Source organism: Pseudomonas lijiangensis, from assembly GCF_018968705.1.
In the GTDB taxonomy this organism is placed as follows: Bacteria; Pseudomonadota; Gammaproteobacteria; order Pseudomonadales; family Pseudomonadaceae; genus Aquipseudomonas; species Aquipseudomonas lijiangensis.
Map to the genome: position 1 here is coordinate 1,833,166 of NZ_CP076668.1, position 54,901 is coordinate 1,888,066.

Genomic DNA, 54,901 nt, shown 5'->3' on the forward strand with positions numbered 1-54,901 from the left:
GTGGTGTGAAGCCATTAAAAATACAGTGTGTGATTTGGTCAAATGACGGGGCGATTGTCCGCGTGGGCAGTGTATTTAATGATGTGGTGTAACAAATAAAATTTCAGGACGGCCTGGAAGCCCTGTGTACGTGTCATGGAAGCAGGTCGTTGCACTAAAGCGTATGAAGCTTTTTGAAATGGTTTCGGGTTGCAATCTGGGAAAAAGTGATTAATTAGGAATGTTTTTAATGCGCGTGGAAGATACGTACATCGCTATCAGAAAAGTCACGCTAAAAAACTTTTTGGCGATAAATTCAAATGAATTCATGTTCGTCGTATCAATACTCTAATGAATGTTGCTTTTCAGGGCTGGCAGCAAGGCTGTTGCGGCTTCAGGCGCTCAGGCTCATGGGGTGCAGGACGCCGGTCGTGTCTGTGAGGACGAAAAAATAGTGGTGCGGCCAGCGAACTATTTACAGAAAATCGTATCATATCAATGTGCCACTTCGGCATCTCGCATGGAATCAGGATCATGGCTGCCCTGTTCAATATCCCCCGCACTTTTTCACGTGTTCGTGTCCTTGCCTTATTGATTTCCGGCCTGGCATTTTCAAATGCCAATGCGGCGCTTGAGATCCATTCTTCCAATGCCGATAGTTACGATAAAATCGTTACCAGCTTTAACGATTACGGCAGGGGAACTGCATTGCGTAATGCAAATATCACAGTGGGTGATATTCAGGAAGTAAAGAAAAACACGGAGAGTAATACCAGGGAGCTGGAGAGTTTGAAAAAGATTATCGAGGGTCAGGCCAAACTCATTGAAGAACTCAAGCGTGATAACAAGTCCTCTGTTTCAAGTAGCAGTTCCAGCGATAGCGAAATCGCCAGCCTCAAACGCAAGGTCGATGAGCAGAGCCGCAGCATCGAAAAGTTTGAAGGGCAGGTGAATGACTTGAAGCGCAGTTCGGGCTCCAGCAGCAGCTCCAGTGCAAGTGAGCTGTCCAGCCTCAAGCGTGAGGTCAGCGATCAGGAGCGTGAGTTGAGTAATGTGAAGCGCTCCCTGGATGACCTCTCCCGCAAGGTCAAATAAAGCTGCGTTGTTTCGAGTCCCGTAAAAAAGCCCCGGTCAATCAGCATTGACCGGGGCTTTTCTGTTGTCGTGCAGGCTTAACGATTGAAGCGCTCAACCAGCGAGTATTGCGAGTTGGCCGTATCGGTCAGCTCGGAGCTGAGCACTGCCGAGCGATGGGCCTCATCGGAGGTCTGGTCGGCCAGTTCGGCAATGGTGGAGATGTTGCGGCTGATCTCTTCGGCGACCGAGCTTTGCTGCTCGGTGGCGGTGGCGATCTGGGTGGCCATCTCGGTGATGTTGGCGACCGCTTCGCTGATGCCTACCAATGCCTCGTCTGCTTCCAGCACCCGCGCAACACCTTCCTCGGCCTGACGGTGGCCGGAGTTCATGGTCTGCACCGCATTGTTGGCCGTCTGTTGCAGCTTGGCGATCAGGCCATGGATCTGCCCGGTGGACTCCGTGGTGCGCTGTGCCAGTTGACGCACTTCATCGGCAACCACGGCAAAGCCACGACCCATTTCCCCGGCGCGTGCAGCCTCGATGGCAGCGTTGAGGGCCAGCAGGTTGGTCTGGTCTGCGATGCCTTTGATCACGTCGACCACGCCACCGATTTCATCGCTGTCCTTGGCCAGTTGGGTGACGGTCAGGCCGGTTTCGCCCACGGAAGTGGACAGACGCTGAATCGCCTCGCGGGTTTCGCCAGCGATATCCCGGCCACGACGGGTCAACTGGTTGGCCTGCTGGCTGGCATCGGCCGCGCGCTGGACGTGGCTGGCGACTTGCTGGGTGGTGGTAGCCATCTGGTTGATGGCGGTTGCCACTTGTTCGGTCTCGACCCGTTGACGCTCAAGCCCCGAAGAGCTGGCATTGGCCAACGAGTTGGATTTGCGTGCCTGGGTGTTCAGGTGTTCGGCGGTGTCCTGCAGGCGAGTCAGGCAGGTCTTCATCCGCGCTTCCTGGCTGAGGATCGACATTTCCAGGCGCGCTTGCGGGCCTCGGCTGTCGGTGTACATCTGCGCGATCAGCGGGTCCGAAGTGGTCTGCTCGGCCAGACGCAACAGGCGTTTGATGCCCCGCTGCTGCCAGGTCAGGCCCAGCAGGCCCAGCGGCACCGACAACGCAGCGGCGAGAATGAAGCCCCAGTGGGAGTTGAGCCAGGCACCAATCATGAAACTCAGCTGGCTGACCAGGATGAATGGCAGCCAGTCCTGCAGCACCGGCAGCCATTTGTCGCGACCCGGAATGGCCGACTTGCCCTTGTTGATACGTGCGTACAGCGCTTCGGCGCGCTTGATCTGTTCGGCGGTCGGTTTGACACGCACCGACTCGAAACCCACCACCTGCCTGTTCTCGAACATCGGCGTCACATAGGCGTTGACCCAGTAATGATCGCCATTCTTGCAGCGGTTCTTGACGATGCCCATCCACGGCTGGCCACTTTTCAGGGTGGTCCACATGTGCTCGAAAACGGCGGAGGGGACATCCGGGTGGCGAACCAGATTATGCGGCGCCTTGATCAGCTCGTCGTGACTGAACCCCGAGACTTCCTGGAAGATCTCGTTGCAGTAGGTGATCACACCTTTGGTATCGGTGGTGGAAATCAACCGCTGTTCAGCAGGGAATGTCCGTTCACGTTGAGTGACTGGCTGGTTGTTACGCATGGCTTTCGGTCCTTCGATCCAATAGGCTTCGGAGAGTTATCGGCAAACGAGTCTGTAAATTGAGCTTTGCAGGTGAATCAGTAGAGAATCATTGTCATCTATCAATGCTTATCGATCCAGCATCGGGTAAGTGAACAGCCCGAAATGAATCAGGTTCAAGCCGAAGTGGCTGATGACGGCGGCTTGCAGGCCACCAAAACGATAGGCAATGCCATAACCCACACCGGCCAGACTCGCGAGCAATACCCATTGCCATCCCGAGCCGAAATGGGCGAGCCCGAACAGTATGGCAGCGATACCGATGGCAAGCGTGCTGCCCAGCCATGTTTTGTTAAAGATTTGTTGCAGTGCGCCTTGCAGATAGGCACGGAAGAACAACTCTTCGGTGATTGTCACCAGCAATAGATTGTTGAGTAACCAGAGGGTGCCGTGCTCCGGCCATTTTACAGACCAGCCGGTGACGCCAAGTGCAGCGGCCACTGTCATGCACAGCACAGTGGTAGTGATCAGGCTCAGGGCTGCCACTTTCAACGAGCGGGCAGTAGCCACTGATGTCAGGATCCATGGGCAGAACAGGAGCACCCAGAAGCCAATCAGCGGTTTATCCAGATTCAGGGACATGGAGAAGGGCACAGCTTCAGGGCTGAAGCGAACCGCGTCGAACACTTTTGCGCTATTGAAGCCGGGCAGCAGATGAGCGGCCAGAGCAAGGCCCGTGACAATGAAGGCTGCATGCCCCAGCCCGCGGGGCATCCCGTGTCTTTGCCTGACCAACAGCCCTGCGATCAGCAGAAGGCCGACTGCCAGGGCAGCCGGCCACTGCAATTGGCCGTAGAGCAACGCAATGACATAACCGAGACCAAGCAGGCTGAAAAACACCCGATGCGTTGGTGTCATGGGGAATCTCCAAGCGTAAAAGTGGAGATTCTAAGATGCTCTTGCCGCCTGACAGGTGTTAATTATGTAGTTACGACGCAATCAACTGCCTCAACACATAATGCAGAATCCCTCCTGATTTGAAGTACTCCACTTCGTTGAGCGTGTCGATCCGGCACAGTACCTCCAGATCTTCCTTGCTGCCGTCTTCACGGGTGATCTTGAGCGTCAGGCTCATGCCAGGCCGCACCTCGGCACCGGTCAGCCCGCTGACTTCCAGTGTTTCCTTGCCGGTCAGGTTCAGGGATTTACGGTTCTGGCCATTCTTGAACTGCAGGGGCAAGACACGCATCCCGACCAGATTGGAGCGATGGATCCGCTCGAAACTTTCGGCGATGACTGCTTTTACGCCCAGCAGGTTGGTGCCCTTGGCGGCCCAGTCGCGGCTTGAGCCGGTACCGTATTCCTGGCCCGCAATGATCACCAGTGGCGTGCCTTCTGCCTGATAGCGCATGGCGGCGTCATAGATAGCCAGTTTTTCGCCGCTGGGCACATGCAGGGTATTGCCGCCTTCCTCGCCGCCCAGCATTTCGTTGCGAATGCGGATATTGGCGAAGGTGCCGCGCATCATCACTTCATGATTGCCACGGCGTGATCCGTAGGAGTTGAAGTCCTTGGGCTCTACACCCTGATCACGCAGGTAGCGTCCTGCCGGGCTGTCAGTCTTGATATTGCCTGCCGGGGAAATATGGTCGGTGGTTACCGAGTCCCCCAGCAGTGCCAGAATCCGCGCGTCCTGAATATCCTCGATCACCGGCAAGGGACCTGCGATGTCGGCAAAGAACGGTGGATGCTGGATATAGGTCGAGTCCTGCTGCCAGACATAAGTGGCTGCCTGCGGGACTTCGATGGCCTGCCATTGCTCGTCACCGGCGAAGACCTCGGCGTATTCCTTGTGGAACATGCCGGTATTGACGCTTTGCACGGCTTCGGCGATTTCCTGCTGGCTGGGCCAGATATCACGCAGGTAGACCGGTTTGCCGTCCGAGCCTTCACCCAGGGATTCGCTACTGATATCGATACGCACTGTACCCGCCAGGGCATAGGCCACGACCAGAGGTGGCGATGCCAGCCAGTTGGTCTTTACCAACGGGTGAACCCGGCCCTCGAAATTACGGTTGCCGGACAATACCGAGGCCACGGTGAGGTCCGCGTTCTGGATGGCGTTTTCGATGGGAGCCAGCAGCGGCCCGGAGTTGCCGATGCACGTGGTGCAGCCATAGCCCACCAGGTCGAAGCCCAGCGCGTCCAGGTATTGGGTCAGGCCCGCAGCCTTGTAGTAGTCGGTGACCACCTTGGAGCCGGGGGCCAGAGAGCTTTTCACCCATGGCTTGCGCTTCAGGCCTTTTTCCACGGCCTTTTTCGCCACCAGCCCGGCAGCCATCATCACGCTGGGGTTGGAGGTGTTGGTGCAGGAGGTAATGGCGGCGATGACCACTGCGCCATTTTTCAGCCGGTGAGTCTGGCCATCGTGCTCATACTCGGCCTCACCACTGACCTGTCCGGCATTGCCCACGGCTACGCCACCACCGCCTTCGCTTTCCAGGCGACCTTCTTCAGTGCGGGCAGGCTTGACCTGCAGGCCGAGAAAGTCATCGAAGGCCTGTGGGACGGTGGGCAGATCGACTCGATCCTGTGGACGTTTCGGTCCGGCCAGACTGGCCTGTACAGTGCCCATGTCCAGTTCCAGGCTGTCGGTGAACACCGGTTCCTTGCCCGGCAGTCGCCAAAGGCCCTGGGCCTTGCAATAGGCTTCCACCAGTTTCACCGTGGTATCCGGACGGCCGGAAAGGCGCAGGTAATCCAGGGTCACATCGTCCACCGGGAAGAAGCCGCAGGTTGCGCCATATTCGGGGGCCATATTGGCAATGGTCGCCCGGTCGGCCAGCGGCAGATCCGCCAGCCCGTCGCCATAGAACTCGACGAACTTGCCGACCACGCCTTTCTTGCGCAGCATCTGGGTGACAGTCAGCACCAGGTCTGTCGCGGTGATGCCTTCCTTCAGCTTGCCAGTCAGCTTGAAGCCGATCACTTCCGGGATCAGCATCGACACCGGCTGGCCGAGCATGGCCGCTTCGGCTTCGATCCCGCCCACGCCCCAGCCCAGTACGCCCAGGCCGTTGATCATGGTGGTGTGGGAATCGGTGCCCACCAGGGTGTCGGGGAAGGCGTAGGTGCGGCCATCTTCTTCTTTGGTCCAGACCGTGCGGCCCAGGTATTCCAGATTCACCTGATGACAGATGCCGGTGCCCGGTGGGACCACGCTGAAGTTGTCGAAGGCGCTCTGGCCCCAGCGCAGGAAGGCATAGCGCTCACCATTGCGTTGCATTTCGATCTCGACGTTGTCGCCAAAGGCATCGGGATCGCCAAATCGGTCCACCATGACCGAGTGATCGATGACCAGGTCCACCGGTGACAACGGATTGATCCGCTGCGGGTCGCCACCGGCCTTGGCCACGGCGGCGCGCATTGCTGCCAGATCCACCACGGCGGGCACGCCGGTAAAGTCCTGCATCAGAACCCTGGCAGGGCGGTATTGAATCTCGCGGTCCGAGCGGCGTTCGCTCAGCCAGGCGGCAAGTGCCTTGAGGTCGTCACCGGTGACGGTCTTGTCGTCTTCCCAGCGCAACAGGTTTTCCAGCAGCACCTTGAGCGACATGGGCAGTCTGTCCAGGTCGCCTAATGATTTCGCGGCTTCCGGCAGGCTGAAGTAATGGTAGGTCTGGTTGTCGATTTCGAGTGTTTTCAGGCTTTTCAGGCTATCCAGGGAGGGCATGAATGACTCCTTTTAGAGTTATGCAAGCAGTATTGGCTCCATGCAACAGGTCGGGAGCTTCGGCATTCTGTGGACTGTCGAGCTGCGCCAGTGGTTCCTGATTGGGCTATCATGCGCGGCTTTCAAGTCTGCGGGGCCGGGAGTCACCATGAATACGCTGTTTATGCATTGCCGACCGGGTTTCGAAAGCGAGGTCTGTTCGGAGATATCCGAGCATGCTGCGCGCCTGAATGTGGCCGGTTATGCCAAGGCCAAGCCCGATACGGCATGTGCCGAGTTCATCTGCACCGAAGAAGACGGTGCCCAGCGTCTGATGAGCGGTCAGCGTTTTGACCGGTTGATCTTCCCGCGGCAATGGGCTCGGGGAGTTTTTCTCGATTTGCCTGAAACCGACCGCATCAGCGTGATTCTGGCTCACATGGCGAGTTTTCCGGTCTGCGGCAGTGTGTGGCTGGAGGTGGTAGACACCAACGATGGCAAGGAACTGTCGAACTTCTGCAAGAAATTCGAGGCTCCGCTGCGCAAGGCCCTGACTCAGGCAGGCAAACTGGTGGACGATCCGCGCAAGCCGCGTCTGCTGCTGACGTTCAAGAGTGGCCGCGAAGTGTTTCTGGGGCTGGCCGAGGCTGATAACTCGGCGATGTGGCCCATGGGTATTCCGCGCCTGAAGTTTCCACGGGAAGCGCCGAGCCGTTCGACCTTGAAACTCGAAGAGGCCTGGCATCACTTCATTCCACGCCAGGAGTGGGATGAGCGCCTGTCCAGCGACATGACGGGCGTCGACCTGGGTGCGGCGCCGGGTGGCTGGACGTATCAACTGGTACGTCGCGGCATGCTGGTCACGGCCATCGATAACGGCCCAATGGCTGAAAGCCTCATGGAAACCGGTCTGGTGCAGCATTTGATGGCTGACGGCTTCACCTACAAGCCCCGGCAGACAGTGGACTGGATGGTTTGCGACATTGTCGAGAAACCGGCCCGCAACGCTGCCTTGCTGGAAACCTGGCTGGGGGAGGGCTTGTGTCGTGAGGCGGTGGTCAACCTCAAGCTGCCCATGAAACAGCGCTACGCTGAGGTGCGCCGCCTGCTGGATCGTATCGAGGAAGGTTTTCAGGCGCGTGGTGTGAGGGTTTCGATTGGCTGCAAGCAGCTCTATCACGACCGCGAGGAAGTGACCTGTCACCTGCGCAGGCTGGACGTTGCCAAGGCAAGCCGACCGCGCAAGGGCTGATTGGCCTGATTGAGTGAATTGAGCGACAATTGCCGCCAGTTTCTGGAGTGCCCCATGTCTGAACCCATCGAAAACCAGCCCGTTGATGCAACCCTGGATGCCAGCGGGCTCAATTGCCCGGAACCTGTGATGATGCTGCATCAGAAGGTTCGCGACCTGCATGCCGGTGGCCTGCTCAAGGTGATTGCCACAGACCCTTCGACCCGGCGCGACATTCCCAAATTCTGTGTGTTTCTCGGCCATGAGCTGGTCGAGCAGCAGGCTGATGGCGGGACTTTTCTCTACTGGATCCGCAAGAAACAGGATTGAGGCAGGCTCTCCTGCCGCCCGCATGACGATGGATCGTTCCCCCTTCGGTTAACAGAGACTCTTTCATGCGCATTGTCGCTGACGAAAATATCCCGCTGCTCGATGCCTTTTTTGCCCATTTCGGCGAGATACGTCGCTTGCCGGGTCGCTCCATTGATCGGGCGGCGGTTGCCGATGCCGATATCCTGCTGGTGCGTTCGGTGACCAACGTCGACCGCGGGATGCTCGAAGGCAGTGCGGTGCGCTTTGTCGGGACCTGCACCATTGGCACGGATCATCTGGATCTGGAGTATTTCCAGCAAGCGGGCATCCAGTGGTCCAGTGCGCCGGGCTGCAATGCCCGAGGCGTCGTGGACTACGTGCTGGGCAGCCTGCTGACCCTGGCTGAAATCGAAGGCGCAGACCTCAGGCAGCGAACCTATGGCGTGGTCGGCGCCGGTCAGGTGGGTGGCCGCCTGATCAAGGTGCTCAAGGCGCTGGGCTGGAATGTGCTGGTCTGCGATCCGCCGAGGGCCGAAGAGGGCGGCGAGTACGTCAGCCTTGACGAGATCGTTGCCCGTTGCGATGTCATCAGCCTGCACACGCCTTTGACCAGAAGCGGCGAGCACCCCACCTGGCATCTGCTCGACGAGTCGCGTCTGCGTCAGCTCAGGCAAGGCGCCTGGCTTATCAATGCCAGCCGTGGTGCGGTGATCGATAACCTCGCGCTGCATGACGTCCTGCTGGAACGCGAAGACCTGCAGGCGGTACTCGATGTCTGGGAAGGCGAGCCTCAGGTCAATGTGCCGCTGGCGGACTTGTGTGTGATCGGCACGCCGCACATCGCAGGCTACAGCCTCGATGGCAGGCAGCGCGGAACCGCGCAGATCTATCAGGCGCTGTGTAACTTTCTCGATCAGCCGGCAACCATTCTGCTGGACGACCTGCTGCCGCGTCCCTGGCTGGCGCAAGTCAGTCTGGACGGGCAAACCGATCCGGTCTGGGCGCTGAATATGCTGTGCAGGGGCGTTTATGATCCGCGCCGCGACGATGCGGATTTTCGTCGCAGCCTGGTGAACGACACGGCCAGTCAGCGTCTGGCCTTTGATGCCCTGCGCAAGCATTACCCGCCACGTCGGGAAATCGAAGGGTTGAAGGTGCGACTGGAAGGGGAGTCAGAGGTGTTGAGGCAGATGGTTCTGGCGCTGGGTGCGTCGCTGGTCTGAGCAATCGGCGAATAACCGGCAGAAAAAACCCGACACGGAGGTCGGGTTCTCAAAAAGGGGTGATGCTCAGTTCTGTTTTTCAGGCGTGACCCAGGACTTTTCGCATTCCTGGCAGGCTGCCTGAACCATTTCTTCGGTAATGACGATTTCACGCCCGTCCTTGTCGAGCACTGCGCCCCCTACTGAAAGGTTGGGGGTGGCTCGTACGACCTGGACTTGATTGCTTCCTTCTTGCGCGTTCATAGTCTTTCTCCTTGATCAGGTGTTATCACTAAACTACCCGCGTTTGATGACCGTGCAGTGACAGTTCCAGTCGCAAGCTGAGCCCCAGTGCAACAGAAATGATATAAAACTGCCAGTTTTTGCTTAGAACGATCCCTTCTAGAAAACCGGTGAGGTGTCATAACGCCGGTTTTATTGCTTCAGACACAGGTTCATGATTATGCCTTCGGTGTTTTCCATCGCTCAAAGACCTGCCATTCGTCTGGCCCTGAGTTTTATCTCTCCCTATCGTTGGCATGCTCTGGGGGCACTGCTGGCTCTGGTCATTACGGCAGGCCTCATGCTGTTCATGGGGCAGGGCATCAAGATGATCGTGGATCATGGGTTCATGACCGGTTCTGCCGAGCAGCTCGAGCGATCGATCGGTTTTTTCCTGTTGGTGACAGTCGGCCTGTCCATCGGCACGTTTACCCGTTTTTACCTGGTGTCGTGGATCGGTGAGCGGGTGGTGGCGGATTTGCGCAATCGCGTATTCGAGCACCTGATCAATCTGCATCCGGCGTTCTACGAAAATAACCGCAGCTCGGAAATCCAGTCGCGGCTTACAGCTGATACCACCTTGCTGCAATCGGTGGTGGGCTCTTCCCTGTCGATATTCCTGCGCAGTGCGCTGATGGTGATTGGCGGGATCATTCTCTTGTTCATCACCAATCCCAAGCTGACCAGTATTGTGGTGCTGACCTTGCCGCTGGTGATCGTGCCGATCCTGGTATTCGGTCGCCGGGTGCGTCGCCTGTCCCGGGAAACCCAGGATCGTGTGGCCGACGTGGGCAGCTATGTCGCCGAGGCGCTCAGGCAGATCAAGACGGTTCAGGCCTATAACCATCAGGAGCATGACAAGGCGCACTTTTCCCAAACGGTCGAAAAGGCCTTTGGCACCGCCCGTAAATATATTCTGCAGCGGTCCTGGCTGATTACCGTGGTGATTTCCCTGGTGCTGGGTGCTGTCGGCGTGATCCTGTGGGTCGGCGGGATGGACGTGATCAAAGGCACCATCACCAGCGGCGAGCTATCGGCTTTTGTGTTCTATGCGCTTCTGGTCGGCACCTCCTTTGGTTCGTTGAGCGAGGTGATCGGCGAATTGCAGCGCGGTGTGGGGGCGGCTGAACGTATCAGCGAACTGCTTCAGGTCCGCAGCGAAATCACACCGCCAGCCAGCGGCCTTCTTGGCCTGCCGCCCAGGGTCAGTGGCCGTCTGGAGCTGGAGAACGTGAGTTTCGCCTACCCGTCCCGACTGGATCACAAGGCAATCGATGACTTGACCCTGAGCATCGCTGCCGGTGAAACCATTGCGCTGGTTGGTCCATCCGGGGCCGGCAAGTCAACGCTGTTCGATCTGCTGCTGCGCTTCTACGATCCACAGCAGGGAAACATTCTGATTGAAGGCGTGCCCATCCTGCAGCTTGACCCTCACGATCTGCGTCGCAACTTTGCCCTTGTCTCACAGACGCCTGCCCTGTTCTTTGGCAGCGTCGAAGACAACATTCGTTATGGCAACTCGCACGCGACTATCGAACAGGTCGAGGCCGCTGCACGTATTGCCCACGCCCATGAATTCATCATGCAGATGGCTGACGGTTACCAGACTCATCTGGGGGATGGCGGCCTCGGGTTGTCCGGCGGGCAGAGACAGCGTCTGGCCATTGCCCGGGCATTGCTGGTCGATGCGCCAATTCTGCTGCTGGACGAAGCCACCAGCGCGCTGGATGCGCAAAGTGAGCACCTGATCCAGCAGGCTCTGCCAAGCCTGATGAAAGGCCGTACCACGCTGGTGATCGCGCACCGACTGGCCACGGTACAGAATGCCGACCGTATTGCGGTGATTGATCAGGGGCGTCTGGTGGCGGTAGGAACTCATCGGCAACTGATAGCCAGCAATTCGCTGTACGCGCGTCTGGCGGCGCTTCAGTTCAATGTGCAGATGGAGGAGCCGGTTTGAGTCTTTGGCAGGCTGCGTGTCTGGCACGCAGCCCAGGCTTCAATCAGCGGTATTCGCACAGGTAAGCAGTGTCCACGCTCACCTTCAGCTGAAACTTGCTGTTGGCCGGTACATTGAACTGGCTGCCGCTGCTGAAGGTTTCCCATTCAGTACTGTCCGGCAGCTTGACGATCAGTTCGCCGGAAATCACGTGCATGATTTCACGTTGCGCTGTACCGAATTCATATTCGCCCGCTGCCATGACGCCAATGGTGGCCTGGCCTTCCGTCTGACTGAACGCGATGGATTTGACAGTGCCGTCGAAGTACTCATTGACCTTGAACATGGGAGATTCCTTGATAAAAGGGCTGAAAAGGGTCGAATAGTATGCCCAAGGTATCCAGCATCGTCACTTGGCAATACTGATATTCAATTGGGAAGAATCAACGGTAACAGTCTGGCAGTATTGCGGGCATCAACCAGTGCCCGATGCTGCTGGCCGCTGAACTGCATGCCCGCCAGTTGCAGCGCACTGTTGAGCCCGGGGGCGCGCTGTAATTGACGGGCCTCGGCGAAGCGCTGTTTGAGGTTTACATAAGGCAGCTCGTTCAGGGCACTTTCCAGTCGATGCTCGCGCCACTGTTCCTCCAGTTGCCTGCGGTCGTAATCTCCCCAACTGGCCCAGCCGACAATGCGTGCCTGATGATGGCTCAACCAGCGCTCGAACTGGGGCCATACATTGCTCAGGGATGCCGCGCTGTCGATATTGCTCTGGCTGATATGGGTCAGTTCCCGACAGAAGTGCGTCAGCAAGGGGCGGCGCGCGGGGCGTACGAAGCGTTCGAAGTGGTCCAGCTCGCGCCCATCCTGATTCACCAGCGTTGCACCGATCTCGATGATTTCCATTTCTGCGACCGGCCATCCGCCTTCTTCGGTGGTAGCCTCCAGGTCGATCACCAGCCAATGCGGCATTATGAAGCTCCCATCCAACAGTTTTAGTGAGTCCAGAGTAGCCATATTCATCTGGCTATGCTCGATAAGGTTTTACTGCGCTGTTGCCGATACTTCAATCGACCGTTGAATACTTCAGGGGTGCCTTGTCTTTTGTCGCATTCGCCCTTGGACTTTTCAGGTTATGTGCGACTTATTCCGATTCATGGATTTGGGAGTTGTTTAAACTGCTGAAAGCGCATAGCGTGTGGCGTTTTTAATCGATACCTTTTCATGAAGACGCGCGCAGTAATAACCGATGTGTTGTTGCGTAAGGGAGCGATGCTGATCGTCTCGCTCCTGGTGAGTTGGCAGGTCCAGGCCGCTCAGGTCGTGCAAGTGGCGGCCGTGCATTTTCCGCCCTATATGATTCGCCCTGAAAGAGGCAACGATACCGGGCTTCTGCCCAAGCTTATCGAGGCCTTGAATGCCAGTCAGCGGGACTATGAGTTCGTGGTGGTGCCGACTTCCGTGCAGCGTCGCTTCCGTGACTTTGCCCAGGGCCGTTTCGATATCGCCATTTTTGAAAACCCTGACTGGGGCTGGAAACATGTCGCCTATGACAAGGTGGACATGGGGCTTGAGGATGCCGAAGTCTTTGTGGCCCGTCGGGTCGAGGGGCGTCAGCAGAGTTACTTCGATGATCTTTCGGACAAGCGTCTGGCCCTGTTCAGCGGTTATCACTATGGATTCGCCAACTTCAATGCAGACCAGAAGTATCTGAGCGAAAACTTCAATGCCACCTCGACCTATTCCCATGACAGCAATCTATTGATGGTGATACGCGGGCGTGTGGATATTGCGCCGGTAACGCGTTCCTATCTGGTGGACTTCATGGCACATAACCCAAGCGAGGCCGAACAGTTTCTGGTCTCCGACCGGATCGATCAGCTTTATCGGCAATATGCACTGTTGCGACCGGGCGGCAGCATCAGCGCTACGAAGTTTGATCAGTTGTTGCAGCAATTGCGGGATAACGGGGAGTTCGCAAAAATCTTCGAGCCCCTGCACATCAAGGTCCTTGCCGTGCCTCCTTACTCAACTGCATCCGCGGACACTACAGTGAGCAAGAAGGTCGGAAGGTAGGGGTCATCGATCCTTGGCTTCCTTGGCATCCATCTCGGCATTGCGTTCATGAATACGCTTGAGCTGCTCTTCAGTCAGAGGCAGCTTTTGCGCCGTGTCGCGCAGTAACATCAAGCCACCTACGATAGAGCCAATTGCAACGATCAGAATCAACCAGGCATACCAGGGCATAGCACTCTCCTTGTAGTCATACCGGTTTGAGCAAGAGGCTGCTCAATGGTTCAAGTGTATGCGCTCTGGCAAGGCCGCGTGAGACCCGTCATGGTTTCACGCGGCCTTTTGTTTACGAGCCGGTCAGCATGGCGTCGGCAGGCGCGTTGGCACGCGACTGGGCGGTCAGGCTGAAGTAGATGAAACCCACGGCCATGAAGCAGAGGAAGATGAAGCCGATCAGCGGATTGAACCAGGCCATTGCCAGCAGGCATACCACGGCCAGGGTCAGGGCGATGCCCGGAACGATCGGGTAGCCCGGCGCCCGGAAGCTACGCTCCAGCAAGGGTTCGGTCTTGCGCAGCTTGAACAGGCTGAGCATGCTCATGATGTACATCACGATTGCGCCAAATACGGCCATGGTGATCATGGCCGCGGTCAGGGTCATGCCGCTCAGATTGATCAGGCCGTCACTGTAGATGGCAGCAATGCCGATCAGCCCACCGGCGATGATTGCCCGGTGCGGGGTCTGGAAGCGCGAGAGCTTGGCCAGCGAAGCAGGCAGGTAACCGGCACGCGCCAGGGCGAAGAACTGGCGCGAGTAGCCCAGAATGATCCCGTGGAAGCTGGCAACCAGACCAAACAGGCCGATCCAGACCAGCATGTGCAGCCAGCCTGAGTTATCGCCGACTACAGCCTTCATGGCCTGTGGCAGCGGGTCGTTGATGTTGGACAGGGTGCGCCAGTCGCCCACGCCGCCTGCAAACAGCATGACGCCGATGGCCAGCACTACCAGCGTCAGAATGCCGCTGACGTAGGCTTTGGGAATGGTCCGTTTCGGGTCCTTGGCTTCTTCGGCGGCCATGGCTGCACCTTCAATGGCCAGGAAGAACCAGATGGCGAATGGAATCGCGGCGAACATACCGGCAATCGCACCCGGGCCAAAGGTGCTGGAACCTGCCCAGCCATGCAATGCGAAGTTGCTGAAGCTGAAAGCCGGCGCCACAACGCCCATGAATACCAGCAGCTCGGCCACGGCCAGTACACAGACAACCAGCTCGAAGGTTGCTGCCAGCTTCACGCCCAGAATATTGAGGGTCATGAACACGATATAGGCTCCGACCGCCGCATGCTTGGGGTCCAGCTCAGGGTATTGCACGTTCAGGTAGGCACCGATTGCCAGGGCAATGGCCGGGGGCGCAAAGACGAATTCGATCAGCGTCGCCATGCCGGCGATCAGGCCGCCTTTCTCGCCGAATGCGCGGCGGCTATAGGCAAATGGACCGCCCGCGTGGGGAATGGCGGTTGTCAGCTCGGTAAAGCTGAAGATGAAACAGGTGTACATCGTTGCGACCATCAAGGCCGTGACCAGAAAACCGAGGGTTCCGGCTACGCCCCAGCCGTAGCTCCAGCCGAAGTATTCGCCTGAAATCACCAGCCCGACCGCGATCCCCCACAGGTGCAGCGTGCCCAGCGTTGGCTTGAGTTGTTGACTCATGTGTTTCTCCCTGATGCTTCGAAAAGCGTTGAAATATCTTTTTGCTTGCTCTTTTTATGTTTTCGTTTGCAGGCTCCGTGCCAGTGCATGAATCGTCGTCGTATTGCTTCAAATGGGGTCGTTTGCAGAACGTCTCCGGTTTCAGGTGGTTTCATGGGCTCAGGTTTGGTGCGCCCGGCCATGAAGGTGAGCGCTGCAAGTGCGTATTGGCTTTTTTAAAGTCCAGGTCCCGTCCGCCAGCAGGTTCGGCTACAATGCGCGCCGATTTCGACTTACCTGAGAACACGCTCATGTCCGCCTGCCAGACTCCTGTCATCGTCGCCCTGGATTTTCCGACCCGTGACGCCGCCTTGCGGCTGGCTGACCAGCTCGATCCAAAACTGTGCCGGGTGAAGGTCGGCAAGGAGCTGTTCACCAGTTGTGCTTCGGATATCGTCGAGACCCTGCGCAACAAGGGCTTCGAAGTGTTCCTGGACCTCAAGTTTCACGACATCCCCAACACCACTGCCATGGCCGTCAAGGCGGCAGCGGAAATGGGCGTCTGGATGGTGAACGTGCATTGCTCCGGCGGTCTGCGCATGATGTCGGCCTGCCGTGAAGTGCTTGAAAAGCGCAGCGGTCCTCAACCGCTGTTGATCGGCGTGACCGTGCTGACCAGCATGGAACGTGAAGATCTGGCGGGCATTGGTCTGGATATCGACCCACAAGTACAAGTGTTGCGTCTGGCAGCCCTGGCTGAAAAAGCCGGCATGGATGGCTTGGTGTGTTCGGCTTTGGAAGCTCAGGCGCTGAAGGCCGCTCACCCGTCCCTGCAACTGGTCACTCCAGGCATTCGTCCGGCAGGCAGCGCACAGGACGATCAACGTCGCATCCTGACGCCGCGCCAGGCACTGGACGCCGGTTCCGATTATCTGGTGATCGGCCGCCCGATCAGCCAGGCTGCCGATCCGGCCCAGGCCCTGGCGGCTGTGGTTGCCGAACTGGCCTGATACACCCGGCAGGAGCGAATTCATTCGCGAATGAATTCGCTCCTGTCATCAGACCTTCAGCACCAGCTTGCCGAAGTTCTCGCCACTGAAGAGCTTGAGCAGGGTTTCCGGGAAGGTTTCCAGTCCATCAACCACATCTTCGCGGCTCTTGAGCTTGCCTTCGGCAATCCAGCCCGCCATTTCCTGACCGGCTTCGGCGAAGCGCGAAGCGTAGTCCAGCACCACAAAGCCTTCCATGCGCGCACGGTTGACCAGCAGCGACAAATAGTTGCTCGGGCCTTTGATCGGTGACGTGTTGTTGTACTGGCTGATGGCACCGCAGATCACTACACGGGCTCGCGGTGCCAGACGGCTGAGCACGGCATCCAGAATGTCGCCGCCGACGTTATCGAAATACACGTCAACGCCTTTGGGGCACTCGCGTTTCAGGCCGGCAAGGACGTCTTCGCTCTTGTAGTCGATAACACCATCGAAACCCAGCTCTTCGGTCAGCGAACGGCACTTTTCCTGGCCGCCAGCGATGCCGATGACTCGGCAACCCTTGAGCTTGGCGATTTGCCCGGCCACGCTGCCTACCGCGCCGGCAGCACCGGAAATCACCACGGTATCGCCGCTTTTCGGCGCGCCGACATCCAGCAGTGCGAAGTAGGCGGTCATGCCGGTCATGCCCAGTGCTGAAAGATAGCGGGGCAGCGGCGCGAGTTGCGGGTCAACCTTGTAGAAACCTCGGGGCTCGCCGACGAAGTAATCCTGCACACCCAGCGAGCCTTGCACGTAATCGCCTGCCGCGAACTGCGGGTTCTTCGATTCGATCACTTCACCCACGCCCAGAGCGCGCATCACATGGCCCAGCTCAACCGGCGGAATGTAGGATTTGCCCTCGTTCATCCAGCCACGCATGGCCGGGTCGAGGGAGAGGTACTGGTTGCGTACCAGAATCTGTCCGTCTGCCACTTCTGCGACCGGTACTTCCTGATACGTGAAGTTCTCTCTGCCGGGTTGGCCAACAGGTCGTTTGGCGAGCAGAAACTGGCGATTGGAAAGGGTGGTCATGACAGGTCCTCGATTTGAGTGAGAAGGCTGATTGAAGCTGTTGATGCGCGTTCAGGCAAGCAACGGTCACGCAGCGAATGCGGTTCCATCCAGCCGGATGATGCCTCTGGCCAGCCGTTACCAAAGGTGTTTGTGACTTGAGTCACCTGCATCAGTGCTCTACATTGCCGGTTCATTGAAAGTCTGGATTGCCGCAATGTCTGCCACGAATCTGCCAACCCTTTATCCCCGACCGCTGCGTTCAGGTGACGCTGTTGCCCTGGTGTCGCCTGCCGGGCCGGTGGTTGCCTCGAAGATCGAGGCCGCGGTGCAGGTGCTGGAGGGCTGGGGATTGAAGCCGCGGGTTTATCCGCATGCATTGGGCAAACATTCCTTTTATGCCGGTACTGACGAAGATCGCCTTGCGGATCTGAACAGCGCACTGGCCGATCCGCAAATCCGTGCAGTGATCTGCAACCGTGGCGGTTACGGCACCCAGCGCATTCTTGGGCAACTCGATTACGAATCCGTTCGACGCGACCCGAAGCTGGTCACGGGCTTTTCCGACATCACGGCCCTGCATGGCGCGCTGTGGACGCATGCGGGTCTGGCAACCATCCACGGCCCGGTGGCGACGCAACTGGAGCGTGGCGGCCTGTTCACCAGCAGCATGCGTCACGTGTTGATGAGCGCCGAGCCGGTGCTGCTCAAGGCCGACCCCGCTGCTGCGACCGGCAGCGTGCGCACGCGGGGCAGTGCCAAGGGCTTATTGCTTGGCGGCAATCTGAGTATGCTCAGCACCTGCATCGGTACGCCTTACATGCCCGACCTGACAGGCGCCATCCTGCTGATCGAGGACGTCGGCGAAGCGGCCTATCGTGTCGATCGTCTGCTGACTCACCTGGGCAATTGCGGCATTCTGCAGCGTCTGGCGGGCATCGCGGCGGGCGACTTCAGTGTGCCTGCCCATGCCGCAGGTTCGATCAGCCCGGCCCATGTGTTGCAGGAGCGACTGGGCAATCTGGGGATTCCGGTCCTGGGCGGTTTACCGGTGGGGCATGGGGACGTCAATCAGGCCGTTCCTCTGGGAACCGAGGCGATTCTCGACGCGGATGCCGGGACCTTGCTGGTATCCGCTGCTGCCCGTTCCTGAAGCACGAATCCCCTTCATTGCACCGCGCTTCCCCCCGCAGGCGGAGGATTTGGCCGCCTGTGGCCGGGGCGACCATTCTGAAAGCGACGTCTGCGTAGCTCTTTGCCATTATTGCTGAGCCACAGGCTTGCGCTTGATTCGACCCGTTGCGAATGTGCATGGATATTGAATGGCCCTCGTGAGTGGATCATTCAAGGCGAATGATTCGGACGGGGATTGAACGCTATGATCTTGGCCATACAAAGACGCTTCGCCAATCTCGGTATGGCGAAGAAGCTGGGCTTTGGTTTTACCTTGGTGCTGCTGTTGACGGCTCTGGTGGCAGCCATTGGTGTCTGGTCGCTGAAGAACATCAGTCTGCATTTCGATGGCCTGAAGCAGATGTCCTCCCTTAACAGCGGCTTGCTCCGTGTACGTCTGCTTGAGCAGGAATATGCGTTGCACAGCGACCCCAAGGTCGTCGAGCAGATTCACGCCAGAATCGATGACTTGAACACCCTCGCGCAATCGCTGCAGGAGCAGTCGCCAGCCAGCGCAGCCATGCTGTCTCAGGTTCAGCAGGCGCTGGGTGCCTATCGCACCTCTTTCGATGAGTTCGTCGACATCAGTCAAAGCAAGGACCTGGCGCTGGAAATGGCCAGTTGGTCGGTGTCCAGCGTCTCCAACAATCTTGAGGTGTTGCAGTCGGGTCTTGCCGATGATGGGACCTGGACGCTGAAGGATACCCAGGGACAGCAAGGTGCGGAGTTCGTCGAGCAGTCCGGCAAGGTCAGTCAGGTGTCGAGGCTGATGCAGCAAGCCATGGACGAGGCCCGTGTCCGTCTGGACAAGAGTCGTCGGACGGGCTCCGGCGATGCCGCTAAAACCGGGACTATTGAACAGGCCGAGCAGGCCAGGGTGCTGGCCGAAGAGCTCAAGTCCCTGATCAAGGATGAGGGCTACCTGACAGTGTTGGCTGAAGTCGGCACGCACATTGTCAGCTTCACCGAAAAGCTCAATGAGTACACCGGGCTATTGGCCAGAGAAGCACAGGTTTCCAGTCTGTTGGCGACCAATGCCCGGCAAGTGGTCGAGCTTGTCAATCAGGCGGCTGCTGCCGAGGATCAGTCCGTGCAGGCTCAACTCACGGCCAATACCCTGCAGATTATCGGCTCGTCGGTGGTGGCCTTGCTGGTAGGGTTTATTGTTTCCTGGCTGATTACCCGCTTGATTGTCGGCCCGCTGCGCAGTGTCATCGGCCTGGCGCAACGCATCGCGGCAGGTGATTTGAGCGGCAGCGTGCAGGTTCGGCGGCACGATGAAATCGGTCAGTTGATGCTTGCCATGCAGCAGATGGGCGAGGGCTTGAGCCGTATTGTCAGTGGTTTGCAGTCGGGCATCGAGCAACTGTCGAACTCGGCGCAGTCCTTGTCGAGCGTTACTGAGCAGACCAATCTGGAAGTCGGTTCTCAAAAGGAAGAAACCGAGCAGGTCGCTACCGCAATGAATCAGATGACCGCCACTGTCCATGATGTGGCGCGTAATGCCGAAGAGGCTGCACTGGCCGCGCAAACCGCTGATGAAAAGGTGGGTGGTGGGCAGACGGTGGTGCGTCAGAGCATGCAGCGCATCGAGCAACTGGCCGGTTCATCGCAGTCTGCCAGCCAGAGCATCCAGAACCTGAGCGCCGAGATTCAGAATATCGGCCAGATCTTGAACGTGATCAAAAGCGTTGCCGAACAAACCAACCTGCTGGCGCTCAATGCTGCCATCGAGGCGGCCCGGGCGGGTGAGCAGGGGCGTGGTTTTGCGGTGGTGGCCGATGAGGTCCGTGCCCTTGCCAAGCGCACGCAGCAATCAACCCAGGAGATCGAAAACCTGGTGTTCAGGCTGCAAAGTGGTGCGCAGGCTTCGGTTGAACAGATTCAGAGCAGTGGCGAGCTGGTGAAGCTGGCAGTCAGTGATGTGCTGCAAACCGAAAGCGCGTTGGGTGCCATTGCCGAAGCGGTGTCGATGATTCAGCAGATGAACCAGCAGATCGCTGCGGCCGCCGAACAGCAAAGCTCGGTGGCCGAAGAGATCAACCGCAGTGTGACCAGCATCCGTGCCAGCGCCGATCACTCGGCTCTGGCCATGCAGGACAACGCAGCGTCCAGTCTCGAGCTGGCTTCATTGGGCGTGGAGCTGAAGGGGATGGTCGGGCATTTCAGGCTCTGATCTCATGCGCCCTTGCGCGTATTGAGGATCACCAGCGTCAGGACCCCGGCGACGATGCCCCAGAGTGCCGAGCCAATGGAAAACAGGGTCAGCCCTGATGCGGTGACCATGAAGGTGATGAGCGCTGCTTCCCGTTCCCTGGGTTCGTTCATGGCCACGGTCAGGCCGTTGATGAGCGAGCCGAACAGCGCCAGTGCGGCAATCGACAGCACCAGTTCCTTGGGAAAGGCCGCGAACAGCGCGGCCAGCGTTGCGCCGAAGATTCCGGCTACACCATAGAAAACCCCGCACCAGACCGCTGCCGTATAGCGCTTGCTCTTGTCTTCATGGGCATTGGGGCTGGTGCAGATGGCGGCGCTGATTGCCGCGAGGTTGAGCCCGTGGCAGCCAAAAGGTGCGGTCAGCAGCGAGGTGATGCCCGTAGCCGTGATCAGCGGGGAAGAGGGCGTGTGATAGCCGTCGGCGCGCAGTACGGCAATACCCGGCATGTTCTGGGAGGTCATCGCCACCACGAATAACGGAATGCTGATGCTGATGGTCGCTGCCAGCGAGAACGACGGTGTCGTCCAGACTGGCGTGGCCACTTCCAGAGTGACGTCATTGAAATTCAGCAGCCCCAGCAGGCTGGCGGCTGCGATGCCCACTACCAGTGCCGCCAGTACCGAATAGCGCGGCGAGATTCGCTTGATCAGCAGGTAAGTGAAAAACATGGCCAGAACCAGGCCGGTTCGATGCTGGACGGCGATGAAGATGTCGCTGCCGATCTTGAACAGAATCCCGGCCAGCAAGGCTGCCGCCAGCGAGGCGGGCAGGCGTTTGACCAGGCGCTCGAAGCTGCCGGTCATGCCGCAGATGATCACCAGGATCGAGCAGGTAATGAATGCACCGATAGCCTCCGGATACCCCACGCCGCCCAGCGTAGTAATCAGCAGCGCGGCGCCGGGGGTTGACCATGCCACGCTGATGGGCGTGCGATAGCGCAACGACAGGCCGATGCTGCACACCGCCATGCCGATGAACATCGACAAGAGCCAGGACGACATCTGGCCAGTGCTGAGGCCTGCGGTCTGCCCGGCCTGGAGCATCAGTACCAGCGAGCTGGTGCAGCCGGTCATCATCGCGATGAAGCCGGCGACCACCGCCGACGGCGATGAGTCTGCCAGTGGGCGCAGTGGTGCCTTGAGGGTCTCGTTCATGCAGGGCTTTCCTTAAGCGGGCAGTTTGTACGGTGTCGTTATTTTTGTATTCAGCGATCGATTGCGCCGGGCCGGAGCGTCTGCCCCAGCGCCTGGTTGACGGTCAGCCAGCCATCCACTGCCGCCTGACCTGCCTCGGCGAATACCCGTTGCAAGAGCTTCACCTGTTCGTGGCGCAGCGCCTGTTCGAACCTGATCCCTTCTTCAGTGAGCACCAGCAGGCGTTTGCGTTTGTCGGTGTCGGGCGTCGTGCTCTGTACCAGTTCCATGGCAATCAACTGGCGCAGCGGCACATTCAGCGCCTGTTTGCTGACGCCCAGTACCGTGAGCAGTTCTTTCACGCTCTGGTCGGGGTAGCGGGCGATGAAAAACACGATGCGCTGATGAACGCGGCTGAGCCCGCGCCGGGCCAGCATTTCATCGGCCTTGGCGGTAAATGCCTGATAGCCGAAAAAGAAGGCTTCCATGGCGATTTGCTGATTCGCAGGATTTTTAAGGTCAAGCATGTTGACGTATCCGGGCTTGGCGTCGTAATTTGAGTCAACAAGTTTGACGTATTTTCCTTTGACTCGGCTACAGGTAGTTGCCATGGCTTTCTCCGAACGCGTTACCCGCCTGAAAAGTTCATTGATTCGCGAAATCCTGGCTGCGGCACAACGGCCTGAAGTGATGTCCTTTGCCGGTGGCTTGCCGGCCGAGTGCATGCTGCCGAAAGTGGAGTGGGCCGATATGCCCCTGACACTGGGGCAATACGGCATGAGCGAAGGCGAACCTGAGCTGCGCGAAGCCCTGGCTGCCGAGGCGCGGGCGCTGGGTGTTCCTTGTGAGGCCAGCCAGGTATTGGTGGTCAGCGGTTCGCAGCAGACTCTGGACCTGGCCGCCAAGCTGTACATCGACAAAGGCACTGAAGTCCTGCTGGAAGCGCCGACTTACCTGGCTGCACTGCAAATATTCCAGCTGTTCGGCGCCGATTGCCTGACGGTGCCGTTGCAGGCCGAAGGGCCGGACCTGATTGCCCTGCGCCAGCGCCTGGAACAGCACAAGCCTGCGTTCGCCTACCTGATCCCGACTTTCCAGAACCCCTCGGCAGTGCGTTACAGCGAAGCCAGTCGCGATGCGGTCGCAGCCTTGCTCGATGAGTTCGGCGTGACGCTGATCGAAGACGAGCCTTATCGCGAACTGACTTTCGATGGCGGCAACGCGAAACCTATCGTTGCCCGTCTCAAGAAGGCCAGCTGGATCTATACCGGCACCGTCTCCAAGACCCTGTTGCCGGGGTTGCGTGTCGGTTACCTGATTGCCAGCCCGGACCTGTTTCCGCATCTGCTGCGCCTCAAGCAATCGGCCGACCTGCACACCAACCGGATCGGTCAATGGCAGGCCTTGCAGTGGATCGGCACTGACCACTATCGTGAGCATCTGGCCGAACTGCGTGATTTCTACCGGCAGCGGCGCAACGCATTCGAGGCGGCCTTGCAGGAGCATTTTGCCGATCTGGCTGACTGGAACAGCCCGCAAGGCGGGTTGTTCTTCTGGCTGACGCTCAAGCAGAAGTTCGATACCCGCACCTTGCTGGATACCGCCTTGTCCCAGGACGTGACGTTCATGCCGGGCGAGCCGTTCTTCGCGGACCCCGACGCCAATCACGGGTATCTGCGGCTGAACTTCAGTCACATTGATCCGGCGCGTCTGGATGAGGGCCTGAAGCGCCTGGCAGCAGTAATCCGCAAGGCCGTCACACGGCAAGCGGCTTGATCGATCCAGTACCGGGAATTTCAGAGGGGGCAGGGCGATGTACAAGGTTTACGGCGATTACAACTCAGGCAACTGCTACAAGATCAAACTGATGCTCAGCCTGCTGGGCTGCGAGTATCAGTGGGTGCCGGTGGATATTCTCAAGGGCGAAACCGGGACCCCGGCATTCCTGGAGAAGAACCCCAACGGCAAGATTCCGGTGCTTGAGCTCAGTGATGGCACCTGCCTGTGGGAGTCCAATGCGATTCTCAACTTCCTGGCCGACGGCAGTGCTTATCTGCCTGCCGAGCCCCGGCTGCGCACGCAAGTGCTGCAATGGCAGTTCTTCGAGCAATACAGCCATGAGCCCGCGATTGCCGTGGCACGTTTCATTCAGTTCTATCTGGGGATGCCTGAAGAGCGTCTGCATGAATACCGCTCGCTGCAGAAGTCCGGCTATCGCGCCCTGGCGGTCATGGAGCAGCAGCTCAAGCGCACGCCGTTTCTGGTAGGCGACCATTTCTCCATCGCCGATATCACGCTGTATGCCTACACTCACGTGGCCCATCAGGGCGGTTTCGATCTGACACCGTACCCCGGCATTCAGCAATGGCTGGAGCGAGTCAAGCAACAGCCCGGTTACGTGGGCATGCTGGATTGACCGGGCAGAAGAAAGGAGAGAGCTTCGTGAAATATTCCATCGCCGCCCTGGCCGCCGTCATGGCGCTGGGGATCGGTTGTTCGGCGCAGGCTCAGGATTGCAATGCCAATCAGGCCAGTATGAATCAATGCGCGAGCAAGGATCTGGCCGCGCTCGATACGGAGTTGAACCGCCAGTACAAGGCGCAGATGAGCTGGCTCAAAGACCCCGCCAGGAAGCAGGCGCTCAAGGAAGCACAAGTCAAATGGATCGCCTTCCGCGACGCCGACTGTCTGTATCGGGTGGGTAAGGCTGAAGATTCCGGTTCGATCTGGCCTTTGCTGCAATCGCAGTGTCTGGCCGAGCATACCCGCGTGCGCGTGAAGGAATTGAAGGCGTATGTGGCGTGTCGCGAAGAAGGCTGCCCGCGCTGATACGGGCAGCCAGCCGCTTCAGACGTTACTGAAACGCTGATCCAGGTAGCCGATGATGGCCTTGGATTCATAGAGCCAGGTGGTCTTGTCGCCTTCCTGAATGCGCAGGCAGGGGACCTTGATCCTGCCGCCTTCGTTGAGCAGCGTCTGGCGATCGTTCTCGTTGTTCTTCGCATCCCGCAGGGCGACCGGAACATTGAGGCGGCGCAGGGTGCGGCGGGTCTTCACGCAGAACGGGCAGGCATGGAACTGATACAGGGTCAGATCCCGAGCGGCCTGATCGACGGCAGCCTGAGCCTGAGGCTCGCGTTTCTTCCGGGCCGGGCGGGTCAGGAAATCAGCGACGATGACGAGCTGGCCAAGGCCAACCCTGAGGGCTTTCATGAACACGGTCAAACCTCTTGCGGGGCAGGCATTCAGGGGGCAAGTCCGCGCCAGCAGGTAGCGCGGACGGCTGCACCTTACTTGATAAGGCTGAGGAATTCGCTGCGGGTGGCTGCGTTTTCACGGAACTCGCCCAGCATCACTGAAGTGATCATCGAGGAATTCTGTTTTTCCACGCCGCGCATCATCATGCACATGTGCTGGGCTTCGATGACCACTGCAACGCCCATGGCACCGGTAACTTCCTGGATGGCCGAGGCGATCTGGCGGCTCAGGTTTTCCTGGATCTGCAGGCGGCGAGCGTACATGTCGACGATACGCGCCACTTTCGACAGGCCCAGGACCTTGCCGTTGGGGATGTAGGCCACATGCGCCTTGCCAATGAACGGCAGCAGATGGTGCTCGCACAGGGAGTACAGTTCGATATCCCTGACCATTACCATTTCGCTGGCATCGGAGCTGAACAGCGCGCCGTTGGTCACTTCTTCGAGAGTCTGTTCATAACCGCGACACAGGTACTGCATGGCTTTGGCTGCACGCTTGGGTGTGTCCAGCAGGCCTTCGCGCGAAACATCTTCGCCCAACTGACTCAATATGGCGGTGTAATTCTGTTCCAGTGTCACAGGAGTGTGTTTCCGTGTGGGTTTCGATAACGCGAGGGCAGGGCCCTCGCCAAAGTCGCACATGATAACTTACACGTGCGGGCAGGTGTATGGCCGCTGCGCAAATCGGCGCGTGAAGTCTGTTTGTAACGTTTTTCTTACGCTTTGGCTACCCGATTGCTACCCACTTCCCTCGTTGTCTGCGGTCAGAAGCAGCAGTAGTCAATCCCTGCGTTCTGAGAGAGTAAATCCGGATGTTGAGTCGAGTAGCAAAAATAGCGACGGTGATCGTCGTTCTGGCTTCGGTTTCGGGCTGCTGGCCGTTCTGGCCCGGCCCTGGTGGTCACGGCGGTGGTGGAGGCGGGCATCATCAGGGTGGTGGCGGCCCAGGCGGGCCGGGTGGTCCAGGCTTTGGTCCCGGTGGCGGCCCCCGCTGACGATCCGGTTCCGGGCAGTATCAGGACTGCCCGGCAACCCTCATTCGTCGCGGCCTTCCATCATGGTGCGTTTGAGCATGACGTAAACCGCGCCAGCGCCACCATGTTTGGCCATGCAAGAGCAGAAGCCCAGCACTTGCGGATGCTGACGCAGCCAGGTGTTGACGTGGCTCTTGATCATCGGGCGTTTGCCGTCCAGACGCACGGCCTTGCCGTGAGTGACGCGCACGCAGCGGATTTCCAGCTTCGTGGCTTCGGCGAGAAATTCCCACAGGGTTTCCCTGGCCACTTCCACGCTCATGCCGTGCAGGTCCAGGCTGCCTTCAAAGCTGATCTGGCCAAGCTTGAGCTTGCGCATCTGGCCTTCCTGCACGCCATCGCGAGACCAGTTCAATACATCTTCCGGACCGACGTCGATCACGAACTGATCGGACAGCCCGTCGACCGTGACCGAGTCGGTGCGCACCGTGGCTGACTGGCGCAGTTTTGCCAGTAGCTTGCGGTCGGTCTTTGGTTTACCGACATCGGCATGTTCGTGCTTGATGGGTTTGACGCCACGCGTCTCGTTTCTGAACAGGGAAAAATCGTCGTCTTGCATGGGGCCTCCGCGAAGGACGCCAGTTTAACCCTGCCGCGCCGCACGTCAGTCGTGTTTTTTCATCAGGTGTGCGGACATGCTCAATCCTTTCGCCCGGCGTCGACGTCGACCGCAGACTCGCCATAACCAGATGCCCAGATACAGCACCACAAGTCCAAGGCCGGCAATGACTGCAGCTCCCGCGGGTGTTGCATCCAGGTCGCCCAGTGCCTGGGGATGGCCGATCAGGCCGGAGGCACCTGCCATTATCAGCAATACGCCCAGAGTGACCAGCAAGGTGGCAATCGCGGTGCCGAAACGCGTGCGCCAATTGCCCGGCCCTCTGGGGCGCAAGCGGCGAGCATCGAAACCGTCGGATATTTTCATGCCGATTTCCTCAGTGGTTATCGGCGCTATGACCCGGATGACGGGGTGTTGTTCCCCGTTGTGGCGAGAGAAGAGAGGTGAAAGGGATGGGCGGTTATGTGAGGTGATTCACACAACCACTCAGGCCACCTGTTGTTCAGATCAGGTCTTTGGTCAGCGCCAGAGTGGCGAAGTTGTCTGCCATGATTGCCATTTCCGTGCGGTGTACGTCATGGGCGCTGACATCGCCATTGGGGCCGGGCAGGTTGCGGGTGGCGCAGGCATCGTCCACCAGGGTGCAGCGATAGCCATAATCCTTGGTCGCACGCACGGTGGTGCTGATACTCGAATGGCTCATGAAACCGCAGATGATCAGGTCCAGATGACCCAGGCTCTGCAGCAGCTCATGCAGGCCAGTGCCGTTGAAGGCATTGGGCAGGCGTTTCTCGACCAGATGCTCGTCGCCCTGGGGAACCAGTTCCGGGACCAGTTGGCCGCGCTCGCCTTGTGGATCGAACAGGCCGCCCACGGTGCCGAGGTGACGTACGTGCACGATAGGGCATTTCACGGCGCGGGCTTTTGCAACCAGTTGGCCGATATTGTCCAGGGCTTCATGGATGCCTGTCAGGGCCAGAGGACCGCTGAGGTACTCTTTCTGGGCGTCGATGATAATCAGCGTGGCATTGCTCAGATTGGCCGGTGCATGAACACGGCCGCTGAGTTGAAACATGGTCTTTAAAGATGACATCCAGAGGGCTCCTTCGAGTGGGGCTTTTGCGTCATTGTCCTCTGGCTGAGCGATTCTGTGAATCTCAACAATCGCAGGCCCCGGTTTTGTTGGGCTGCAGGGCATTTTGTCGCGGCGCGGGATGGCGGTTTGCCTTGATGAAGGTCGGCTAATGGTGGACACTTCCGTGTCTGCCAGATCGTTTTCCCAGGAGCTTGTCCATGATCACCTCTCGTTTGCGCACCGTGCGTGACCATATCCGTTGGGCCGTCAGCCGCTTTCACGAGGAAGACGTGTTTTTCGGGCACGGGACCGACAATGCCTGGGACGAAGCGCGGCAACTGGTGCTCGGCGCCTTGCACCTGCCTTGGGAGATTGCCGACAGCTATCTGGATTGCCGCCTCGAAGTCGAGGAAATCTCCGAGTTGCAACGCCTGATCAAGCGCCGCATCGATGATCGTGTTCCGACGCCCTACCTGCTGGGCGAAGCCTGGTTCTGCGGCATGTCGTTCATTGTCGACGACCGCGTACTGATTCCACGCTCACCGATTGCCGAATTGATCGAAGATCGTTTTGCGCCCTGGCTGGCCAGTGAGCCTGCCCGTATTCTGGACCTGTGCACCGGCTCCGGCTGTATCGGCATTGCCTGTGCCGACGAGTTCCCGGAGGCCGAAGTGGTACTGGCTGACCTGTCGTTCGAGGCCCTTGAAGTGGCCAACCAGAACATCGAGCGCCACGCCATGGAAGATCGCGTCTACACCGTGCAGGGCGATGGTTTCGACGGCCTGCCGGGGCAGCGTTTCGACCTGATCGTGTCCAACCCGCCGTATGTCGATGCCGAAGATTTTGCCGACATGCCCCATGAATACCAGCACGAGCCTGAACTGGCTCTGGCCTGTGGCAATGACGGTCTGAATCTGGTGCGCCGCATGCTGAGCGAGGCCGCTGATCACCTGACCGAAAAAGGGTTGTTGATTGTCGAAGTGGGCAACAGCCAGGTGCATGTCCAGGCGCTGTATCCGGAAGTGGATTTCGCCTGGCTGGACTTCCAGCGCGGTGGGCATGGGGTGTTCATGCTGACTGCCGAGCAGTGCCGCGAGCATCAGGCACTGTTTGCTTCGAAGGTCTGAAGCGGCATGAGCGGGGCTTCAGGCCCCGCTTTCACAACTTAACGGTGTGTCGCAATCCAGATCAGCAACCCCGCCTGAAACACAGCAAAGGTCACCAGACAAGCGATGGTAAAGCGCAGACTGCTGTCTTCGCGCTTGTACTTGTTGACCCGGTCTTCATGGGCGCGAATCACGACTTCCTGCTCGGTCAGATTCTTCTCGGCCTTTTCCAGCATCTGCGATGCTTCGAGGATTTCGATGATCTGCACCTTGTCATTGTTCCAGGTGCTGTGCAGGTTGCCGACGTGAACGTCCTTGATGCTGCCTTTCATATGCTGCGCATCGGCATAGACAACTTCAAAACCCAGGGTGCGCAGGAAGTGATCGCGGCGCAGGCGGGTGTCTTCGTTCAGGCCGTCCTTGCTTGCCAGTGCGACGCCTTCGATCTTGTAGGATGACCACTTCTTTTGCGCCCAGTGGACTGCATGGGCAATCAGGAAGCGCCCAAGACCGCGGTTCCAGGGTTCGATCTGCAATCCCGACTCCGGGCCGAAGCGCACCATGTGCTTCTGATGATCGACCCAGATATCCAGATTGTTCTGTTCCTTGCGTACCCGCTGACCCGGCAACTGGATATTGATGCGCAGCAGGCTCAGTTCCTTGCTGTGGCGCTCGGCACGGCCGAACTGCACGAAGCGCAGCGGTCGTCCGCCGGTTGCACGGTCGGTCGGCAACGGCGAAAGACGAAGCATCTGGAAGCTTTCGGGCACCACGTCTTCCCAGGGTTGGGGCGGTAGCGCCTCGGCTTCCGGCTTTTCAGGGGCTTCAGCTTTTTCGGTCACGGTATTTGTATCAGTCATTCACTATGATCCTGTCCATGGCCTTGTGCAGCAAACACAATGCCAGCACACCCCTATCGGCAGGTTTTCCCAAGTCTGAAGGGGCGGGTGGTTTTGTTGACGTCAAATCTTTCGTTCAATCTGCGGGTAACGCACCGATAAAGCGCAGGATGTGCGCCGAAAGCTCGCTCGACAGTGGCAGGGTCGGGTTTCTGTAGGATTGCAGTTGTTTTTCCAGATCGTCGGGGACGATGCGCAATACGTGATTCATGCCGTCGATCAGTGCCAGTTCTGCATCGGGCCGGGCTTTTTTCAGGATCAGGGCATCACCGACGCTGACCTGGATATCGTTGCGTCCCTGGATGATCAGCGCCGGCATCTGCAGCTTGCCGAACGCGGCAGCCGGATCCTGACGGAACAGGGATATCAGATAAGGCTGCACACTGGGCCGGAACACGACTTCCAGATCTTCTGGCACCTTGTCGTCGGTCTTGCCGGCCTTCAGTTCGTCAAGCAACTGGTTGCTGCGTTGCAAAAGGGCTGGCGGCAGGCGCTCGCGAAACTGTTCACGCAGCACCTGATCCACCGGACGCCCCGTGCCTGCGACGGAAATCACCGCACGCGCACCTGCCTTTTCAGCCGCCAGCGACGCAACCAGTGCGCCTTCGCTATGGCCCAGCAGAATCAGCGAGCCAAGACGCGGGTTGGCCTTGAGCTTTTGCGCCCAGGCCTGGACATCGGCGACATAGCTTTCGACGCTCAGGTCGCGTTCATCCGGTGTTGCAGCCTTGCTGGCCGCGACGCCGCGCTTGTCATAGCGCACGCTGGCAATATTGTTCTTGGCCAGGATTATGGCCAGACGCTTCATGCTGTCGTTGCGTCCGCCTTCGGGGTTGTTGCCGTCGCGATCGGTCGGGCCGGAACCGGCAATGATCAACACTACGGACACGGGTTTCGTTGATTGTGGCAGCAGAAGGGTGCCGAACAGTTTTCCGTTGTTCGTGTCGACGCTGATCGGGCGTTGCACGACGGTGGGTGATGCTGCGTTGGCCATGCCTGCCAGCATGCACAGTGCCAGGACCAGCATGCGCAGGGCGTTCAGGGCTCGAATCGGGGGAATGCCAGGTAGCATCGTAAGGCCATCATTGGTTCAGGTTTCGCTTTGACGCGCGCCGTTGCATAAGGTTCGAGGATGAACTGCGCGTTCAGCCTGCGTATACTGGCGCGCTTGATTGATTCGATCTGGTTTTTTGGCTGATTTCTCGGAGCGCCCGCATGTCCGGCAACACTTTCGGCAAGCTGTTCACTGTCACCACCGCTGGCGAAAGCCATGGCCCGGCGTTGGTCGCTATCGTCGACGGCTGCCCGCCGGGGTTCGAGCTGTCCCTGGAAGACCTGCAGCGTGATCTGGACCGCCGCAAGCCCGGTACCAGCCGCCACACGACCCAGCGCCAGGAAGCCGATGAGGTGGAAATCCTCTCCGGCGTGTTCGAGGGCAAGACCACCGGCGCGTCCATCGGCCTGCTGATCCGCAATACCGACCAGAAGTCCAAGGACTACTCGACGATCAAGGATCTGTTTCGTCCTGCCCATGCCGACTACACCTACCATCACAAGTACGGCATCCGCGACTATCGCGGCGGCGGTCGCAGTTCGGCGCGTGAAACCGCCATGCGTGTGGCCGCCGGTGCAATCGCCAAGAAGTATCTGGCGACCCAGGGTATCGTCATCCGTGGCTACATGAGCCAGCTTGGCCCGATCCAGATTCCTTTCAAGACCTGGGATTCGGTCGAGCAGAACGCCTTTTTCTGCCCTGACCCGGACAAGGTGCCGGAGCTGGAAGCCTACATGGACCAGCTACGTCGCGACCAGGACTCGGTGGGTGCCAAGATCACCGTGGTGGCCGAAGGCGTGAAACCGGGTCTGGGCGAGCCGATCTTCGACCGCCTGGATGCCGAACTGGCCCATGCCCTGATGAGCATCAACGCCGTCAAAGGCGTGGAAATCGGCGCAGGCTTCGACTGTGTGGCCCAGCGCGGCACCGAGCACCGTGACGAAATGACGCCTGAAGGTTTCCTGTCCAATCAGGCGGGTGGCATTCTGGGTGGCATTTCTTCCGGCCAGCCGATCATTGCGCATCTGGCGCTCAAGCCGACTTCCAGCATTACCACGCCGGGTCGTTCCATCGATGTCGATGGCAATCCGGTTGAGCTCATCACCAAGGGCCGTCATGACCCTTGCGTCGGCATTCGCGCCACGCCTATTGCCGAAGCGATGATGGCCATCGTGCTGCTGGATCACCTGTTGCGTCATCGCGGGCAAAACGCTGACGTAAACGTCGATACGCCTGTATTGGGCCAGCTGTAATGAGCGGTGCCACTGCGGTCACTGATCGTGGATGACTGACGTGGCGCCACAGTCTGCCGGGCAGCTTCCTTATTGGCGGCTGTCGGGGTTCTACATTTTCTACTTTGCCTTGCTGGGCTCGGCGGCTCCCTTTCTGTCGCTGTATTTCCACCATCTGGGGTTTTCCAGTGCGCGGATTGGCGAACTGGTCGCCATCCCGATGCTGACGCGCTGCATCGCTCCCAATCTGTGGGGCTGGCTGGGTGATCATACGGGCCAGCGGCTGTTGATCGTGCGCCTGGGTGCGCTCTGCACATTGCTGGCGTTCTCGCTGATTCTGGTCGACAAGAGCTACGCCTGGCTGGCCATGGTCATGGTGCTGTACTCCTTCTTCTGGCATGCCATCCTGCCGCAGTTTGAAGTCATTACCCTGGCGCATCTGCGCGATCAGCCTTCGCGCTACAGCCAGATAAGGGTCTGGGGTTCGATCGGTTTCATTCTGGCAGTGGTCGCGCTTGGGGAGGTGTTCGAGCGTTTCAGCCTGGACCTGTTTCCCCAGATGTTGCTGATCATCATGGCCGGTATCGCGCTCAGCAGCTGGTGGGTGCCCAATGCGCAGCCGCAGGTTTCGGCGCAACCACTGGATGCGGGCGGTTTTCTCAGGCAGCTGACCCGTCCCAGTGTGCTGGTCTTTTATGTCTGTGTCGCCTTGATGCAGCTCAGCCATGGGCCGTATTACACCTTCCTGACCTTGCATCTGGAGCAACTGGGTTACAGTCGCGGTGTGATCGGCATGCTCTGGGCCGTCGGGGTCGTGGCCGAGGTCCTGATGTTCATGGGCATGAGCCGGATACTGCAGCGTTTTTCAGTGCGTCAGGTCTTGATGGCGAGCTTTCTGCTGGCTTCGCTGCGCTGGTTGCTGCTGGGTAGTTTTGCCGATCATCTGCTGGCGCTGCTGGTTATCCAGCTCATGCATGCAGCAACTTTTGGCAGTTTTCACGCGTCTGCCATCCATTTCGTGCAACGTAGCTTCGGCTCGCGCCAGCAAGGTCAGGGGCAGGCGTTGTATGCCGCCTTGTCCGGAGTGGGCGGCGCGCTGGGAGCGTTGTACTCCGGTTACAGCTGGAATGCGCTCGGGCCGTTCTGGACATTTGCCATCGCCAGCCTTGCGGCATTGGCGGCAGCCGTCATGATTGCGACACCAAAGAAAGAGGAGGGTGCATGACCCGCGAACAACTCAGCCTGGAAATCATCGAAGCCGGGCGTTTCCTGTATGGACGCGGCTGGTCGCCAGCCACCAGTAGCAACTACTCCGTGCGCCTGTCCGCCACTGAAGCGCTGTTGACGGTATCCGGCAAGCACAAGGGCCAACTGGGCATCGACGACGTACTGGCTACCGACCTGGCCGGCAACAGCCTTGAGCCTGGCAAGAAGCCTTCCGCCGAAACCCTGCTGCACACCCAGCTTTACAGCTGCAAGCCTGAAGTGGGCGCCGTGCTGCATACCCATTCGGTCAATGCCACCGTTCTGTCGCGGCTGACAGAGGCTGATCATCTGGTGTTCGAGGATTACGAACTGCAGAAGGCCTTTGCCGGTGTGGTCACCCATGAATCCCGGGTTGTGGTGCCGATCTTCGATAACGATCAGGATATTGCCCGTCTGGCCTCAAAGGTGCAGCCTTGGCTGGACGCTCATCCCGATTGTGCCGGTTACCTGATTCGCGGGCACGGCCTGTATACCTGGGGAGCGAAGATGAATGATGCGCTGCGGCAGATCGAAGCCTTCGAGTTTCTGTTCGAGTGCGAACTGAAAACCCGTGCGGTCTTGAATCGTTGAGCGTTAGTGATCTTTAACCGTTAATCAGGGAACCCAGCCTGAACGGCCTGTAAAAGCCGGGGGCCTGTTTCCAGCCGAGGAATTACGCCATGAGCTGCCTGTCCGTTTACCACGTTTCCAGCCCTGAAGTGCCCAACAAAGTCCTGACCCACCTGGAAGATATCGCTTCGACCCTGGCCGAGCACGGTGTCGCTTTCGACCGCTGGCAGGCATCTGCACCGATTACGCCGGGCGCCAGTCAGGAAGAAGTGATCAACGCCTATCGCACCCAGATCGACAAGCTGATGACCGAACGCGGTTATGTCACTGTTGATGTGGTCAGCCTCAACAGCGACCACCCGCAAAAGGCCGAACTGCGCGCCAAGTTTCTTGAAGAGCATCGCCATGGCGAAGACGAAGTGCGTTTCTTCGTTGCCGGGCGTGGCCTGTTTACCCTGCATATCGATGATTACGTCTATGCCGTGCTCTGCGAAAAGAACGACCTGATCTCGGTGCCTGCCGGGACCCGCCACTGGTTCGATATGGGCGAGCATCCGCACTTCGTTGCCATTCGCCTGTTCAACAACCCGGAAGGCTGGGTGGCGAATTTCACCGGAGAAGATATCGCCGGCCGTTTTCCGCGGCTGGATGACTGATCAATCACACATGGCAGGAGCGCACCCGGCCGTGCGCCCACTGTTTCAAACACAGGAGCCCGTCCCAGATGTCCATCAAAGTTATCCTCACGGATATCGAAGGCACCACCAGTGCAGTGAGCTTCGTGTTCGATGTGCTGTTCCCGTTCGCTGCAAAGCATTTGCCCGACTTTGTCCGCCAGAACGCCGAAAAGCCTTTGGTAGCGGCGCAATTGCAGGCTGTTCGCCAGGACAGCAACGAGCCTGATGCCGATGTCGAGCGGGTTATCGGGATTCTGCTCGACTGGATTGCCCAGGATCGCAAGGCCACGCCACTCAAGGCCTTGCAGGGCATGGTCTGGGAGCAGGGCTATAACGGCGGGCAACTCAAGGGGCATGTCTACCCGGATGCCGTCGAAGCACTCAAGCGCTGGCATGAGGAGGGTTATAAACTTTATGTCTATTCCTCAGGCTCCATCCAGGCTCAGCAACTGATATTCGGTTGTTCGCAGGCGGGCGATCTGTCCGGCCTGTTCAGTGGCTATTTCGACACCACGTCCGGCCCCAAGCGCGAGGAGCAATCCTACCGCACCATCACCGCCGCCATCGGCTGCCCGGCCGAAGAGATTCTGTTCCTGTCGGACATCGTCGAAGAACTGGATGCCGCACGAGCGGCAGGCATGGCGACATGCGGTCTGGTACGCGCTGGCGGCGAACTGCCGGGGCATGTATCCGTAGAGGATTTCGCCGCGATTGCTCCCGAAAAGTTCTGAGCGCAGCCAAGGCTCTTGCTGGCGATTGAACTCCTGTCGCTAGCAAGCGGCCTCTCATCAAACAAAACGCAATGCCATGAATTAAAACGTCTTTTTTGTGAGGCAGAAACGTTCTCCGGTGTACATATCCATTATCGGTATGTGCTGGTACTACTGGTTCCGCCTTTACGGCGGCCCCCTTTTGTTTCGGCAAAAGGGGGGAAAACCATCCGCTCCGGGTTCGGCCCCGCCTTGGGGCGGGGTTCCCTCGCTCCGGCATTGCTCCGTGGGTACGCGCCGACGGGCCTTCCATGGCCCTGCGGCGCTTGCTCGGCGTCCTGCCTCGCACCCCACTGCCGGAACGAAGGAACCCCGCCGTCAGGCGGGGCCGAACCCGGAGCAATGGCTTTGGTTACTTTGGCCGAAACCAAAGTGACGCGCCGTAAAGGCGCAAGGCGGCCTCAAGCCGAACACTCAGTTCGCAACACATAGCACCTGTTTGCTACGCGACAGCGCGGCGCCGGGCGAACTCCCACATCACTTGATGCAGACAGAGTCAATTTATTCGCGAAGCCGCCAATAAACTCGCTTCTGCACCCTCATTCTTTGCTGATCTGTCATCCCCATCCTGCTTTCAGGTAGGCCTGTGCCTGTCTGTTTGTGCATAAATCCTGTTTGTTTTAGCCCTCGATTTTAAACGCAATTATTCGTGTAATTTCTGGCGGCCATTCCCCCTGATTGATCAAAAACAGCAACTGTGCATACCGAGGGGGCGCAACAGGAGCGGCAGCGATGTGCAGTGCCAGGACAGTAAATACAACGATGGGTTTATTGATACAGCAGATGGTCAGCAGTATTGCCGAGGACGATGGTCAGGTGGCTATCGAAAATGCACTTCAGTGGCTCAGGCAGGAGTGCCGGTGCGAGCGTGCAATGTTCTATCAGTTCAAGGGCCCGTTATTGCTGACGTTCATCACTTCCAATGTCGAGGATGTCTGGGGAGATATCTATCGAAACCATCGCATGCTGACGGAAGATCCGGTTATCCGCTGTTATCGCAATACACAGGGCTTTGTCGATTGGCGCGAGGCGTTCAAGCAGTATCAGGCGCCTGATTGCTACAACGCCGCGGTTGAAGCCTGCCAATTGCTGCCGGCCTTGTCCTACGGGTACTCCAGCCATTGTCGGGGTGTCAGTGGCGTGACGTCGGTATGTACCTTGAGCGCGATGCAGCGTGCCACGACCACCGAGGACCGATACCTGCTTAGCAGTCTGGTCCCTGTGCTCCATACGGTCGGCAGGGGAACCAGACTCCGTTCCCATGGCCTGACTGTGAAGGAGCTGGAAATCCTGCAGTGGGCACGTGATGGCAAGACGGCTTGGGAAATTGCCTTGATCCGCGAGGTGTCCGAGGCCACGATCAAATATCACTTCAAGATGATCTACAGCAAGCTCGGGGTCGCCAATCGGGCTCAGGCGGTGGGGGAAGCTCTGTGTCGAGGCCTGATCAAATGAGCAAAAAAAACCGCGAGAACAAGAATGTTGTCGCGGATAACAAGGGAGGAGGTGGCCGCTGATTGCAGTCAGCGGCAGGATGCAGGGTGAAGCGTGTAATCAGCGAATCAGCGGGTGTGATAGGTCGGCAGGTCAAAACGCTGCTGGCTTTGCAACATAGTGATTGCAGGCAGTTCACTGGCCTGGGCTGCCAGGTCACGGCGAATGGCGCTGATGACCCACTCAAGCTGAACAGGTGTGTGCAGTTGTGCGTAAGAGATGGAACGACGGATCTGTTTGCCTTCGTTATCGCGCAAGGACAGTAGCACACCACCGTCAGGACGAGGCTGAGTGGTCACTGTGTAGCTGGAGAATACGGATGCGAATTTTTCTTGGATAAAAGACATGTCTAGCGGCTCCATTGCTCACGGGATAACAAACTTGTGAGTACTGTTGCAGTGTCCATGCCAGCGTTCTTGCTTTATTAAAGTCCTTTAAAATCAATAACTTGAAAATATGATGGTTTTCATCTTTCGTGCAATTTGCATGAATGGCCATCGTGCATCCTGCATTTTGCTGGTTGTGGCCACAGTGGAGGCAGGCGGGAATATTTTCCTATGAGACGCATAGCTTGACCTGTGGCCCTCATCTGACAAGACTTGGGCTCATTGTATCGAGCGCCATGAGTGGCATTGAGGGAGAAACCTATGACCGATCCAGGCACCCATGCCCCGAAAACCATGACTGATGATGAAGCTGCCGAGTTCGCCGAGCAGGTCTTCGAAGTCGCCCGGCAAGGTGATGCGCTGATGCTGAGCCGGCTGCTGGAGAAGGGGCTGCCTGTCAATCTGCGCAATCACAAGGGCGATACGCTGCTGATGCTCGCCAGTTACTACGGTCAGCAGGACGCCGTGCGTGTGCTGCTTGAACACAAGGCCGACCCGCAGATCCGTAATGACAATGGCCAGAGCCCGATTGCCGGTGCTGCGTTCAAGGGAGATCTTGCGGTCGTCAAACTCCTGGTCGAGTCGGGTGCGGACGTGGAGGGGGCTTCGGCGGACGGTCGGACTGCTCTGATGATGGCCGCCATGTTCAACCGCAGCGAAATCGTCGATTACCTGATCGGCAAAGGCGCCAACCCCCATGCCCGCGACGCCAAGGGCGTCAACGCCTTGGCGGCCGCCCAGGCGATGGGCGCAACGGAAACCGCCGCTCAGTTGAGCAAACTGATGGTTTAAGCGCGCTGATCCTGAATCGATAGAGGTGTGCAGCGTTTCCCGCTATCCTGCGCGCCTCGTTTTTGCCTCTATCAGGATCTCCCCCCATGAAAGACTCCCTCATTGAATTAATCAGCAAAATCAGTTCGGGCTGCATGGGGGAAGACGAGATCGCAGGCATCGCCGCCGAAGCTGCTCAGGCTTACGCGGACCCCGAAGCCTTTCTGGCCGCCAATCCGGATATCAACTACGACGATACGTTCCCTATTCCTCTGGGCGAGTGGGTAGTGGTCGGTAGCCTGCCGGAAACCGTGCTGTTCCAGGCGGACACCTACATGGACCTGTTCGAGCAGATCGTGCAGTCGTTCGGCAAGGATGTGTCTTTCAACATCAAGCCAAAGCAACTGGCCAAGGTGGAAGCCTTGACCGCTCTCAACCGTATCCAGATCCAGCTCAGCAGCATGAACAAGGAAATGGGCGGCTACGTGCTTGTGGATTTCAGCCAGCCGCTGGACGACGAACTTCAGGCCGTGCTGGTCTACGGCTGTGATGAGGCGCGAGTGCTGGAGCTGGCGGCTGCTGTCGGCATCCATGCCGCATCGTCATTGCAGGCGCTCAAAGCCAACGCCTAACCCAGGGCGGTATCCAGGAACATCATCACTCCGAAGCCCAGCATCAGGCCCAGTGTGGCTGAGGTCTGGTGGCCGTTGCGGTGGGTTTCCGGGATGACTTCGTGGGACACCACGAAAATCATCGCACCTGCTGCCAGGCCAAGGCTCAGCGGGTAGGCAATCGCAAAACCGCTGGAAATCCCCAGGCCGACCAGCGAGCCCAGGGGCTCCATCAGGCCTGAGCCGATTGCCACCAGCATGGCCTTGAATGCCGAAAGGCCGGTTGCCCGCAACGCCAGGGCAATGGCCAGGCCTTCGGGAATATCCTGGATGGCAATGGCGGTGGTCAGTGGCATGCCCACATTCATATCGCCACCGGCAAAGCTGACGCCAATGGCCATGCCTTCCGGCAGGTTGTGCAGGGTGATTGCCAGTACGAACAGCCAGACCCGGTTGATACGGTCGGAATCAGGTCCCTGCCGGCCGACGCTTTCGTGTTCATGGGGAGTGAAGCGGTCCAGGCCGAGCATCAACAGCACCCCAAGACCCAGACCGGAAACCACGGTGGCGGCAGCGAACGGGCCATTGCCGGTAATCTCCCGGGCTGCGGCCAGCCCCGGCAAAATCAGCGAAAAGGAGCTGGCGGCCAGCATCATTCCGGCAGCAAAACCGAGCATGATGTCCTGGGTGCGCTGGCTGATGTTGCGGAAGGCGACAGCCATGACCGCGCCCAGCGCCGTGGCCCCGAAGCCTGCCGAACCGCCGATCAGGGCGTAGGTCAGATTGCTCTGATTGGTCCCGAAGAAGGCGTTATAGAGACTGGCGGCCCCCAGGCCCAGCACGATGATCAGCGCCAGGAGAAATCCCAGGCTTACCCATGGGCTGGTCTGTAGTTGAGCCGACCATGTCGCCCAGAGTGTGCGGGGTTGCAAGGGTGTTTGCATAGAGGACGACCTGTCTGAAAACATGATTCAAAGGATAGCGGACTCAGTTTCCGAGCATGAAAATATGCGGTTGGTTCAATGGAGCTGACTATTCTCTATTCCGTCATTACTCAATCGGGAACACCATCATGGGCTCCACTTTCAATAGCCTGATCGGCTTGATCATTCTTGCTCTGGATATCTGGGCCATCATCAATGTACTGAAAAGCAGTGCTGGCACCGGGGCGAAAATCCTCTGGATACTGCTGATCCTGTTGCTGCCGGTATTGGGGCTGATCATCTGGGCCATTGCCGGACCGCGGGGCAATGTCCGTATCTGATGTCAGTAGGAGCGGATTCATCCGCGAAACCTTCCAGACGATACATATGTATGGGATATACAGGCCTTTCGCGAATAAATTCGCTTCCATACAGACTGTGTGACCATCAAGTTTGCGGTCATGCAGTGATGAGGTTCGACCTGTCATCTTTCGCAACGTAGAATGCGCGCCTTTCTTGTGGGCGGTCGGCCGTCCTGTCATCAGTCTTTAGCGGGAGCTTACCCATGAGCGATTATCAGGAAACGTTATACGAAGGCTATGGCCAACGCTTTCGTATGGAAAAAATGCTGCACGAAGTCCGTACGGAACATCAGCATCTGGTGATTTTCCAGAACCCGCGCATGGGCCGGGTCATGGCGCTGGATGGCGTTATCCAGACCACCGAGGCCGATGAGTTCATCTATCACGAGATGCTGACCCATGTGCCGATCCTGGCTCATGGCGCTGCCAAGCGCGTATTGATCATTGGTGGTGGCGATGGTGGCATGCTGCGCGAAGTCGCCAAGCACATGAGCGTCGAACACATCACCATGGTCGAGATCGACGCTACCGTGGTGGAAATGTGCAAGGAGTTCCTGCCCAATCACTCCAACGGTGCCTTCGATGACTCGCGCCTGAACCTGGTGATTGACGACGGCATGCGTTTCGTCGCGACCACCGAAGAGAAGTTCGACGTGATCATTTCCGACTCCACCGACCCGATCGGGCCGGGTGAAGTGCTGTTCTCGGAAAACTTCTATCAGGCCTGCCATCGCTGCCTGAACGAAAACGGCATCCTGGTTACCCAGAACGGCACACCGTTCATGCAACTGAGCGGCGTACAGACGACTGCTGGCCGTATGAATGGTCTGTTCGCGGACTGGCATTTCTATCAGGCGGCAATCCCCACCTACATCGGTGGCGCGATGACCTTCGCCTGGGGTTCCACCAATACCGCCTATCGCAAGTTGCCACTGGAAACCCTGCGTCAGCGCTTTGTCGGCAGCGGTATTGTTACTCGCTATTACAACCCGGAAATCCACATCGGCGCGTTCGCCTTGCCGCAGTACGTGCTGCAGGCAGTGGGCAAACCCAGCAACGACTGAGGTTTTTCTGCACAGGCATGATCCGGGTTCCTCAAGGTCATGCCAGCAGGGGCAGCTATCACCGTACGGTGTCTGGCGCTTGCCAGGTGCCGTACAACAAATTTTTCACACCCGCTTGTCGAAAATGGCGCGCGATTATTCAGGGCCTTGCTCTGAAAAGCGCTAAAAGCACGGCAATCACGTAATATCTGCCCCCCATGCGCTGCCTCCTGTTTCGGGTTGGCAGGTCTCGCATATCCGACTCAACTCCTGAATCCACCGGATCCTGACAAAAATGGCTAACACGGACGCCCAGATTCATCGGCAAGCTTTGTCCCGTCTGCAACACCCAACCGTCAAGTCACACCTGGCCTACATCCTGCTCAGCGGCCTGACCCTGATGGTGATGTACACCCTGCTGCGTATCGGATTGCTGGTCTACAACCGTGAAATGATTGGCGAGACGCCAGCGTCGACCTTTATCGAAGCGTTGTTCAACGGCATGCGTTTCGACCTGCGTCTGACGATCTATCTGCTCATTCCTCTGATGCTGTCGCTGTTCAGTGTCCGGGCCATGGCTGCACGGGGTTTCTTCCGGTTCTGGCTGACCCTGGTCGGCAGCATCACGCTGTTCCTCGGCCTGATGGAAATGGACTTCTATCGTGAGTTCCACCAGCGCCTGAACGGTCTGGTGTTCCAGTACGTGAAGGAAGACCCGAAGACCGTTCTGAGCATGCTCTGGTACGGTTTCCCGGTGGTTCGTTATCTGCTGGCATGGGCACTGGTCACCTGGTTGTTGAGCCTGGTGTTCAAGGGCATCGACCGCGTGACTCGTCCGCGTCGCGAATTCAGCGTTGGCAGTGGCAGCAATCGCTCGATTGCGCCCTGGTACATGCGCGTCGGCGTGTTCTTCGTCGTGCTGGTCATTGCCGTCATTTCTGCCCGTGGCACCTTGCGTCAAGGCCCGCCGCTGCGTTGGGGCGATGCTTACACCACCGAATCGAACTTCGCCAACCAGTTGGGCCTCAACGGCACGCTGACGCTGATCACGGCCGCGAAAAGCCGCATGTCCGAAGACCGCGACAATATCTGGAAAGCCACCTTGCCTCAGCCTGAGGCACAGCAGGTCGTGCGCGACATGCTGCTGACCAGCCATGACCAGTTGATCGATCCGAACATTGCGGCAGTACGTCGTGATTTCACGCCGCCAGCTGAAAACACGCTGCCAATCCGCAACGTTGTGGTCATCCTGATGGAAAGCTTCGCAGGCCACTCGGTCGGCGCTCTGGGCGATAAAGCCAACATCACGCCTTACTTCGACAAACTGTCCAAGGAAGGCCTGCTGTTCGATCACTTCTTCTCCAACGGCACCCACACCCACCAGGGCATGTTCGCTACCATGGCGTGCTTCCCGAACCTGCCGGGCTTCGAGTACCTGATGCAGACGCCTGAAGGCAGCCACAAGCTGTCGGGCCTGCCGCAACTGCTCAGCGCCGGGCGCAACTACGACGATGTCTATGTCTACAACGGCAACTTTGCCTGGGACAACCAGTCGGGTTTCTTCAGCAACCAGGGCATGACCAACTTTGTCGGTCGTGAAGACTTCGTCAACCCGGTGTTCTCCGATCCGACCTGGGGTGTTTCCGACCAGGACATGTTCGACCGTGGCGCCGAGGAACTGAAAGCCCGCCAGAACGGCAAGCCGTTCTATGCCTTGCTGCAGACCCTGTCCAACCACACGCCTTATGCCTTGCCGGAAAACCTGCCGGTTGAGCGCGTGACAGGCCATGGTTCGCTGGACGAGCATTTGACCGCCATGCGTTATTCCGACTGGGCACTGGGGCAATTCTTCGAGAAGGCCAAGAAAGAGCCTTACTTCAAGAACACCCTGTTCGTGGTGCTGGGCGACCATGGGTTTGGCAACAAGATGCAACTGACCGAAATGGACCTGGGCCGCTTCAACGTGCCATTGCTGTTGATCGGGCCAGGCGTGCAGGAGAAATTCGGCCAGCGCAGCAGCATCGTGGGTACCCAGGTCGATGTGGTGCCGACCATCATGGGCCGTCTGGGTGGTCAGACCCGCAACCAGTGCTGGGGACGCGACCTGCTGAACCTGCCTGAAGGGGACAAGGGCTTTGGTGTGATCAAGCCGTCGGGCAGCGAGCAGGTGGTCGCCATCATCCATGGCAACCGTATCCTGATCGAACCTACGGAACTGCCTGCCAAGGTCATGACCTACACCCTGGGTGCAAACCCGCATGCCGAAGTGGTGCCCGATGCTCCGGACACGGCCGAGCTGAAGCAGAAGCTGGAAAGCTTCCTGCAGACCGCGACCAAGAGCCTTCTGGATAACACCGCCGGTGTAGAGGCCAGCAAGAACCGCAACTGATACCGCTGGCTACACAACGAAAGGCCCTCTGCATCCGATGCGAGGGCCTTTCTTTTTGCCTGCATTTTCTGGAACGAATGACTCGGCAAGACGGTCCAGATCATGCAAGCCAGCGTCCTGGCTTCGTTCGGGAGGTATTGATGAAACAGTGGGCCATTTCGTATCTCGATAAGGATGGTGTACAGCAGCGCCATGATATTGATTCACCGGAACGCCCAAGCGAGGAGGCTGCGGCACGTCTTCTGCGTCCGATTCTGTTCCCGGTCACGGATGAGCTGGATCTCAACGATCTTGAGGGACGCACCGAGGAGCCGACAGTCAAAACCCTCAAGGACCACAACAGTGTGCAGATCATTTCCATTACGGAAGTAATCTGATTCATTTGCACCTGCAAAGACTTGTTGTGTCAGGCACTTGGCAGCAGGCCCGAGTTGGGTCTACTCTGCAAACGAGGCCGATACGTCGGCCTCTCAATGTCGAAACCGGGTTGCTACAGATCCGGTCTGGTCAGCTTCATGCTTGATTCCCCACTGCGGATTAACTGTCGTGTGGCGACCACCAGCCAGGTGGTCGTTCTGGAAGAGTTGAAACTCTATCTATCGTTGCATAGGAGGACGTTTCATGAGCACAGCCTATCAAGAGGACATCAGCAGTCATGTACTGCGCCGCATGAAAGAAGGCGGTTTTGACTTTGCACGTACCTATCCTATCGAGTTCTACGCCGTCTTCCCGGATGAGGAACGGGCGCGGCAGGCTGCAGGACAATTTCGTGGTGAATCCATCAATACCCAGATCAACGTGCGTGACGACGGTGCGTGGCACTTGCAATTGAGCAAGGTGATGTATGCCACCTATGACGGCATCGGCGACTTCGAGCATGACTTCCAGAACGTGATCTCGCCGATGGACGGTGAGGTTGAAGGATGGGGCGTCACAGCGGAGGTCAGAAGACTCCACGCATGAATCATCTGTCTGGCAGTAACACGACCGGTCAATTGCGGAGTATGCCGCCATTGGCCGGTCGTGCTTTTGGCCGCAGGAAAAGAGACGGATGCAGCCCGATGGGCAAAAAAAAGCCACTCAATGGAGTGGCTTGAAGGGAAGAGCGGTTAGAAAAGCGCCAGGGCGCAAATTCCAGAAAAAAAGTCGAGGCAGGCAATCGGGCCTTTGTTTGCTCGGTTGCTGGCGATTATGGCGAACTAATATCCCCCAATGAAATCAACACTGACTATGCTGGTGATAGATTTCGCGATTGCCTGACGCTTCCGAATGAGGCGTAGGAGAAATGCTTAGGGCATTTATTGCACAGGAATGGTGCGTTGAATGTCTATTGTTTGCGTAAATCATTGATATGAAAGCGTTTATGCCGATGGCACGGGCCTTGCGAAGGCCTGTAGGTCCATGGTGACAAGGAGTACGGCATGATCCGCACCTTTTATGACGAGATGTACGACGCTGGCGGCCAGGTCCGCCCGCATTACCGGGAATTTGCCCGCTGGTTGGGTGATACGCCCCCTGAGCTTCTGGCTCAGCGTCGGCGTGAAGCCGACCTGTTGTTTCATCGCGCCGGGATCACGTTCACGCTCTATGGTGACGAGCAGGGGACCGAAAGACTGATCCCCTTCGATACGATTCCGCGCAGCATTCCGGCCAGTGAATGGCGGGTTGTGGAGCGCGGCTGCATTCAGCGCGTCAAGGCGCTGAACATGTTTCTCGCGGACCTGTACCACGATCAACGGATCATCAAGGCGGGGATCATTCCCGCCGAGCAGGTTCTGGCCAACGAGCAATATCAGTTGGCAATGCAAGGTCTGAACCTGCATCGCGACCTGTATTCGCACATTTCCGGGGTCGACCTGGTACGCGACGGCGATGGCACGTATTACGTGCTTGAAGACAACCTGCGTACCCCGAGCGGCGTGAGCTACATGCTCGAAGACCGCAAGATGATGATGCGCCTGTTCCCGGAGCTGTTCGCCGCGCAACGCATTGCTCCCATCGACCACTACCCGAATCTGTTGCTCGACACCCTCAAGAGTTCGAGCCATCTGGACAATCCGAGCGTGGTGGTTCTGACGCCGGGTCGCTTCAATAGCGCCTTTTTCGAGCACGCCTTTCTGGCGCGTGAGATGGGTGTCGAACTGGTGGAAGGTGCGGATCTTTTCGTGCGCGATGATCGCGTCTTCATGCGCACCACCGACGGCCCGAAAGCCGTTGATGTGATCTACCGCCGTCTGGACGATGCTTTCCTGGATCCGCTGGCCTTCAACCCGGATTCGATGCTCGGCGTGCCGGGCCTGCTGTCGGCCTACCGTTCCGGCAATGTGGTCCTGGCCAATGCCATCGGCACTGGCGTTGCGGACGACAAGTCGATCTATCCGTATGTGACGGACATGATCCGTTTCTATCTGGATGAAGAGCCGATCCTCAAGAACGTGCCGACCTGGCAGTGCCGCAAGCCTGAAGAGCTGTCCCATGTGCTGGCCAATCTGGGTGATCTGGTGGTCAAGGAAACCCAGGGTTCCGGCGGTTACGGGATGCTGGTCGGTCCTGCAGCGACCGCTGCGGAAATCGAAGCCTTCCGTGCCCGTCTCAAAGCCAAGCCACACGCATATATCGCCCAACCGACCTTGTCCCTGTCGACCTGTCCGACCTTCGTCGAGAACGGTATCGCCCCGCGACATATCGACTTGCGTCCATTTGTCCTTTCCGGCCGCGAAACCCGCGTTGTGCCTGGCGGGCTTACCCGAGTAGCGTTGCGTGAAGGCTCGCTGGTGGTGAACTCGTCGCAGGGTGGTGGAACCAAGGACACCTGGGTGGTCGAGGATTAAGGATGCCTGCCAATGCTAAGTAGAACTGCCTCGGATCTTTTCTGGATGTCGCGTTACCTGGAGCGAGCGGAGAACCTCGCCCGAATGATGGACGTGAGTTATTCGCTGTCATTGATGCCCCAGGACGGGCGCGGTGGGCTGGACGAAATTGCCATGCCACTGCTGATTACCGGAACCCTGGATGCCTATGTGGAGCGTCATGGCGCACTGCATGCCGAACGCATGCTGCATTTCTTCGCCCTGGATGCCAGCAACCCGGCCAGCATCTATAGTTGCCTGGGTGCTGCGCGGGCCAGTGCCCATGCGGTGCGCGGGCGAATTACCGCTGACATGTGGGAAAACATCAACTCCACCTGGCTGGAAATTCGCGGGATCGCCGAGCAAGGATTGGCGCGCTATGGCATGAGCCATTTCTGCGAATGGGTCAAAGAGCGTTCCCATCTGTTCAGAGGCGCGACCTACGGCACCATCATGCGTAACGATGCGTTCCGTTTCATTCGTCTGGGTACCTTCATCGAGCGCGCCGACAACACCCTGCGCATGCTCGACGCTCGTTATGAAATGCTGGAGTTGCGTGGGCCGCAGGCCAACGCGGCGGCTGACAACTCCGCCGCCGGTTACTACCAGTGGAGCGCCTTGCTGCGCGCCTTGTCGTCTTTCGAGGCTTACACCGAGCTGTACCGGGATGCGCCAGGAGCGCGTCAAGTCGCCGAGCTGTTGCTGCTGCGCGCCGACATCCCGCGTTCCTTGCGTGCCTGCTTGGAAGCACTGGACCAGATTCTGTCCAGCCTGCCAGGCACCAATGGTCGTCCGGCGCAGCGCATGGCAGCAGAAATGGACGCACGCCTGCGCTACACCAGCATCGACGAGATCCTGAGCGAAGGCCTGCATGAGTGGTTGAACGAATTCATTCCTCTGGTAGCCCAACTGGGTGATGCCATCCACACTTCATATCTGGAGGCTGCATGAGACTCTCTATTAGCCACGAGACCACCTATCACTATGATGATCAGGTTCGGGCCAGCATCCAGTATCTGCGTCTGACTCCTCATGACAGCGAGCGTCAACAGATCCTGAGCTGGCAATTGAGCCTGCCGCGTCCTGTGCGCGCGCAGATCGATCCGTTCGGGAACATTCTCCACGTGCTGACTCTGGACGAGCCTCATGAGTCGATCATCATCGGTGCCCGCGGGCAGGTGGAAATCGACGAAACCCGCGAGGCCGAACATGAAAGCCAGTCGGCGCTGCCATTTCTGCGTTTCACCCGCCTGACCGAAGCGGACGAAGCGATGCGGGCATTCGCCACGAAGGAAAGCAGCAAGCGTACTGATCGCACGGGCTTGATCGATCTGATGCAGGCGTTGAATCAACACATCGTCTACACGCCGGGCGCGACCGAGGTCGATACCAGTGCGGCCCAGGCATTTGCCGGGCGTTCAGGTGTCTGCCAGGACCACACCCATGCCTTCCTGGCCTGTGCCCGCAGTCTTGGCGTGCCCGCGCGTTATGTCTCCGGTTACCTGTACAGCGAAGACAAGGATCACCTGTCCAGCCATGCCTGGGCTGAAGCCTGGATCGAAGATGGCTGGTACAGCTTCGACGTCACCAACACGCTCGCGATTCCTGCTCGCCATCTCAAGCTGGCGGTAGGTCTGGATTATCTGGATGCCTGCCCGGTACGCGGCATGCGCCGTGGCGGTGGTTACGAACAGATGCACGCCAAGGTCTCAGTCTCGACGCAGGTTCAGGTGCAGCACCAGTAATTCCTGTACCACCTGTGGGAGCGAATTCATTCGCGAATGAATTGGCTCCCACACAGCCTGCACAAGTGGTTTACTCCGCCGGATCATCAGTAATGTCATACAGCGCATTATGCAGCTCTTCATAATTGCCGCCGTTGATGACACTGAAGTAACCGGCTTGTCTGAGTTTGTCCTGGGCTCTGCTTGCCTTTTCGTTCGAGCTGCTGAAAATGACGAACACAGAGTTGCGGTCGGTGAGCACCTGTTTCAGTTGATTGACCAGCCGTGCATCTTCGACCCGGACCGCATTGAGAACGGTACCCGCGTCATATTCGGTCTGGCTGCGCACATCCACTGCCAGTTTCCCTTCCTTCAAGGCGGCCACGGCGGCTGCCTGCTCGACCTCACCCGCCTGCGCTGCGAAGCTGCAAGCCAGAATTCCCAGTGCTATCCATTGACGCATAAACCAGCCTCCCATCATTTGACAGGAAGATTGGCACAGATATGAGCACTTCGGTAGCGCACGCCGAATCAGCCGAACAAACGGTTCAGATTCGGCAGGATCAACAGAAGAGTGGTCGCGAATACAATAAGACCCGCCTGACGTATCTTTGAATGCTTGAACATGGCTGACTGCCTTTTGTTGTTATTCCTGAGCGACAAAAGCTCACCGAATTCATCAAGTGCGAAATCGGGCAGCTGGCAAAGGTGGTGCTGATGAACGGGTGGTCTCGGCCATATCGCCGCAGACCTGACGCTGGATATATTTTTATCGCGCCTTCCTGTTACAGATTTAACCTTAGAGGCCGCATTGCTTATGGCTTAGAACTAATTGGTATTTATCACCAATAATTTCTGATTAAAGGTTATTTAGGCGCTGCTGATAACATGATCAGGCCTTGGCTAGAGGCTTTGAGGGTGTATCGTTAGCTTTCTACCGTTCGTCTGGCCAGGGATTGTCCTGCGAGCGATACCGGGTGGGTGGCCATGCAGATACTGGCTTCTTGCTTTGGTCCTGCAATTCAGGGCAGGCTTTGCCCGTGCGCTATTGCCTTTTTACTGTTTCAGGTCCTTTTTTATGTCGTTACGCATCTGCATTCTGGAAACCGACATCCTGCGCCCGGAGTTGGTTGAGCAATATCAGGGTTATGGGCGGATGTTCGAGTTATTGTTTGCGCGCCAGCCGTTTGCCGTTCAGCTCAGTGTCTACAACGTGGTGCAGGGCATTTATCCCCCCGACGACGAGCGTTTCGATGCCTATCTGGTGACTGGCAGCAAGGCCGATTCGTTTGGCACCGATCCCTGGATTCAGACGCTCAAGGTCTACCTGCTCAAACTGTACGAGCGGGGCGACAAGCTGCTGGGGATCTGTTTCGGGCACCAGCTGCTGGCGCTGTTGCTGGGTGGCAAGACCGAGCGCGCTACCCAGGGCTGGGGAGTGGGCATTCATCATTATCAACTGGCTGACCCGCAACCCTGGATGACGCCAGCCATCGACAAGCTGACGCTGTTGATCAGTCACCAGGATCAGGTCACGGTATTACCGGAAAATGCGACGGTGATCGCCTCCAGCGATTTCTGCCCGTATGCGGCTTATCACATCAATCATCAGGTCCTGTGCTTCCAGGGCCATCCCGAATTCATTCACGAGTTTTCCCGCTCCTTGCTGGACCTGCGCCAGCAGACGCTGGGGGAACAGGTTTATCGCAAGGGGCTGGACAGCCTGGAACATGAACACCATGGCGCAACCGTGGCCGAGTGGATCACGCGCTTTGTAGCGCACAAGCCGGATTCGAATGTGGCTTGAAGCCTGAGAACTCCCGGCGCTGACTGGCGCCGGGAGCTTTTGCCGGTTACAGCCAGCCCGAACGCTTGAAACTGGTGAACAAGGCCGTACAGCCTCCGACGATCACCCCCAGCACCACGAAGTAACCGTAGTGCCAGGTCAGTTCCGGCATGTTCTCGAAGTTCATCCCGTAAATCCCGGCGATAGCGGTAGGAAACGCCAGAATCGCCGCCCAGGCCGCAAACTTGCGCTGCACGATGCTTTGTCGCGATGACTCCAGCAACAGACCGATCTCGATGGTCTGGCTGGCGATGTCCCGCAGGTTGCCCAGGTCTTCCATTTGCCGTTTGACGTGAATCTCCACGTCGCGAAAGTACGGACGCATGTTCTTGTCGATGAAGGGAAAGCTCAGCTTCTGCAGCTCTTCGCCGACTTCCACCATGGGCGACACGTAGCGGCGCAGCCGCAGAAGATCCCGGCGCAGGCTGTGAATGCGATGGATGTAGGCTTCATTCAGGATGCCGCCGAGTACGCTTTGCTCCAGCTCTTCCAGTTCGGCATGGATGGCTTCGGTCACCGGCTGATAACTTTCGGTCACGAAGTCCAGCAGGGCGTAGAGCACGAAGTCTTCGCCATGCTCCAGCAGCAGCGGCCTGGCTTCACAGCGCTGGCGCACAATCCCGTAGGATTTCGAGTGGCCGTTGCGCGAGGTGATGATGTAGCCCTTGCCGGCGAAAATATGGGTTTCGATGAACTGCAGCCTGCCGTTTTCCCGCACCGGCGCGTAGGTGACGATAAACAGCGCATCGCCGAAGGTTTCCAGTTTGGGGCGGCTGTGGACTTCCAGCGCATCCTCGATAGCCAGTTCGTGCAGGTTGAACTGTTTCTTGAGGCTTTCCAGCTCTTGCGGGGTGGGCTGCTCCAGCCCGATCCAGACAAAGTGATCCGGCCTGGCTGCCCAGGCCGCGCCTTCTTCAAGGGTGATATTGCTGACTTTCTTGCCTTTGCTGTAAACCGCTGCTGCAACAACTCGGCCCATATCGTTTCGCTTCTTGTTCAAGGAGTGGCTGTGATGCAAAAAGGATTGCGTCATGGCTCAACGCGATAAAGCCCGCATGGGCGGGCTTCATGGCTGTCGAGCGCAAGGCTTAGAGCGACAGCTGCTTGTCGAGTTCTATGGCGGAATCCAATGTATCGAGCAGCGCTTTTCTGACCTTGAGCTTGGTTTTTCTGTGGGCGTTCATATTGATCTTCTTCAGTTGCAGGGCCGCGGTGCGGGCGGTGTCCTGCAGTTCGTCGATGCTGACCACCTTGTCCAGAAAGCCCGCGTTCAGCGCGCCTTGGGGATCGAACATCTCGGCATTGATCACCGAGCGATGAAACGCTGACTTGCGCAGACGGTCACGCGCCAGTTCGATGCCCACATGGTGCATGGTCATGCCGATCTGTACTTCATTGAGGCCGATATTGAAGGGGCCTTCGACCCCGATCCGGTAATCGGCCGACAGCAACAGAAACGCACCCTTGGCCACGGCATGGCCCGGGCAGGCGACAATGATGGGGAAGGGGTGAGCCAGCATGCGCCGCGCCAGTGTCGAACCCCGGGATACCAGGTCGATGGCCGCTTCGGCGCTGGAGGTCATGACCTTGAGGTCATAACCGCCCGAGAGAATGCCCGGTTGCCCCGTGATGATCACCACGGCACGATCTGTCTCGGCCTGATCCAGCGCTGCATTGAATGCGGCGATCACATCCGGCGAGATGGCGTTGACCTTGCCGTTGTTGAGGGTCAGCGTGGCAATACCATCTTCAAGCTGGTACGAGATCAGATCGCTCATGGCGCAATTCCTTCTTGTTGAGATGCGCAGACGTTACTCAGCTACTCCTATCAGGTAAAGCGCTGACTCATCGGTCAGTAACGGATTGTGAGGTCAATACTGAATTCACTGGCTCACAGGGCGACACGGTGTCCCGGTGGGAGCGAATTTATTCGCGAAACCTTCCAGACGATACATATGTATTGGATGCCTTTCGCGAATGAATTCGCTCCCACGGAAAACCATTTAATTCATGATGTTACGTCTTGTTTAATGATCGGCGATCTGGCCGTAAACAATGCCACTTTCCCCGTGACCTCCACCGTGACGTCCTTGAAATGCAAGGCCAGGGCATTGCGCAGGCTGGCGACGTTGTCACTGCGATTACCAAAGATGCCTTTCTTGTTATAGACATCCATCAGCTTGCGACCAAACCCGTTGTGCCCGGCTTCGTCGCCCAGAATGGTTGCGCCGAACAGCACACCGTCATCCTTCAGGCGAGTCTTGAGGTTGGCGAAAACCTGGGCCTTGTCGCTCATGGTTCCGGGCAGGCAGTGCAGCAGATAGAACAGCGAGATCGAGTCAAACCCTGTCTCATGCCCGGGTTCGAACGGCTTGAACACATCGTGGCGGATTACCCGGATACCCGGCCGGCCGAAGCGCTGACGTGCCGCTTCCAGGCTGCTGCTGTTGAGGTCCAGCAAGGTGACTTCGGTGCTGATGGGCAGATTGGCATTGGCCAGGTAATAGCCGGTGCCGACGCCTACATCCAGATGGCGTGCGCCGACATGGCGATTGAAGAACGGCTGCAATACCTGTGTCGTCGAGCACTGCCAGGCAAAACGATTGGAAACCCCCAGGACCCACCAGTCATAAAGTTTCAGGGTCAGGGGAGAGTAAACGGCTGCGCCCGCTTCGGAAGAATGGTTCATGGCACTTCTATTCCTTGTACAGGCCCGGGATCACTGTTCGATTTCGTTCAGTTCGCAATACTCGTCCCAGTCCATGCCCAGGGCTTCGGCCACCTGTGCGTGGGCTTCAAGGCGCATGCTCTTGAGCTGTTCCGGGGATTCTGCAATCAACTGCAAAGCCAGTTCCCAGGGTTCGATACCCTGATCCTCGGCTTCATCCTCAAAGGCCCATTGCGCCTGCTGCTTCTGTTCTTCGGGGCTGAGGTTCTTGATTTCATCCTGCAAGGTCGGATGGGTCGAGAGGTATTTCGCCAGGGCGGCTTCGTTCCACTCCAGTGCATTCATGCCGGGTTTCCTCAAACTCATGGGGTAGCCAGGCCTGCCGGGGAGGCAGGTCTGGCGAGACCGCGAGATTGTGAGGGAACATTTCAAACGCTGCCAGTGCTGGCACTGCTGAATCCATCGTGCCGCAAGCAGGAAGCCGTCATTTGTCTGACATGAAACCTGATCCCAGCTCCGCTCCTGTAAGCGGCTCGGCATCCGGGTCGGACTGGGTGCGTTCCTTCATCATGGTCAGGGTCAGTACATCCTCTTCATCGAGCGCCACGGATGCCATGCCATCGCCTCCGTCAACGGCAGGTTGTGGATTTTCTACATAATCGAACTCTTCATCACTGTTCCATGGTCCGCGAAGGTTCGGCTCGCCACTGGACATGCTGAAGTAGGTGCGGGTGAATTCCGGCATGCCGGGCAGCTTGCCCTGCGGGAAGTTTGGCTGGATCGAGTGCAGCGCTTTTTCGAAGGACTTCTGGTGAGCGATTTCGCGGGTCATCAGAAAGCCCAGCGCCTCCTTGATGCCAGGGTCGTCGACGACATTCAGCAGCCGTTCGTAAACGATCTTGGCCCGGGCTTCGGCGGCAATGTTGGAGCGGAAGTCGGCGGTGGGTTCGGTGATGGTGTCGATGTAGGCTGAGGTCCATGGAACGCCCGCAGAGTTGACCAGCGGAGCGCCGCCACCATAAAGCACGCTGGTGATATGCGAGTCGTTACCCGCACCATGGATGCTGCGATACAGTTCACCTTCTTCCTGCACGCCTTCGGCCATCTGTCCTTTCGCGCCGCGGTTGAGCATGACGATGATCGAGCCCACGACCTCAAGGTGGCTCAGCTCTTCCGTGGCAATGTCCATCAACAGGTCCTTGCGACCCGGATCCTCTTCGGCCAGGGCTTGCGTGAAGTAACGGGTCGCTGCTGCCAGTTCACCCTGGGCGCCACCGAACTGCTCCAGCAGAAGATTGGCAAGGCCGGGATTGGGCTCGGCGACACGGACGGTGTACTGAAGTCTTTTGTTGTGTAAAAACATTGTGCGTTCCTCAATACTCAGGTTTGTGCGCGTTTGCCACTTCGGGCAATGGCGCAGACATAAGTTTCGAGAAGGCCTGAAGACTAAAGATTCTTTGTTTATTCGTTTACTGCGATGAGCGGAATCAGGCAAATAGTTCAAGGCGACTGATGAACTGTCGTTTCAGATTAAACGAGGGCTGCGCAAAAGGTGCATAGCCGCCTGAGCGGCTACGCCCTTACGTTTACTTCTTGGCTTCGAGATCGGGGTTTCTGGAGCGAGCCAAAAAGGCTGCCGTGATTTCAGGAAGGTGTTCAAGCAGCCATTTCGCCATGGCTTCTTCCTGCTGAAGCGTTTCCTCGCAGGCCCTTTGGGTTTCAGGATCTCCCGCCACCTTCGCAGCTTCGATCAATACCGTGTAAGCCGCGATTTCCACGTTCTCGAACACGTATCCCGACATCGCACCTTTCACGACCTCATCGCTCATCATCGAGCCACCTACCGCCTGACCGAACGCCATGACCTTGCCAGTCAGATCCTTCAGGGTGGAAGGGCTTTCGTCATACCGGGAAAGGCATTCACTGATACGTTGTTGCTGACCTCGTGTCTCTTCGATGTGCTGCTCGATGCGCCTTTTGAGGCTTTGGTAATGTTCCAGGCGCTCAGCCTGTGCGGTGAGCATCTTTTCAGCCTGCTGCTCCATTGCATGGGCATCACGCAGCCAATCGATAAGGTTTTCCTGTGGGGTAGCCATGTGTTCGTCCTCGTTGTGACGTTAATGGGGATACGCACGGATGAGCCATTCGACGACTGCGGATTTCCGTCTTTTCCGTGCCGGGCAATGCCCGCATTCGGTAGAGCCGGGGAGGGTGATGGGGTTCGCGGTATTTGTTGGCCGTCCGTCATTAATGACAGGGCAAAAAAGGGGTGTAGAAAATCTGATACACGGCAGGTACAAAAAATTGACGCCATGATGATGTCAATCTACAATCGCGCCGAATTTGATATCAATATGATATTGCAGGGACGCGCCGTGTACTCCTACGCCTCCAGAACAGCTTTGCTTGTTCTCTTCGCTGTCACTCCCCTTGTTTCCCTGGCTGCCCCGACCCCCGGTGAGCAGGATCTGATCCGCGACCGTCAGGACCGATTGCTCGAAGAGCAGCGCCGCCGTCTGGAAGAGCTCAAGGATTTACCCGGCGCTCAGCCAGCCCCCCAAGCCCCCGAGGCTCCGGTCGATACGCGCTGTTTCAGAATTGACGTCATCGAACTCAAGGGCGCCGATTCATTGTCGGCCGGTGAGCGCGAAACCCTGCTCAAGCCCTTTCTGGGCGAATGCCTGGGTGTTGCCCAGCTCAACGATGTACTCAAG

General features: G+C 58.1%; 59 protein-coding genes and 1 pseudogene (1 of these 60 cut by a window edge). 33 read left to right on the forward strand and 27 right to left on the reverse strand.

The genetic code is table 11. The features are described 5' to 3' along the window. The first annotated feature begins 513 nt into the window (after positions 1-513). Entirely contained in the window at positions 514-1,074 is a 561-nt protein-coding gene (locus KQP88_RS07970) for a hypothetical protein (protein WP_216705328.1), read from the forward strand. 77 nt (positions 1,075-1,151) lie between these two features. On the opposite strand, the gene KQP88_RS07975 is transcribed toward KQP88_RS07970, so the two are convergent. The 3 genes from KQP88_RS07975 to acnA form a co-directional block, all read right to left on the reverse strand. Beyond that, positions 1,152-2,717, reverse strand: a complete 1,566-nt coding sequence (locus KQP88_RS07975) for a methyl-accepting chemotaxis protein (protein WP_025259336.1) — start codon at positions 2,715-2,717, stop codon at positions 1,152-1,154. Positions 2,718-2,825: 108 nt separating this feature from the next. Then, entirely contained in the window at positions 2,826-3,614 is a 789-nt protein-coding gene (locus KQP88_RS07980; protein WP_216705329.1) for a CPBP family intramembrane glutamic endopeptidase, read from the reverse strand. Between the two features lie 70 nt (positions 3,615-3,684). Further along, the gene (acnA, locus tag KQP88_RS07985; RefSeq protein WP_216705330.1) at positions 3,685-6,429 is read right to left on the reverse strand and encodes an aconitate hydratase AcnA; all 2,745 of its coding nucleotides are present in this window, start codon (positions 6,427-6,429) and stop codon (positions 3,685-3,687) included. A 148-nt stretch (positions 6,430-6,577) separates the two neighbouring features. Between acnA and rlmM the strand changes: the two genes are divergently transcribed. The 3 genes from rlmM to pdxB all read left to right on the forward strand — a co-directional run bounded on the left by rlmM (position 6,578) and on the right by pdxB (position 9,174). Beyond that, positions 6,578-7,660, forward strand: a complete 1,083-nt coding sequence (gene rlmM, locus KQP88_RS07990; RefSeq protein ID WP_200994104.1) for a 23S rRNA (cytidine(2498)-2'-O)-methyltransferase RlmM — start codon at positions 6,578-6,580, stop codon at positions 7,658-7,660. A gap of 54 nt (positions 7,661-7,714) precedes the next feature. Next, positions 7,715-7,969 carry a sulfurtransferase TusA gene (tusA, locus tag KQP88_RS07995; protein WP_198724755.1) on the forward strand — a complete coding sequence of 85 codons (255 nt, stop codon included), beginning with the start codon at positions 7,715-7,717 and terminating at the stop codon, positions 7,967-7,969. Between the two features lie 65 nt (positions 7,970-8,034). Next, positions 8,035-9,174 carry a 4-phosphoerythronate dehydrogenase PdxB gene (gene pdxB, locus KQP88_RS08000; RefSeq protein WP_216705331.1) on the forward strand — a complete coding sequence of 380 codons (1,140 nt, stop codon included), beginning with the start codon at positions 8,035-8,037 and terminating at the stop codon, positions 9,172-9,174. A gap of 66 nt (positions 9,175-9,240) precedes the next feature. Here the strand turns inward: pdxB and KQP88_RS08005 are convergent, their stop codons facing one another. Beyond that, on the reverse strand, positions 9,241-9,417 hold the full coding sequence (locus KQP88_RS08005; protein ID WP_038399774.1) for a PA1571 family protein: 177 nt from the start codon (positions 9,415-9,417) through the stop codon (positions 9,241-9,243). A gap of 199 nt (positions 9,418-9,616) precedes the next feature. Here KQP88_RS08005 and KQP88_RS08010 point away from each other — a divergent pair, with 199 nt between their 5' ends. Then, positions 9,617-11,395: an ABC transporter transmembrane domain-containing protein gene (locus tag KQP88_RS08010; RefSeq protein WP_216705332.1), complete on the forward strand. Its 1,779-nt coding sequence runs from the start codon at positions 9,617-9,619 to the stop codon at positions 11,393-11,395. A 43-nt stretch (positions 11,396-11,438) separates the two neighbouring features. On the opposite strand, the gene ppnP is transcribed toward KQP88_RS08010, so the two are convergent. Beyond that, on the reverse strand, positions 11,439-11,720 hold the full coding sequence (gene ppnP, locus KQP88_RS08015) for a pyrimidine/purine nucleoside phosphorylase (RefSeq protein WP_200994101.1): 282 nt from the start codon (positions 11,718-11,720) through the stop codon (positions 11,439-11,441). An 83-nt stretch (positions 11,721-11,803) separates the two neighbouring features. After that, on the reverse strand, positions 11,804-12,346 hold the full coding sequence (locus KQP88_RS08020) for an exonuclease domain-containing protein (protein ID WP_216705333.1): 543 nt from the start codon (positions 12,344-12,346) through the stop codon (positions 11,804-11,806). A gap of 252 nt (positions 12,347-12,598) precedes the next feature. Between KQP88_RS08020 and KQP88_RS08025 the strand changes: the two genes are divergently transcribed. Continuing rightward, positions 12,599-13,450: a substrate-binding periplasmic protein gene (locus KQP88_RS08025; RefSeq protein ID WP_216705334.1), complete on the forward strand. Its 852-nt coding sequence runs from the start codon at positions 12,599-12,601 to the stop codon at positions 13,448-13,450. A 3-nt stretch (positions 13,451-13,453) separates the two neighbouring features. Here the strand turns inward: KQP88_RS08025 and KQP88_RS08030 are convergent, their stop codons facing one another. Both KQP88_RS08030 and eat read right to left on the reverse strand, forming a co-directional pair. Continuing rightward, a complete protein-coding gene (locus tag KQP88_RS08030; RefSeq protein ID WP_038399776.1) occupies positions 13,454-13,621 on the reverse strand; it encodes a DUF2897 family protein in 168 nt (55 codons plus the stop codon). 112 nt (positions 13,622-13,733) lie between these two features. Then, entirely contained in the window at positions 13,734-15,098 is a 1,365-nt protein-coding gene (gene eat / locus KQP88_RS08035) for an ethanolamine permease (RefSeq protein ID WP_198724746.1), read from the reverse strand. Positions 15,099-15,388: 290 nt separating this feature from the next. Between eat and pyrF the strand changes: the two genes are divergently transcribed. After that, entirely contained in the window at positions 15,389-16,087 is a 699-nt protein-coding gene (gene pyrF / locus KQP88_RS08040; RefSeq protein ID WP_200994097.1) for an orotidine-5'-phosphate decarboxylase, read from the forward strand. Between the two features lie 48 nt (positions 16,088-16,135). Here the strand turns inward: pyrF and KQP88_RS08045 are convergent, their stop codons facing one another. Next, on the reverse strand, positions 16,136-17,140 hold the full coding sequence (locus KQP88_RS08045; RefSeq protein WP_216705335.1) for an NADP-dependent oxidoreductase: 1,005 nt from the start codon (positions 17,138-17,140) through the stop codon (positions 16,136-16,138). Between the two features lie 196 nt (positions 17,141-17,336). Here KQP88_RS08045 and KQP88_RS08050 point away from each other — a divergent pair, with 196 nt between their 5' ends. The 3 genes and pseudogenes from KQP88_RS08050 to KQP88_RS25550 all read left to right on the forward strand — a co-directional run bounded on the left by KQP88_RS08050 (position 17,337) and on the right by KQP88_RS25550 (position 20,468). Beyond that, positions 17,337-18,272, forward strand: a complete 936-nt coding sequence (locus tag KQP88_RS08050) for a S66 peptidase family protein (RefSeq protein WP_216705336.1) — start codon at positions 17,337-17,339, stop codon at positions 18,270-18,272. Between the two features lie 801 nt (positions 18,273-19,073). Then, positions 19,074-19,610: pseudogene (locus KQP88_RS25545) on the forward strand (HAMP domain-containing protein); the annotation flags it as partial. Next, positions 19,605-20,468, forward strand: coding sequence for a methyl-accepting chemotaxis protein (locus KQP88_RS25550; protein WP_407681829.1), 864 nt, complete (start codon positions 19,605-19,607; stop codon positions 20,466-20,468). The pseudogene KQP88_RS25545 and the gene KQP88_RS25550, both read left to right, overlap by 6 nt. 2 nt (positions 20,469-20,470) lie before the next feature. On the opposite strand, the gene KQP88_RS08060 is transcribed toward KQP88_RS25550, so the two are convergent. Together KQP88_RS08060 and KQP88_RS08065 are read right to left on the reverse strand one after the other, a co-directional pair. Then, positions 20,471-21,664, reverse strand: coding sequence for a benzoate/H(+) symporter BenE family transporter (locus KQP88_RS08060; RefSeq protein ID WP_216705338.1), 1,194 nt, complete (start codon positions 21,662-21,664; stop codon positions 20,471-20,473). A gap of 50 nt (positions 21,665-21,714) precedes the next feature. Beyond that, positions 21,715-22,170, reverse strand: coding sequence for a MarR family winged helix-turn-helix transcriptional regulator (locus KQP88_RS08065; protein WP_025259352.1), 456 nt, complete (start codon positions 22,168-22,170; stop codon positions 21,715-21,717). Positions 22,171-22,252: 82 nt separating this feature from the next. Here KQP88_RS08065 and KQP88_RS08070 point away from each other — a divergent pair, with 82 nt between their 5' ends. Genes KQP88_RS08070 through KQP88_RS08080 form a run of 3 tightly spaced genes read left to right on the forward strand, consistent with a single transcriptional unit; the run spans position 22,253 to position 24,472 of the window. Continuing rightward, complete coding sequence (locus KQP88_RS08070; RefSeq protein WP_216705339.1) at positions 22,253-23,419, forward strand: aminotransferase-like domain-containing protein; 1,167 nt, start codon at positions 22,253-22,255, stop codon at positions 23,417-23,419. 37 nt (positions 23,420-23,456) lie between these two features. Further along, positions 23,457-24,059: a glutathione S-transferase family protein gene (locus KQP88_RS08075; protein ID WP_200994092.1), complete on the forward strand. Its 603-nt coding sequence runs from the start codon at positions 23,457-23,459 to the stop codon at positions 24,057-24,059. Positions 24,060-24,118: 59 nt separating this feature from the next. Continuing rightward, positions 24,119-24,472 carry a lysozyme inhibitor LprI family protein gene (locus KQP88_RS08080; RefSeq protein WP_260406214.1) on the forward strand — a complete coding sequence of 118 codons (354 nt, stop codon included), beginning with the start codon at positions 24,119-24,121 and terminating at the stop codon, positions 24,470-24,472. Between the two features lie 18 nt (positions 24,473-24,490). On the opposite strand, the gene KQP88_RS08085 is transcribed toward KQP88_RS08080, so the two are convergent. Both KQP88_RS08085 and folE read right to left on the reverse strand, forming a co-directional pair. Next, entirely contained in the window at positions 24,491-24,862 is a 372-nt protein-coding gene (locus tag KQP88_RS08085) for a glutaredoxin family protein (protein WP_198724732.1), read from the reverse strand. A gap of 71 nt (positions 24,863-24,933) precedes the next feature. Continuing rightward, positions 24,934-25,479, reverse strand: coding sequence for a GTP cyclohydrolase I FolE (gene folE / locus KQP88_RS08090; protein ID WP_025259357.1), 546 nt, complete (start codon positions 25,477-25,479; stop codon positions 24,934-24,936). Positions 25,480-25,712: 233 nt separating this feature from the next. On the opposite strand from folE, the gene KQP88_RS08095 reads away from it, so the two are divergent. Next, positions 25,713-25,895: a hypothetical protein gene (locus KQP88_RS08095; RefSeq protein ID WP_074568923.1), complete on the forward strand. Its 183-nt coding sequence runs from the start codon at positions 25,713-25,715 to the stop codon at positions 25,893-25,895. A gap of 40 nt (positions 25,896-25,935) precedes the next feature. Here KQP88_RS08095 and KQP88_RS08100 read toward each other — a convergent pair whose 3' ends face one another. The 3 genes from KQP88_RS08100 to KQP88_RS08110 form a co-directional block, all read right to left on the reverse strand. Continuing rightward, entirely contained in the window at positions 25,936-26,493 is a 558-nt protein-coding gene (locus tag KQP88_RS08100; RefSeq protein ID WP_198724731.1) for a Smr/MutS family protein, read from the reverse strand. A 45-nt stretch (positions 26,494-26,538) separates the two neighbouring features. Then, on the reverse strand, positions 26,539-26,859 hold the full coding sequence (locus KQP88_RS08105; RefSeq protein ID WP_216705341.1) for a hypothetical protein: 321 nt from the start codon (positions 26,857-26,859) through the stop codon (positions 26,539-26,541). A gap of 136 nt (positions 26,860-26,995) precedes the next feature. Further along, positions 26,996-27,586, reverse strand: a complete 591-nt coding sequence (locus KQP88_RS08110) for a cysteine hydrolase family protein (RefSeq protein WP_025259360.1) — start codon at positions 27,584-27,586, stop codon at positions 26,996-26,998. 200 nt (positions 27,587-27,786) lie between these two features. Here KQP88_RS08110 and prmB point away from each other — a divergent pair, with 200 nt between their 5' ends. Then, complete coding sequence (gene prmB, locus KQP88_RS08115; protein WP_198724729.1) at positions 27,787-28,695, forward strand: 50S ribosomal protein L3 N(5)-glutamine methyltransferase; 909 nt, start codon at positions 27,787-27,789, stop codon at positions 28,693-28,695. Positions 28,696-28,733: 38 nt separating this feature from the next. Here prmB and KQP88_RS08120 read toward each other — a convergent pair whose 3' ends face one another. Beyond that, positions 28,734-29,534 (reverse strand): hypothetical protein, encoded by an 801-nt coding sequence (locus KQP88_RS08120; RefSeq protein ID WP_216705342.1) that lies wholly within the window; start codon positions 29,532-29,534, stop codon positions 28,734-28,736. A 115-nt stretch (positions 29,535-29,649) separates the two neighbouring features. After that, on the reverse strand, positions 29,650-30,645 hold the full coding sequence (locus KQP88_RS08125) for an alpha/beta hydrolase (protein WP_216705343.1): 996 nt from the start codon (positions 30,643-30,645) through the stop codon (positions 29,650-29,652). Between the two features lie 143 nt (positions 30,646-30,788). On the opposite strand from KQP88_RS08125, the gene aroC reads away from it, so the two are divergent. From aroC to KQP88_RS08155, 6 genes are all read left to right on the forward strand, one after another. After that, entirely contained in the window at positions 30,789-31,880 is a 1,092-nt protein-coding gene (aroC, locus tag KQP88_RS08130) for a chorismate synthase (RefSeq protein WP_200994086.1), read from the forward strand. 31 nt (positions 31,881-31,911) lie between these two features. Further along, the gene (locus KQP88_RS08135) at positions 31,912-33,084 is read left to right on the forward strand and encodes an MFS transporter (protein WP_216705344.1); all 1,173 of its coding nucleotides are present in this window, start codon (positions 31,912-31,914) and stop codon (positions 33,082-33,084) included. After that, positions 33,081-33,695, forward strand: a complete 615-nt coding sequence (locus tag KQP88_RS08140) for a methylthioribulose 1-phosphate dehydratase (protein WP_200994084.1) — start codon at positions 33,081-33,083, stop codon at positions 33,693-33,695. Before KQP88_RS08135 ends, KQP88_RS08140 begins: the two co-directional genes overlap by 4 nt. An 89-nt stretch (positions 33,696-33,784) precedes the next feature. Beyond that, positions 33,785-34,330, forward strand: coding sequence for a 1,2-dihydroxy-3-keto-5-methylthiopentene dioxygenase (locus tag KQP88_RS08145; RefSeq protein ID WP_200994083.1), 546 nt, complete (start codon positions 33,785-33,787; stop codon positions 34,328-34,330). Between the two features lie 68 nt (positions 34,331-34,398). Further along, positions 34,399-35,082 carry an acireductone synthase gene (gene mtnC / locus KQP88_RS08150; protein ID WP_216705345.1) on the forward strand — a complete coding sequence of 228 codons (684 nt, stop codon included), beginning with the start codon at positions 34,399-34,401 and terminating at the stop codon, positions 35,080-35,082. A 771-nt stretch (positions 35,083-35,853) separates the two neighbouring features. Continuing rightward, entirely contained in the window at positions 35,854-36,576 is a 723-nt protein-coding gene (locus KQP88_RS08155) for a helix-turn-helix transcriptional regulator (protein WP_200994081.1), read from the forward strand. A gap of 107 nt (positions 36,577-36,683) precedes the next feature. Here KQP88_RS08155 and KQP88_RS08160 read toward each other — a convergent pair whose 3' ends face one another. After that, complete coding sequence (locus KQP88_RS08160; RefSeq protein ID WP_200994080.1) at positions 36,684-36,962, reverse strand: DUF3509 domain-containing protein; 279 nt, start codon at positions 36,960-36,962, stop codon at positions 36,684-36,686. A 300-nt stretch (positions 36,963-37,262) separates the two neighbouring features. Between KQP88_RS08160 and KQP88_RS08165 the strand changes: the two genes are divergently transcribed. Together KQP88_RS08165 and KQP88_RS08170 are read left to right on the forward strand one after the other, a co-directional pair. Continuing rightward, positions 37,263-37,793 (forward strand): ankyrin repeat domain-containing protein, encoded by a 531-nt coding sequence (locus tag KQP88_RS08165; RefSeq protein WP_200994079.1) that lies wholly within the window; start codon positions 37,263-37,265, stop codon positions 37,791-37,793. A gap of 86 nt (positions 37,794-37,879) precedes the next feature. Next, positions 37,880-38,404 (forward strand): hypothetical protein, encoded by a 525-nt coding sequence (locus KQP88_RS08170; protein WP_200994078.1) that lies wholly within the window; start codon positions 37,880-37,882, stop codon positions 38,402-38,404. On the opposite strand, the gene KQP88_RS08175 is transcribed toward KQP88_RS08170, so the two are convergent. Further along, entirely contained in the window at positions 38,401-39,327 is a 927-nt protein-coding gene (locus tag KQP88_RS08175; protein WP_216705346.1) for a ZIP family metal transporter, read from the reverse strand. The genes KQP88_RS08170 and KQP88_RS08175 overlap by 4 nt on opposite strands. A gap of 128 nt (positions 39,328-39,455) precedes the next feature. On the opposite strand from KQP88_RS08175, the gene KQP88_RS08180 reads away from it, so the two are divergent. The 8 genes from KQP88_RS08180 to KQP88_RS08215 all read left to right on the forward strand — a co-directional run bounded on the left by KQP88_RS08180 (position 39,456) and on the right by KQP88_RS08215 (position 47,694). Next, positions 39,456-39,647 carry a PLDc N-terminal domain-containing protein gene (locus KQP88_RS08180; RefSeq protein WP_216705347.1) on the forward strand — a complete coding sequence of 64 codons (192 nt, stop codon included), beginning with the start codon at positions 39,456-39,458 and terminating at the stop codon, positions 39,645-39,647. Positions 39,648-39,871: 224 nt separating this feature from the next. Beyond that, positions 39,872-40,732: a polyamine aminopropyltransferase gene (gene speE, locus KQP88_RS08185; RefSeq protein ID WP_200994076.1), complete on the forward strand. Its 861-nt coding sequence runs from the start codon at positions 39,872-39,874 to the stop codon at positions 40,730-40,732. A gap of 274 nt (positions 40,733-41,006) precedes the next feature. Further along, positions 41,007-43,100, forward strand: coding sequence for an LTA synthase family protein (locus tag KQP88_RS08190; RefSeq protein ID WP_200994075.1), 2,094 nt, complete (start codon positions 41,007-41,009; stop codon positions 43,098-43,100). A gap of 140 nt (positions 43,101-43,240) precedes the next feature. After that, positions 43,241-43,477: a hypothetical protein gene (locus KQP88_RS08195; RefSeq protein ID WP_216705348.1), complete on the forward strand. Its 237-nt coding sequence runs from the start codon at positions 43,241-43,243 to the stop codon at positions 43,475-43,477. Between the two features lie 244 nt (positions 43,478-43,721). After that, positions 43,722-44,063 (forward strand): ribonuclease E inhibitor RraB, encoded by a 342-nt coding sequence (locus KQP88_RS08200; RefSeq protein WP_025259377.1) that lies wholly within the window; start codon positions 43,722-43,724, stop codon positions 44,061-44,063. Between the two features lie 458 nt (positions 44,064-44,521). After that, the gene (locus tag KQP88_RS08205) at positions 44,522-45,931 is read left to right on the forward strand and encodes a circularly permuted type 2 ATP-grasp protein (protein WP_122370981.1); all 1,410 of its coding nucleotides are present in this window, start codon (positions 44,522-44,524) and stop codon (positions 45,929-45,931) included. Positions 45,932-45,943: 12 nt separating this feature from the next. After that, a complete protein-coding gene (locus KQP88_RS08210; RefSeq protein ID WP_216705349.1) occupies positions 45,944-46,900 on the forward strand; it encodes an alpha-E domain-containing protein in 957 nt (318 codons plus the stop codon). Further along, complete coding sequence (locus tag KQP88_RS08215) at positions 46,897-47,694, forward strand: transglutaminase family protein (protein WP_198724702.1); 798 nt, start codon at positions 46,897-46,899, stop codon at positions 47,692-47,694. The genes KQP88_RS08210 and KQP88_RS08215 overlap by 4 nt, the downstream gene beginning before the upstream one ends. 70 nt (positions 47,695-47,764) lie before the next feature. Here the strand turns inward: KQP88_RS08215 and KQP88_RS08220 are convergent, their stop codons facing one another. Continuing rightward, positions 47,765-48,136, reverse strand: coding sequence for a rhodanese-like domain-containing protein (locus KQP88_RS08220; RefSeq protein WP_216705350.1), 372 nt, complete (start codon positions 48,134-48,136; stop codon positions 47,765-47,767). A gap of 615 nt (positions 48,137-48,751) precedes the next feature. On the opposite strand from KQP88_RS08220, the gene KQP88_RS08225 reads away from it, so the two are divergent. Then, a complete protein-coding gene (locus KQP88_RS08225; RefSeq protein ID WP_216705351.1) occupies positions 48,752-49,480 on the forward strand; it encodes an amidotransferase in 729 nt (242 codons plus the stop codon). Positions 49,481-49,526: 46 nt separating this feature from the next. Here the strand turns inward: KQP88_RS08225 and KQP88_RS08230 are convergent, their stop codons facing one another. The 6 genes from KQP88_RS08230 to KQP88_RS08255 all read right to left on the reverse strand — a co-directional run bounded on the left by KQP88_RS08230 (position 49,527) and on the right by KQP88_RS08255 (position 54,283). Continuing rightward, on the reverse strand, positions 49,527-50,498 hold the full coding sequence (locus KQP88_RS08230; protein ID WP_216705352.1) for a magnesium and cobalt transport protein CorA: 972 nt from the start codon (positions 50,496-50,498) through the stop codon (positions 49,527-49,529). A 109-nt stretch (positions 50,499-50,607) separates the two neighbouring features. Then, positions 50,608-51,297: a crotonase/enoyl-CoA hydratase family protein gene (locus KQP88_RS08235; RefSeq protein WP_216705353.1), complete on the reverse strand. Its 690-nt coding sequence runs from the start codon at positions 51,295-51,297 to the stop codon at positions 50,608-50,610. A gap of 230 nt (positions 51,298-51,527) precedes the next feature. Further along, positions 51,528-52,208, reverse strand: a complete 681-nt coding sequence (locus KQP88_RS08240) for a class I SAM-dependent methyltransferase (RefSeq protein WP_216705354.1) — start codon at positions 52,206-52,208, stop codon at positions 51,528-51,530. A gap of 30 nt (positions 52,209-52,238) precedes the next feature. After that, the gene (locus KQP88_RS08245; protein WP_025259386.1) at positions 52,239-52,532 is read right to left on the reverse strand and encodes a DUF6388 family protein; all 294 of its coding nucleotides are present in this window, start codon (positions 52,530-52,532) and stop codon (positions 52,239-52,241) included. 139 nt (positions 52,533-52,671) lie between these two features. Then, positions 52,672-53,550 (reverse strand): manganese catalase family protein, encoded by an 879-nt coding sequence (locus KQP88_RS08250; RefSeq protein ID WP_216705355.1) that lies wholly within the window; start codon positions 53,548-53,550, stop codon positions 52,672-52,674. A 223-nt stretch (positions 53,551-53,773) separates the two neighbouring features. After that, complete coding sequence (locus tag KQP88_RS08255) at positions 53,774-54,283, reverse strand: ferritin-like domain-containing protein (protein WP_095068382.1); 510 nt, start codon at positions 54,281-54,283, stop codon at positions 53,774-53,776. A 258-nt stretch (positions 54,284-54,541) separates the two neighbouring features. Between KQP88_RS08255 and KQP88_RS08260 the strand changes: the two genes are divergently transcribed. Beyond that, positions 54,542-54,901: the 5' portion of a ShlB/FhaC/HecB family hemolysin secretion/activation protein gene (locus tag KQP88_RS08260; protein WP_216705356.1), read on the forward strand. 1,362 nt of this gene lie beyond the right edge of the window; 360 of the gene's 1,722 nt are visible here — the first part of the coding sequence; the start codon lies at positions 54,542-54,544; its stop codon lies off the right edge, out of view.

Coding starts and splice junctions, on each gene's coding strand:
- KQP88_RS07970 (WP_216705328.1), top strand. CDS start 514: ATGGCTGCCCTGTTCAATATCCCCCGCACTTTTTCACGTGTTCGTGTC.
- KQP88_RS07975 (WP_025259336.1), bottom strand. CDS start 2,717: ATGCGTAACAACCAGCCAGTCACTCAACGTGAACGGACATTCCCTGCT.
- KQP88_RS07980 (WP_216705329.1), bottom strand. CDS start 3,614: ATGACACCAACGCATCGGGTGTTTTTCAGCCTGCTTGGTCTCGGTTAT.
- acnA (WP_216705330.1), bottom strand. CDS start 6,429: ATGCCCTCCCTGGATAGCCTGAAAAGCCTGAAAACACTCGAAATCGAC.
- rlmM (WP_200994104.1), top strand. CDS start 6,578: ATGAATACGCTGTTTATGCATTGCCGACCGGGTTTCGAAAGCGAGGTC.
- tusA (WP_198724755.1), top strand. CDS start 7,715: ATGTCTGAACCCATCGAAAACCAGCCCGTTGATGCAACCCTGGATGCC.
- pdxB (WP_216705331.1), top strand. CDS start 8,035: ATGCGCATTGTCGCTGACGAAAATATCCCGCTGCTCGATGCCTTTTTT.
- KQP88_RS08005 (WP_038399774.1), bottom strand. CDS start 9,417: ATGAACGCGCAAGAAGGAAGCAATCAAGTCCAGGTCGTACGAGCCACC.
- KQP88_RS08010 (WP_216705332.1), top strand. CDS start 9,617: ATGCCTTCGGTGTTTTCCATCGCTCAAAGACCTGCCATTCGTCTGGCC.
- ppnP (WP_200994101.1), bottom strand. CDS start 11,720: ATGTTCAAGGTCAATGAGTACTTCGACGGCACTGTCAAATCCATCGCG.
- KQP88_RS08020 (WP_216705333.1), bottom strand. CDS start 12,346: ATGCCGCATTGGCTGGTGATCGACCTGGAGGCTACCACCGAAGAAGGC.
- KQP88_RS08025 (WP_216705334.1), top strand. CDS start 12,599: ATGAAGACGCGCGCAGTAATAACCGATGTGTTGTTGCGTAAGGGAGCG.
- KQP88_RS08030 (WP_038399776.1), bottom strand. CDS start 13,621: ATGCCCTGGTATGCCTGGTTGATTCTGATCGTTGCAATTGGCTCTATC.
- eat (WP_198724746.1), bottom strand. CDS start 15,098: ATGAGTCAACAACTCAAGCCAACGCTGGGCACGCTGCACCTGTGGGGG.
- pyrF (WP_200994097.1), top strand. CDS start 15,389: ATGTCCGCCTGCCAGACTCCTGTCATCGTCGCCCTGGATTTTCCGACC.
- KQP88_RS08045 (WP_216705335.1), bottom strand. CDS start 17,140: ATGACCACCCTTTCCAATCGCCAGTTTCTGCTCGCCAAACGACCTGTT.
- KQP88_RS08050 (WP_216705336.1), top strand. CDS start 17,337: ATGTCTGCCACGAATCTGCCAACCCTTTATCCCCGACCGCTGCGTTCA.
- KQP88_RS25550 (WP_407681829.1), top strand. CDS start 19,605: ATGGGCGAGGGCTTGAGCCGTATTGTCAGTGGTTTGCAGTCGGGCATC.
- KQP88_RS08060 (WP_216705338.1), bottom strand. CDS start 21,664: ATGAACGAGACCCTCAAGGCACCACTGCGCCCACTGGCAGACTCATCG.
- KQP88_RS08065 (WP_025259352.1), bottom strand. CDS start 22,170: ATGCTTGACCTTAAAAATCCTGCGAATCAGCAAATCGCCATGGAAGCC.
- KQP88_RS08070 (WP_216705339.1), top strand. CDS start 22,253: ATGGCTTTCTCCGAACGCGTTACCCGCCTGAAAAGTTCATTGATTCGC.
- KQP88_RS08075 (WP_200994092.1), top strand. CDS start 23,457: ATGTACAAGGTTTACGGCGATTACAACTCAGGCAACTGCTACAAGATC.
- KQP88_RS08080 (WP_260406214.1), top strand. CDS start 24,119: ATGGCGCTGGGGATCGGTTGTTCGGCGCAGGCTCAGGATTGCAATGCC.
- KQP88_RS08095 (WP_074568923.1), top strand. CDS start 25,713: ATGTTGAGTCGAGTAGCAAAAATAGCGACGGTGATCGTCGTTCTGGCT.
- KQP88_RS08100 (WP_198724731.1), bottom strand. CDS start 26,493: ATGCAAGACGACGATTTTTCCCTGTTCAGAAACGAGACGCGTGGCGTC.
- KQP88_RS08105 (WP_216705341.1), bottom strand. CDS start 26,859: ATGAAAATATCCGACGGTTTCGATGCTCGCCGCTTGCGCCCCAGAGGG.
- KQP88_RS08110 (WP_025259360.1), bottom strand. CDS start 27,586: ATGTCATCTTTAAAGACCATGTTTCAACTCAGCGGCCGTGTTCATGCA.
- prmB (WP_198724729.1), top strand. CDS start 27,787: ATGATCACCTCTCGTTTGCGCACCGTGCGTGACCATATCCGTTGGGCC.
- KQP88_RS08120 (WP_216705342.1), bottom strand. CDS start 29,534: ATGACTGATACAAATACCGTGACCGAAAAAGCTGAAGCCCCTGAAAAG.
- KQP88_RS08125 (WP_216705343.1), bottom strand. CDS start 30,645: ATGCTACCTGGCATTCCCCCGATTCGAGCCCTGAACGCCCTGCGCATG.
- aroC (WP_200994086.1), top strand. CDS start 30,789: ATGTCCGGCAACACTTTCGGCAAGCTGTTCACTGTCACCACCGCTGGC.
- KQP88_RS08135 (WP_216705344.1), top strand. CDS start 31,912: ATGACTGACGTGGCGCCACAGTCTGCCGGGCAGCTTCCTTATTGGCGG.
- KQP88_RS08140 (WP_200994084.1), top strand. CDS start 33,081: ATGACCCGCGAACAACTCAGCCTGGAAATCATCGAAGCCGGGCGTTTC.
- KQP88_RS08145 (WP_200994083.1), top strand. CDS start 33,785: ATGAGCTGCCTGTCCGTTTACCACGTTTCCAGCCCTGAAGTGCCCAAC.
- mtnC (WP_216705345.1), top strand. CDS start 34,399: ATGTCCATCAAAGTTATCCTCACGGATATCGAAGGCACCACCAGTGCA.
- KQP88_RS08155 (WP_200994081.1), top strand. CDS start 35,854: ATGTGCAGTGCCAGGACAGTAAATACAACGATGGGTTTATTGATACAG.
- KQP88_RS08160 (WP_200994080.1), bottom strand. CDS start 36,962: ATGTCTTTTATCCAAGAAAAATTCGCATCCGTATTCTCCAGCTACACA.
- KQP88_RS08165 (WP_200994079.1), top strand. CDS start 37,263: ATGACCGATCCAGGCACCCATGCCCCGAAAACCATGACTGATGATGAA.
- KQP88_RS08170 (WP_200994078.1), top strand. CDS start 37,880: ATGAAAGACTCCCTCATTGAATTAATCAGCAAAATCAGTTCGGGCTGC.
- KQP88_RS08175 (WP_216705346.1), bottom strand. CDS start 39,327: ATGCAAACACCCTTGCAACCCCGCACACTCTGGGCGACATGGTCGGCT.
- KQP88_RS08180 (WP_216705347.1), top strand. CDS start 39,456: ATGGGCTCCACTTTCAATAGCCTGATCGGCTTGATCATTCTTGCTCTG.
- speE (WP_200994076.1), top strand. CDS start 39,872: ATGAGCGATTATCAGGAAACGTTATACGAAGGCTATGGCCAACGCTTT.
- KQP88_RS08190 (WP_200994075.1), top strand. CDS start 41,007: ATGGCTAACACGGACGCCCAGATTCATCGGCAAGCTTTGTCCCGTCTG.
- KQP88_RS08195 (WP_216705348.1), top strand. CDS start 43,241: ATGAAACAGTGGGCCATTTCGTATCTCGATAAGGATGGTGTACAGCAG.
- KQP88_RS08200 (WP_025259377.1), top strand. CDS start 43,722: ATGAGCACAGCCTATCAAGAGGACATCAGCAGTCATGTACTGCGCCGC.
- KQP88_RS08205 (WP_122370981.1), top strand. CDS start 44,522: ATGATCCGCACCTTTTATGACGAGATGTACGACGCTGGCGGCCAGGTC.
- KQP88_RS08210 (WP_216705349.1), top strand. CDS start 45,944: ATGCTAAGTAGAACTGCCTCGGATCTTTTCTGGATGTCGCGTTACCTG.
- KQP88_RS08215 (WP_198724702.1), top strand. CDS start 46,897: ATGAGACTCTCTATTAGCCACGAGACCACCTATCACTATGATGATCAG.
- KQP88_RS08220 (WP_216705350.1), bottom strand. CDS start 48,136: ATGCGTCAATGGATAGCACTGGGAATTCTGGCTTGCAGCTTCGCAGCG.
- KQP88_RS08225 (WP_216705351.1), top strand. CDS start 48,752: ATGTCGTTACGCATCTGCATTCTGGAAACCGACATCCTGCGCCCGGAG.
- KQP88_RS08230 (WP_216705352.1), bottom strand. CDS start 50,498: ATGGGCCGAGTTGTTGCAGCAGCGGTTTACAGCAAAGGCAAGAAAGTC.
- KQP88_RS08235 (WP_216705353.1), bottom strand. CDS start 51,297: ATGAGCGATCTGATCTCGTACCAGCTTGAAGATGGTATTGCCACGCTG.
- KQP88_RS08240 (WP_216705354.1), bottom strand. CDS start 52,208: ATGAACCATTCTTCCGAAGCGGGCGCAGCCGTTTACTCTCCCCTGACC.
- KQP88_RS08245 (WP_025259386.1), bottom strand. CDS start 52,532: ATGAATGCACTGGAGTGGAACGAAGCCGCCCTGGCGAAATACCTCTCG.
- KQP88_RS08250 (WP_216705355.1), bottom strand. CDS start 53,550: ATGTTTTTACACAACAAAAGACTTCAGTACACCGTCCGTGTCGCCGAG.
- KQP88_RS08255 (WP_095068382.1), bottom strand. CDS start 54,283: ATGGCTACCCCACAGGAAAACCTTATCGATTGGCTGCGTGATGCCCAT.